This is a genomic window from Chryseobacterium sp. SIMBA_028 (assembly GCF_046535285.1).
Classification (GTDB): domain Bacteria; phylum Bacteroidota; class Bacteroidia; order Flavobacteriales; family Weeksellaceae; genus Chryseobacterium.
Window position 1 is genome coordinate 1 of the sequence record NZ_JAWRWZ010000022.1, and the last position, 44828, is coordinate 44828.

The 44828-nt window shown below is 37.3% G+C and carries 28 protein-coding genes; 13 read left to right on the top strand and 15 right to left on the bottom strand.

What is annotated here, in order from left to right:
• Nucleotides 1–572: 572 nt before the first annotated feature.
• From SCA31_RS21520 to SCA31_RS21575, 12 genes are all read right to left on the bottom strand, one after another.
• The gene (locus SCA31_RS21520; protein WP_410699072.1) at nt 573–1532 is read right to left on the bottom strand and encodes a Fic family protein; all 960 of its coding nucleotides are present in this window, start codon (nt 1530–1532) and stop codon (nt 573–575) included.
• Nucleotides 1533–1605: 73 nt separating this feature from the next.
• On the bottom strand, nt 1606–2157 hold the full coding sequence (locus SCA31_RS21525) for a hypothetical protein (protein WP_410699074.1): 552 nt from the start codon (nt 2155–2157) through the stop codon (nt 1606–1608).
• Nucleotides 2154–3407, bottom strand: a complete 1254-nt coding sequence (locus tag SCA31_RS21530) for a condensation domain-containing protein (RefSeq protein ID WP_410699075.1) — start codon at nt 3405–3407, stop codon at nt 2154–2156. The genes SCA31_RS21525 and SCA31_RS21530 overlap by 4 nt, the downstream gene beginning before the upstream one ends.
• Entirely contained in the window at nt 3404–4675 is a 1272-nt protein-coding gene (locus SCA31_RS21535) for a condensation domain-containing protein (protein WP_410699077.1), read from the bottom strand. Before SCA31_RS21535 ends, SCA31_RS21530 begins: the two co-directional genes overlap by 4 nt.
• Nucleotides 4676–4678: 3 nt before the next feature.
• The gene (locus SCA31_RS21540) at nt 4679–7081 is read right to left on the bottom strand and encodes a glycosyltransferase (protein WP_410699078.1); all 2403 of its coding nucleotides are present in this window, start codon (nt 7079–7081) and stop codon (nt 4679–4681) included.
• Nucleotides 7074–7856 (bottom strand): alpha/beta fold hydrolase, encoded by a 783-nt coding sequence (locus SCA31_RS21545; protein ID WP_410699080.1) that lies wholly within the window; start codon nt 7854–7856, stop codon nt 7074–7076. The genes SCA31_RS21540 and SCA31_RS21545 overlap by 8 nt, the downstream gene beginning before the upstream one ends.
• Nucleotides 7847–8146: an acyl carrier protein gene (locus SCA31_RS21550; protein ID WP_002977699.1), complete on the bottom strand. Its 300-nt coding sequence runs from the start codon at nt 8144–8146 to the stop codon at nt 7847–7849. Before SCA31_RS21550 ends, SCA31_RS21545 begins: the two co-directional genes overlap by 10 nt.
• Nucleotides 8134–12393 carry a beta-ketoacyl synthase N-terminal-like domain-containing protein gene (locus SCA31_RS21555; RefSeq protein ID WP_410699082.1) on the bottom strand — a complete coding sequence of 1420 codons (4260 nt, stop codon included), beginning with the start codon at nt 12391–12393 and terminating at the stop codon, nt 8134–8136. Before SCA31_RS21555 ends, SCA31_RS21550 begins: the two co-directional genes overlap by 13 nt.
• 19 nt (nt 12394–12412) lie before the next feature.
• Complete coding sequence (locus tag SCA31_RS21560; RefSeq protein WP_410699084.1) at nt 12413–19456, bottom strand: SDR family NAD(P)-dependent oxidoreductase; 7044 nt, start codon at nt 19454–19456, stop codon at nt 12413–12415.
• Nucleotides 19457–20386: 930 nt separating this feature from the next.
• Nucleotides 20387–21400 carry a glutaminase A gene (gene glsA, locus SCA31_RS21565; RefSeq protein WP_410699086.1) on the bottom strand — a complete coding sequence of 338 codons (1014 nt, stop codon included), beginning with the start codon at nt 21398–21400 and terminating at the stop codon, nt 20387–20389.
• A 96-nt stretch (nt 21401–21496) separates the two neighbouring features.
• A complete protein-coding gene (locus SCA31_RS21570) occupies nt 21497–22018 on the bottom strand; it encodes a hypothetical protein (protein WP_410699088.1) in 522 nt (173 codons plus the stop codon).
• 83 nt (nt 22019–22101) lie between these two features.
• Complete coding sequence (locus SCA31_RS21575) at nt 22102–22824, bottom strand: hypothetical protein (RefSeq protein ID WP_410699089.1); 723 nt, start codon at nt 22822–22824, stop codon at nt 22102–22104.
• Between the two features lie 248 nt (nt 22825–23072).
• On the opposite strand from SCA31_RS21575, the gene SCA31_RS21580 reads away from it, so the two are divergent.
• The 7 genes from SCA31_RS21580 (at nt 23073) to SCA31_RS21610 (ending at nt 34399) form a co-directional block, all read left to right on the top strand.
• Nucleotides 23073–23768: a helix-turn-helix domain-containing protein gene (locus SCA31_RS21580; protein WP_410699091.1), complete on the top strand. Its 696-nt coding sequence runs from the start codon at nt 23073–23075 to the stop codon at nt 23766–23768.
• A 340-nt stretch (nt 23769–24108) separates the two neighbouring features.
• A complete protein-coding gene (locus SCA31_RS21585; RefSeq protein ID WP_162926079.1) occupies nt 24109–24282 on the top strand; it encodes a hypothetical protein in 174 nt (57 codons plus the stop codon).
• 61 nt (nt 24283–24343) lie between these two features.
• Complete coding sequence (locus SCA31_RS21590; RefSeq protein ID WP_410699093.1) at nt 24344–25516, top strand: hypothetical protein; 1173 nt, start codon at nt 24344–24346, stop codon at nt 25514–25516.
• A complete protein-coding gene (locus SCA31_RS21595; protein WP_410699094.1) occupies nt 25513–26331 on the top strand; it encodes a tetratricopeptide repeat protein in 819 nt (272 codons plus the stop codon). The genes SCA31_RS21590 and SCA31_RS21595 overlap by 4 nt, the downstream gene beginning before the upstream one ends.
• A 66-nt stretch (nt 26332–26397) precedes the next feature.
• Nucleotides 26398–27102 carry a hypothetical protein gene (locus tag SCA31_RS21600; protein ID WP_410699095.1) on the top strand — a complete coding sequence of 235 codons (705 nt, stop codon included), beginning with the start codon at nt 26398–26400 and terminating at the stop codon, nt 27100–27102.
• Nucleotides 27103–27553: 451 nt separating this feature from the next.
• A complete protein-coding gene (locus SCA31_RS21605) occupies nt 27554–32458 on the top strand; it encodes a PKD domain-containing protein (protein WP_410699096.1) in 4905 nt (1634 codons plus the stop codon).
• 75 nt (nt 32459–32533) lie between these two features.
• Nucleotides 32534–34399: a T9SS type A sorting domain-containing protein gene (locus SCA31_RS21610; protein ID WP_410699098.1), complete on the top strand. Its 1866-nt coding sequence runs from the start codon at nt 32534–32536 to the stop codon at nt 34397–34399.
• Nucleotides 34400–34484: 85 nt separating this feature from the next.
• On the opposite strand, the gene SCA31_RS21615 is transcribed toward SCA31_RS21610, so the two are convergent.
• Nucleotides 34485–35291 carry a phospholipase D-like domain-containing protein gene (locus SCA31_RS21615; RefSeq protein WP_410699100.1) on the bottom strand — a complete coding sequence of 269 codons (807 nt, stop codon included), beginning with the start codon at nt 35289–35291 and terminating at the stop codon, nt 34485–34487.
• Nucleotides 35292–35674: 383 nt separating this feature from the next.
• Between SCA31_RS21615 and SCA31_RS21620 the strand changes: the two genes are divergently transcribed.
• Nucleotides 35675–36373, top strand: coding sequence for a DUF1826 domain-containing protein (locus tag SCA31_RS21620; protein WP_410699101.1), 699 nt, complete (start codon nt 35675–35677; stop codon nt 36371–36373).
• A 19-nt stretch (nt 36374–36392) separates the two neighbouring features.
• Here SCA31_RS21620 and SCA31_RS21625 read toward each other — a convergent pair whose 3' ends face one another.
• Nucleotides 36393–36875: a nuclear transport factor 2 family protein gene (locus tag SCA31_RS21625; protein WP_410699103.1), complete on the bottom strand. Its 483-nt coding sequence runs from the start codon at nt 36873–36875 to the stop codon at nt 36393–36395.
• A 358-nt stretch (nt 36876–37233) separates the two neighbouring features.
• On the opposite strand from SCA31_RS21625, the gene SCA31_RS21630 reads away from it, so the two are divergent.
• The 5 genes from SCA31_RS21630 to SCA31_RS21650 all read left to right on the top strand — a co-directional run bounded on the left by SCA31_RS21630 (nt 37234) and on the right by SCA31_RS21650 (nt 42857).
• Entirely contained in the window at nt 37234–38373 is a 1140-nt protein-coding gene (locus SCA31_RS21630) for a helix-turn-helix domain-containing protein (protein WP_410699105.1), read from the top strand.
• 151 nt (nt 38374–38524) lie between these two features.
• Nucleotides 38525–39988 (top strand): serine hydrolase domain-containing protein, encoded by a 1464-nt coding sequence (locus SCA31_RS21635; RefSeq protein WP_410699107.1) that lies wholly within the window; start codon nt 38525–38527, stop codon nt 39986–39988.
• Between the two features lie 43 nt (nt 39989–40031).
• A complete protein-coding gene (locus tag SCA31_RS21640; protein ID WP_410699109.1) occupies nt 40032–40730 on the top strand; it encodes a hypothetical protein in 699 nt (232 codons plus the stop codon).
• A gap of 6 nt (nt 40731–40736) precedes the next feature.
• Nucleotides 40737–41450 (top strand): DUF1266 domain-containing protein, encoded by a 714-nt coding sequence (locus SCA31_RS21645; RefSeq protein WP_410699111.1) that lies wholly within the window; start codon nt 40737–40739, stop codon nt 41448–41450.
• A gap of 33 nt (nt 41451–41483) precedes the next feature.
• Nucleotides 41484–42857, top strand: coding sequence for a serine hydrolase (locus SCA31_RS21650; protein ID WP_410699113.1), 1374 nt, complete (start codon nt 41484–41486; stop codon nt 42855–42857).
• Between the two features lie 25 nt (nt 42858–42882).
• Here the strand turns inward: SCA31_RS21650 and SCA31_RS21655 are convergent, their stop codons facing one another.
• On the bottom strand, nt 42883–44628 hold the full coding sequence (locus SCA31_RS21655) for a CocE/NonD family hydrolase (RefSeq protein ID WP_410699114.1): 1746 nt from the start codon (nt 44626–44628) through the stop codon (nt 42883–42885).
• Nucleotides 44629–44828: the final 200 nt, after the last annotated feature.

Here is a 44828-nt window from a genome sequence, read left to right on the forward strand (position 1 = left end):
GAAATCAACTTTTATTATAACTTTAAACTAACAAACACTCCCTAAGAGAAAGTCCATTTTCTTTTGAAGACATACAAATTAATTTTCTTTATGTATTAAAAGCTTATACTTCATATACTAATTTAAATTATAAAGATTTTAGAGAGAATGTAAAGGAATTATTCAGAAACCATTTTGTTAAATATTTTCAGGATAATGAAGAAAATGGTTATACTTTCTATGAAATAAATGTAGATAATTTTGAAAGGTTTGTAAATGATAATTTCAGATTATTAAATGGAAAGTCTTATGTAACAAAAGACAATAAACTGATTGTTGCAAGACATAGACTTGATGATTCATTAAATGAATTATTAGGAAATAATGAACATTTTGTTTTTTCTTTTAAATCCTAGAAAGGTTTTTGCGATGACTTAGGTATTAAAGTAAAATCAAATAATTGACTTATGAAATTAAGATAATCTTAATTTCATAGTCCTTTACTGTCCAAAGAAATTCTTTCTATTTATGGATATAAATAATTCATCCATCTCCACCTCGGCAAATACACAAACACCACCGACAATATAACATTATTCTTTAAAGCAATATTCTGTCAACCTCTGTTCCCCGGATTTTAATAAAATACCCTGTTCAACAGCCCATTTCAGGTCTCTGCTTGCAGTGGGAGCAGAAATACTCCTAAAGTTCTGCATATAGTCTTTCCTGCTGAACTTATTTTGTTTTATTTTCTCTTTAAATAATAAAATTCTGTCTTCTGTATACAATGTTTTATTTTGAGATTGTAAAAGTTCCTGTAGAGATTCGAGAATAATACCGAGCATAAATTCTATAAAAGGGGTGGAATTTCCTTTTTTATCAGAATCGGATAATGTACGATAATATTCAGTTTGCTTTTGCTTGATGAGTGCTTCTATGGGCAGATATTCAAATACAGGATACTGCTGCATCAGAATTAAGGTCTGCCAGAGTCTGCCCATTCTTCCGTTACCGTCTGTAAAAGGATGTATAAATTCAAACTCATAGTGGAAGACACAGCTTTTAATTAAAATCAGGTCTTTGTCTTTTTTCAGATAAGCAAAGAGGTCTTTCATCAATCCTTTTACCGTGGTACCTCCCAGTGCTCTATGTTCTACTGTTGAACCTTTAATGATCCCCACATTAGTGGTTCTTAACTTACCAGGATGAGCAACCAGTCCTTTCATCAGAATGGAATGCGCTTTTTCTAAGTCTTTCAGGTGATAAGGATTGAGCTGATTGATTTCTTCATATACCTGTATCGCGTTCTGAACTTCAAGAATATCTTTTTGGGGAGCAATAACTCTTTTATTTTCCAACAAGGCGGTTATCTGCTCTTCAGTAATTGTATTTCCCTCAATTTCCAATGAAGACTGAATGGTTTTGATCCTGTTTTTTTTCCTTAATTCAGTGACGGGTTTATACAGATGGGAAGCATTTATTTCTCCTATTTTTTCAGAAATAGAAGCCACTAAAAATAAAATGTTGTCTGTAATGGTATAGGGAGGTTTCATATCTTTGATAGTATCATATGATACTATCAAAAATAGAAATTTATATTAACAATATGGGGTGTCAAAAAATAAATTATGTGTTTAAGTCCACAGCTACCGTTTGTGCTCGCTTACACATCCATCTCCTCAATCTCCACACTGGCAAATACACAAAAACCACAGACAATATCCCAGCCAATACACCCACTACCACAGCCATCGCCGTAGCATCCAGCTTATAATCCTTTGAGAAATTATACTGTCCTAAAAAAAGCATAGACAGCACGAGAGAACAGGTAATGATCCCATGCAGAATACTCAGCTTGGTCATTAGCTTTTTGATATTCAACTGTTCATCTACGGTAAATTCAATGGCGCCCTGACCTGCGGCATCAGTTACTCTTTTGATGATGTCTATGGTAAGGACAACAGGGAGAAACAGGGCCATAGGTAAGGTAAGGCGGGCTAAATTCTGTTCTCCTGAAAAGAAATGCGTGTATCCCAATTCCTTGAAGCTTGCATAGGCGATAATGAAATTGAAAAATACATTCGGGAGGACATAGTAGATCGTCCGCTTGATGAGAAAGCGTTTGAGGGTGGTTTTTTTGAGCTTTTTGGGCGGCTTCGGCTTAAATTTCAATTTCATAGGGAGGTGGTCAATAGCGCGATGGCTTTATCTTTAATTTTTGCAGCTTCTGTTTTGGGAAGAAAATCCTCGTTGGACAAAAATATAAAATCCATTTGTTGGTTGTACGTAGAGGTCACCAGGGTGTTTGAGTTCAGCCAAGGGAACGCTACCGTTGGGCTGAAGATGGTTTCAACGCTGAAGGTGTTGTAATTATTCGGGATATTGATTTTACCCATATTGGAGAGGGTCACATCGTGTCCGCCATTACTGGATTTCAGCATGGAGATCATACGGTCAACAATCGGATGCATTTGTTCGCCCATCCATAGAAGTTCTCTGGCTTCCATTTTTTCTATTTTCTGAACAAGATCGTTTTTAATCTGTCGGGCATTGTTGATCAAATCAGAACTTCCTTTTTTTAAGGAAAGATCAACCGTTGGAGCAAAGGCGAATAAATGATCCTGCTTAATTTCTGGGATGAAATGACGAACATCTACCGGACTGATGACCTTGCCCTTAGCGTCAGCACCTTTTACTTCCTTAAATGCCTGCATAAACGCGGCACAGAGTAAGGCATGTACGGAAACACCGTTGGCCTTACATTTCTCAGTGATTTGTGAGGTGGTTACGGGATCCAGTTTTCGGTGAAGAACATAGTCTTGTCCAAGGTTTCTCTTTTTGCTTTTTCGTTGTAGAAGAAAGAAAAATCGGGCAAATAGGAGGTATAGGTTGGCTTTGTATTTCTTGCTTTTCGCATTGAAATTCGGGGGTAGAAAATCATTGACTGAAGAGAACGCCTGATAAGGCTGCAGCTCAAAAGAGGGATCATCCAAAAGCTGGAGCAGTTCCTGCATCAGGGTGACACCCGTTGTTCCATCCGAGATGCAGTGAGGCATTACCCAAAAGATTTCAGAAACATTTTGTCCTTTCACCCAAACCACTCGGGCAAGAGGTTTCTTTTCGTCTTCAAACAGAACTTTCCATTCCTTTTGAGATTCCAGCAGCCAGTCCTGATCCGTTTTTCTTTCTACAATACGGAGTGGGATAGGAGCAATATCCTTTTCTTCTATAAAAAAGGGATATTTTTCAGTCCTGGTCTCTACAACCACTCTTAGTAACGGGTGCTTTTGCTGGATTTTTTCCAGAGCAGCCTTAAAGTTCTCCTCCGGAATTTCTCCTTTTATTTTAGCAGCAAATACACAGTTTACGGGGGTTTCAGGATCTACATACATGATCCTTTCCACCATCATTAGCTTTCTTTTGATCATGATACGGGGATATATTCCAGTTGTACTTTAATGATCTGCATTACCTCGTCCCGAATGGCCATGGCTTCGGTATAGGGCAGGTATCTTTCACTTCCTACAAAGGAAAAATCCATTTTTCCACGGTAGGTAGAAACCACCAGCGTGGTGGTATTGCCCAATGGCCCAATGACAGACGGGCTGAAAATGGTATCCACTGTAAATTCTTTATACTCATGAGGAATCTGAATGCGTCCCAGATTGGAAAACATGCAGTCGTTGGAGGATTTTCCGTTCTTTAAGAGCTTGGTGAAATTAGTCAAGGCATCATGTCCGGATTCCATCACCATCATGGTGATATAAGGATTGAGCTTGGAGGTTTTACGTTCTACAGAGGTTTGCATGGTACGCAGGTTTTCCAGAAAGCTCATCTTTTCGTTGGAAGAAACTACGATCATTAATCCAAAGGCGAAGATATGATCATTCTTGATTTGGCTCGCAAAACGTCTGATGTCTACCGGACAGGAAATCTTATTAAATGCCACTGAACCTTTTACCTTTTTAAATGCCTGAAGTAAGGCTGCACTTAGGAATGTGTTAACGGTAACTTCATTGGATTTGCAATAGGAAATCAATTGCTGGCTTACTTTTTCATCTACTTTCCAATGGATCAGATAATCGTCCTGACGATCAACTGCTTTCTTGCCTACAGGAATGTATTTGATGGCTGTAGCTGCCAATCGGCCAATAAATTTTGCTTTCAGTTTTTGTCTGCGGCTGTTTAAAATAGAGGGCGGAACTACATCCTGAATTCCCATGATGGGCTGTTCTGCCCCAATATCTGTGGACGGATTATCCAACACTTTTAAAAACTCATGGAGGAAAGCCATTGCAGAACCACCATCACATAAACAATGGTGGAACGCAAAAAGCATATCGGAAACGTCTTCCCCCTTGATCCATACAAACCGGATAAGGGGAAGCTTTTGATAATCAAATAGGGTATGCCATTCTCTTTTGGATTCTTCTATCCAATGGTCTTCTCCTTTTCGAACCACAATACGAATCGGGATAGAAAGGGATTTCTCCGGAACATCAAACCAGGGGATATTTTTCTCATCATGGTTGATAAGAGCTCTTAACCAGGGATGCTTGTTCTGGATTTGGGCCAAAGCCCGCTGGATATCCTTTAATGCAAAGGTACCTCTCAGTCTGAAAGGAATAACAGCATTGAATGATTCTGTGCCGTCACCCAGTAACATCCTTTCTCCAAATAACAATCTTCTTTTCATAGGCTATACGGAAGTTAAGGTGGAATGTTCCTGTACAAAGTTCTCCAACAATTCAACAGCTTTCTCATTACCTCCGGCAAGCGTGAATGTATTGCGGACTTCCTGAGCGGCGATTCTGTATTTAGGATTTTCCAATAATTCAAAAACGGTTTCACGAAGGGCGTCTACACGCAGCCTTTTGTATCGGATGCTGATTCCGCAGCCTGCCTGCTCAATTAATTTCGCAATATGAAAATGATCATAGGCAATAGGCGTGATCAACATCGGCAACCCATTACGGAATGTATCATTAACAGTATTGAAGCCCCCGTGACAGATTACCATATCCATTTGCTGCATCACCGCGGATTGAGGGACGAAGCTGTTCACGATAAAGTTGTCCGGCCATTCTTCAAAGATTTCAGGTGGAGTAGCGGCGATCACAGTAACCGGCTGGTCAGCAAACGCAGCAATGATCTTTTCGAAGAACGCTTTTCTGATGTCTACCAATAATGTTCCCAGGGATACAAAGATCTTTGGAGTGGTAGAAGCGTTCAGTTTATCCCAATCAAATGGTGCATCGTTTGGACGTCCTTTCACCGGACCTACAAACTTCATATGAGAAGGAACGGTTTCAAATCCGGCAAAGGCTTGTGAGGTAAACACCATATTCAGTTTATGAGAATGAATGTAAATCCCTTCTTCATGGATGCCTACTTCTTTTTGCAGGTCCTTGATGAGGTTTTGCTGCCATTCCCAGATTTTAGGGGCACTTTTTTCGGTATCTCCCATTACGTCCGGTGGAACGGGAGTTGTGGTTACACAAGGAATATTGTGTTTGTGGGCAAATAAGGCACCTCCAAAGGTGATACAGTCGTTCACTATTACATCAGGCATCCAGCTTTCTGTCAGTCTGGTTAATCCCGGCATCATCATTTTTGCGAATGGAACATAGGTTTCTTCCAATGCCAGTTTCATCACTTCAGGTCCGGAACATGCCGGTCCGTCATCCTGTCTTTTTAAAATACGGGCGATCTCTTCCTGATACGGAACAAGATCTTCTTCAGGATAGAAATAAGAACCGCCCTCAGGGATATGTTTGCTGTCTAAAGGGGTAATTCCGAACCATTTTACTTCGTGGCCACGAGCGATTAGGCTGGCTCCAACACTTAATGTAGGACTCACATGTCCGAAGAATGGAGGGATAACGAATAAAAACTTGGATGGTTTTTCAGGTTTTGAAGCCTTTGAGATAGCCTGCTCCAATAAATTGGCTGCAGTGGCTGCCCCTCCCGCTTCTACAAAAGACTGTCCCACTTTTTGAGCCGCCTCACGGTAACTCGGATTGTTCAAAATCTGTTGTACAGCTTCCCTCAAATGGTTGGCTTTAAATCGGTTGAAATTAAGACGTTCACCTGCTTCTGTACGCACTACACGTCCTGCAACATGTGACTGGTCGTACGCAATAGGAATCACCACCAAAGGAATACCATTGGATAATGTTTCGGAAACGGTATTGTGACCGCCATGGCAAACCACCCCATCAAGATGAGGTAAGAGATCCAATTGGGGAACCTGCTGATATACCATAAAGTTATCCGGCCACTGATCAAAAAGTTGTGGATCTGAAACCACGACAACCGTTAAATCTTCATCCTTAAATGCATCCACTACCTTTTGGAAGAATGCTTTTTTATGGTCATGATCGAAAGTGGTTCCGATGCTTACCAGAATCTTTTTATGGGGGGTACTTTTTAACCGGTCCCAATCAAATTCACAAGAGATACGGCGCTCTGTAAGAACGGGACCTGTAAATTGATATTGAGAGGGTAGATCCTCCATTTCACCAAAGAAATAGGTGGAGGTTAAAACAAGGGTTAAAAGGTCTGAAGTAGCCAGAGAACGTTTTTCATTCACTCCCAGCTCTTCCTGTAATGCAACGATTTGATTTACTTCCCATTCGTGTACCTTAGGCAGCTCATTCATGATTTTAATGGCAGCCGGAGCGGTAACGGAAGTGGCGTAAGGAATTCCCAACGCTTTTGCGGCAACTGGAGCCGCAAATAACTGGTGATCCCCAATAATCAAATCGGGTTGGTATGTTTTTAATAACGCAACAATCCCCTTATAGCAATGTCTGTTCAGCGGGATAAGAACCTCTTCGTAAAGGAACTTAACGCTGTCTATTCCGTACACTACTTTTTTGGATATAATATCAAGATATTGTTCGCTTTCTTTCTTTTCTTCGTCGGTCTGATCGTATTGAATCAGTAATAATTCTCCTCCCGCAGGCAGCTTAGCGCCCAAAGTGGGGTCAAGGCTGATCCAGGCTACTTCATGTCCTCTTTCCAACAGAGTAGCACCGATGCTTAGGGTAGGGTTGACATGTCCTGTCAATGGTGGAACTATAAATGCAAATTTAGCCATGGTTCTTTGTTAAGATATTAGATAAAAAATGAGCGATCATTTCCGCTATCAGGCTAGGTTCCTGAATCGGAATATTGTGATCGCCGGGAATTAATTCAAGGTCGGACGAACCGATTTGAGACTGCAGCCATTCTCCTGTAGGTCTGCAGTTGGACTCAGCACCGTAAAGCAATAATGTGGAAGCTTTTAATTCATTAAAATCAGCTTCACCAAGGAAATGTTTTTCCTTAATCATATCTGCCTTGATGCTGGTTTGATTAAATAGAAACTCATACATACGATGGTTCTTTTCCATTTGTCTTTTGCCCATCTGGACTTTGGTAGTATCTGTAAAATTAGCCACATAATGCTCAAGGAATTCCTTGCTGTATTCATCAATGATGTTACGGGCTTTTTCGTCCTGAGGATCCGGAGCTTCCATCACCACCAGTTGACTGACACGGTCAGGATATTGTAATGCCGTTTTTAACGCAATTAAACCTCCAAAACTATAGCCTACAAGATGTACCTTTTGCAGGTGCAGGTGATCCATTAAACCTATCAGATCGGATGACATATTTTCGAGATCATATCCATCCGTGAAACGCTCACTCATACCGTGACTTTTCAGATCGTACATGACCACGTGGAAATGCTGCGCCAGAATGGGGGCAATATTAAAATAATAAATGGACAGGTTACTGAACATACCGTGGATGAGTACCACGGTTTGTTCGGCTCCTTTGTTGAGTTCCTGTATATGAACTTGTCTGTTATTGACCGTGATTATTGGCATTCGTAGATATAATTGATGATCATACTAAGGTCAAGATTAATCAGTTGGTCAAGATCCATAGAAGATAACCAACCTGTAAAATCGATCTGATCGCCAAAATGCGCCTTGATCTTTTCTGAGAAAGAGACAATCTCGATGCTGTCCATTTCAAGATCCTTGGTGAATGAACTTTCAGGAGTAATGTCCATCTCTTCTACAAATTCAGCACCTATCACTTCAGTAATAAAACCTTTTAATAAAGTAAAAAGTTCTTCGTGGTTCATTTTTAATGTTGCGTTTACAGTGTCCATCCGATAATATAATTTTTATGTTTAATAGTTTTGATTTCAATGTTGTTGATCCACAAGTGATCGTCTTTTATCAATTCGACTTCAAAGGCTTTAGGATTTCCTTTGAGCCCTGTTCCGAGAAACTTTCCGTAGGCTTCCTTGGCTACCCAGAAACGGGTGGTCCATTCTGCCTGATCTCTGTCTTTTAATAAGGCTAGTTCTTTGTCGGTAAATACCATGTCGTAGAATCCTGAGCTGCGTTCTTCCATGAGTTCCATATCGATTCCTACAGACTTTCCGTATCTCGCGATCCCCACGGCTTCTTTTCCTTTGTGAGCTAAAGAAATATGAATATCCTCTGTAAAATCACTGATGAGGTAAGGTTTCCCCACTTCATCGGAACGGATTTCAAAGGTGATTGGGAAGCAGGCATGATTTTTTTCCTGACGAAGAAGATTTCTTACGGCATCTTTCACGGCCACACGGCTTACCATCCAGTTTTTCTTTTTGTTGGGTAACAATTGCTGATGCTGCTGTTTTTCCGTCTGGTTGAAATATCTTTTCAGGATAAAATCCCATGAAGCGACTCTGGTATAGGCCTGATGGAAGAAAAATACTTCCGGAGCAATCTCTTCAGAAAGACGGTTGTGCAATGGCGACATGGAAACATTCCATAAAGCGGCATCAATCTCCAGTCTTCTGTTCTGCCAGCCGGTAATGGCACACCAAACTTTTCCGTCTCTTTTCAGGATGATATCTGCGATGGCAAACTCATCATTAAGCTCAGTAAGCATACAGGTACATTCAAAAATGCCTTCCTGATCATGCATGTCTCCGAAGAATTCAATGTCCTTGATCTTCACAGGGAATGCGATGCGGTCTTTCACCAAAGTAAGCTGAAGCCAAAGCCCGAATAGTTGTCCTGCATTATCAAGCAAAGAACCTTTGCCACCGTTTCCTTTTATTTTTCCGATGATTCCTTTGTCTCCAACGGCTGAAACTTCGGTAATTCCCTGGTACTTGTCTCCATGGAACATGTGCATGTCATAGATTTCTTCAGGGGTTCTTTCAATGGGTAAAAGATTACCGATGGAAAGGTTGAAAGATGGTGTAGGAACAGCTGAAGATTTCAATACAACTTCTGCATTCACAAAGTTTTCAATATCCAAATAGGCGTGGTTTGAGGAACGCCATTCTCCTTTTACCGTTTTTTCAAAAGGCTTGGCCACGTTCATCCATTGGAATACGCTTACGTTCATGATTTTATGAACCCATGTACCCGGAATTTCTGCTTCTGCAATTTCTGCAAGCTGCTCAAAGATCATGGTCATCGGAATTACCGGTTCCATATCTGCTACATGTTCCCATCCTTTAGGCTGTCTTAATAAGCTGTGATCGATAAGGTAAGGGTGACTTTCCAGGGTCACATACATCTCTTTAGAGAAAGTAGTGCTTCTCGGTGCTTTTGGAACAGCTTGTGTTGCATGAGAATGAGCGGGACGTTGGATGGTGATTTCCGGACGGTTTTGGAATAAAGTGAGAACTTCTTCCTGCATACGGATCATGTCTGCAACATTGTCCTGAAATGCCTGTACCAGCGGATGACCGCTTTTTGTGGCAATGGATGGCGTATTGGCGGTATCGTGTTTTGGCATATCAAAAGATTGAGCCAAAGCTTTCACTTCTTTAAAATTACGGATAATAGGAGAGCCTAATTCCAGTTTAATGCCTTTTCCTGATGGTCTTTTGGAATGATTCCGAATCTCCAGAAAATCAAGAGCAATTGTTTTTCCTTCTACAAATAATGAAGCGACTACCCGTTGTAACTGTGCCAGTGCGGAACGGGTTGGAACGCTGGAAGCAATGGTGCTGAATGCTTTTCCTTTCAACGTATCATCAATAAATCCGATCAAACCTCCGGTACCCACCTGAATAAAAAATCGGGCTCCTTCTTCATAAAGTCTGTCCGTAAGCTCACGGAAACGAACAGGCTGTACCAAATGCTCAGCACTCAGCTTTCTGATCGCTGCCTGATCTGACGGATAAGGTTCCAGCGTCGTTGCAGACCATAGTGGGATCTTTGTCTGCTGGAATTGTGCTTTTTCCATTCCTGCAAGGATAACCTCCAGTTTATCAGCGATAAAAGGAGAGTGGAACCCAGACTGGAATGGCAACACCTGATGGAAGATCTGCTTTGATTTTAATAAGGGAACCAATTCATCCAATGCGGCATTGCTTCCACAAAGAATCACCTGATTAGGGCAATTATCATTGGAAACATAGAGATTTGAAATTTCAGTAATAAAAGGTTGTACGACATCAATTCCGGCTCCAATGGCAATGAATTTGGAATCTTTTAATTCAAATGTTTCAGGATTCAGCACATCAATAAGTGCTTTTACAGAATTGGCTTCTGCCAACTCGGATGAATATCCTGCCAGCCATTCTCCTAAACTGTGTCCGGCGTTCATATCAGGGATGATTCCTAGTTTTTTCAAAGAATTATCCAGGATACTGCAGTTGTTGAAAATGTTTAAAGCATCGGTTAAAAGTCCTTCCCCTTCGGTTTCTATAGGGGCCGATAATCCAAAATAACGGCTTACTGTTTCTACTTCACCTTTTGCCAGACCATCTAGGCCTGGAAATACGAAGGCTACTTTACCACCATCTTTTAATAATGGGGCAGAGGTGTACCAGATATCCTGTTTGTTTTTCCAGATGATATTTTTGGAAACAATTTTAATTGCTTTTTCTATTCTGGCGGGTGTTGGATCAAATAGGGCAACCCTGAAATCTCCCTCACCAATTGTGTGGTCGTTATTTTGTAATGCAGACAATAATTTTTCATGTGTTGGTCTGGCCAATAACAAGACGTTGTCTTTCTTTGGCATATCATACCCTTCAAGAACAACGTGTGCATTGATGCCGCCAAATCCGAAAGCATTTACTGCCGCTACTTTGGGCAATCCGGTTTTTGACCAGTTCTTTGCTTCCTGTACAGGTTCGAATCTGGTGTTCTGCATATCTGCGGTGGGATTCTCACAATATAATGTTGGAGGTAAAGTGTCATGGTGTAATGCCAGACAAGTTTTGATCAACCCTGCGATACCGGCAGCCGGCATGGCATGTCCGATATTGGACTTTACAGACCCAATTCCTGCAACCGGAGCAGCTTCTTCTTTTCCAAAGAACTGTGCTAAGGTCTGAAGTTCTGTTTTATCTCCAAGCGGAGTTCCGGTACCATGAGCTTCAAGGTAACCGACTTTATTTTTGTCTAAATCAGCATTGATCCAGGCCTGTTCTAAAGCTTTTAACTGGCCTTTTACCGATGGGCTCATTACGCTGGTTCCGTTCCCGTCACTGCTTACCCCCACTCCTTTAATAACAGCGTAGATCTTGTCCTGATCACGAACGGCGTCTTCCAGTCGTTTTAAAACGACGAAGCCACAGCCTTCACCAATCAATAATCCATCGGCATCCATGCTGAATGGCTTGATCTGTTCTTGACGGGACATGGCTCCCAACTGGGCAAAAATACTCCAGAAAGCAGCATTTTGTCCAGTGTGTACACCGCCTGCAATCATGATATCGGAACGACCTCGCTGAAGTTCCTGTACGGCATGATCTACGGCAATTAGAGCGCTGGCACAAGCTGCGTCTACAGTAAAGGCAACACCTCCCAGATCGAAGCGGTTGGCTACCAATGAAGCTACCAAATTGGGAATAAGTCCCATGGCAGTATCGGCAGCGAAACGTCCTTTGCGTTCCTGAAATGCATGCTTTACTTTTTCAATATCAACAGAAGATACCTGAGGCAGCAATTCCTGCAATAATGAGGAAATCTGTTCTCCGGTTCTTACAATTTCGATGGCACGGGTAGCTCCAGGACCGGTATAGTTTCCTTTACCGATAATAATTCCTGTTTTTTCAAGGGAAGTATTCTTTTGAAATACTCCGGCATCTTCCAATGCTTTCTGAACTAAATCAAGGGTTAATAAATGGTCTGGTTCTGTTCCTTCAACGGCAAGAGGTAATATTCCAAATGCGGTGGGATCAAATTCATAGTCAGGGATAAACCCGCCTCGTTTACAATAGAAACGATCGACAGGGTTGGTGGCATCACTAAAGTGTACCGGATCTATCCTATCTGCCGGAGCCGATTGGGTAGAGTCTACTTTATTGACAATATTCTGCCAAAAAGTATTGGCATCTTGTGCCCCCGGAAAGACACAAGATAGGCCAATTACAGCAACATCCGTTTTTTTCATACTTATTTTGTACAGAGGTTTACCAATTGTTTCCTGACATGATCAGCACCTGGCTCTCAGTTCCGTATTTGATCTCGTTAAGGAATATTTCCTTTCCTTCATCCAATGGAATCAGAGAGATACCTCTACGTTCGTATTCTGTTTCAAGGGTTGATGAAACCATTCCGGCACCTTTCCAGGGTCCCCAGTTGATGGAAATCACTTTTCCTTTTAATTTTTTGTTTAAAGCATTGGCGTAATCATCCAATACACTGTTGGCCGCAGCATAGTCTGTCTGACCTTTGTTCCCGTATACAGATGCTATACTTGAGAACAGTACTACAAACTGACAATCTGTGCGAAGTTGCTCTGCCAGCACACGTAGGGGCTTCACTTTGGTATCAAATACACGTCCGAAAGAAGAAGTGGTCTTTTGTTTGAATAATTTATCTTCTAAAAGACCTGCTCCATGAATAACACCATCCAAACGATTGTATTTTTCATATATACTGCTGATCAGGTTGCTCAATCCTTCTTCGTCACAAAGATCTAAAGATTGATAAATGATGGTGTTTCCAAGCATTTCCATGTCACGGATGGTACGTAGGATCTGATTGTTTTTGTAAACTCTGGTCGTTTCTTTTTCTATTTCAGCAGGTGAAGTGAATCTTCCGGATTTGATCAGAAATGCTCTGATTTCCTCTTTGGTTTTCATTCCTTCGAATTCTTTAAGGGCAGATGCTTCATTTCTTGGATCTGCAGATCTTCCTACCAGAATATAAGTGCATGGGTAGGCCTGAGACATATGTTTTGCCAATTCTGCAGTGATTCCCTGTGCGCCTCCAAGTACCAAGACCACTGATTTATGATCTAACTGAATATGGGCTTCATTTAAACTTGTTGACAATGGAGACGGGATAATGTCTACTCTGTGTCTTTTTTCGTTTTTATAAATTACTTCAGCCGGTTTATCATTGGTCAGGATCTCCTTTAGCGTAATTCCAGCGATCTGATCTATTTCCTGAGGAGTACTTAGACTGATTAATCTGCAAGTGGTATGGTCAAATTCTCTTGCCAAACTTTTAAAAAGTCCCGGGTAACCCTGATGATGACGCAATGATTTTGCATCTGTTATTTCCTGAAGATTAGCGGTGATATCAGAGATCAGATAAACCCATTTTGCTTTATCAAAATCAAGTTTTTTAATTAAATCAACATGATCAATAATGCTTGGTTTATCGGCAGATGAGAATAAGTCTAACATAATCAATCCATCAAAACTTGAAAGATCTTTTTCTGCATCCACTAATTCTACAATAGCCCCATGTTTTTCCAGTTCGTTTTTGATCGCTGAGGTTTGCTTACTGTTATCCTGAGTGATCGCAAAGTGTTTTCCCTGTAGGACTTCAGTATTTTGTACTAAAGAAGCGTCTGTAGGAGTAATGTCAAAACGAAGACGAGATAATACATTATGGGCTGGTTCAGGAGTGTTGATTTCCTTTATTTCCTCTTTGGCTTCGTTATTTTCACCGCTCATTTCGCTGATCCAGCTTGCGAGCCCGCGAAGTGTTTTAATGGCTGCCAGTTTTTCCATGATATCATCAGCCTGTTCAAGGCTCTCCCCAAAACCAATCTTGTTTTTAAGATCTGCAATGATCTCCATACGCTTAATGGAATCTATACTAAGGTCCGCTTCTAAATCTAAGTCTAACCCTAGCATTTCTTTCGGATATCCTGTTTTTTCACTTACGATATTCAGAATGGCATTTTGAAGATCTTCTAGTGATAAAGCTGATGAAGATTGTGGTTTTGAAGCGGTATTTTCAGCTGTTGTTGGATTTTTTTCAGGGGTAGTTGTAGTGTCTGCACCTGAAAATTCGGTAAGCCACGAAACCAATCCACTTAGGGTTTTGATTCCTGCTAATTGTTCCATCACAGTGTCTTCGCTGGCATTGCCGTTTGATAATGTTCCCAATTCATTACGAAGAGTTCCGATGATTTCCACTCTTTTGATAGAGTCGATGCTCAGGTCAGCTTCAAGATCCATTTCCATACCCAGCATTTCCTGTGGATATCCTGTTTTGTCGCTTACTACCTGTAATAATAATGATTTAATATCTTTTGTAGGAGCCGTTTTTACAGCAACCGCAGAAGCAGCAACCGCAACTGTTCTTTCCTGATAAACGGGTTGTACAGGAATCGTGCGTTCAGGGGCAGGTGCCGGCATTGGGGTGTTATAAACAGGCATTGGGTTTACCTGAGGATTCTGTCCCATAAAGGAAAGCATCACATCACGTTGTGCCTGTATCATTAATTTCATGCTGTTTAAATATTCCTGCAACATGCGTTCTGCTGTAGATAAGCTTTCCGGTGCAGGGGGCTGGGTATTATTAGTAAAATTGTTCATGGAAATAGGAGTTAAAATGGGGAGTGCACCATTGGCAGGCAAGGTGCCTGTTGTCGGATGTGCAGCTTGTCCGTTTACACGCCAGATGGCAGGGCTTTTCTTGTAAAGTTCAGGCTGATTGATGTCAATAAGCTGAACACTTCGGCCATCGAAAAGCTTTTCAATGTTGAAAGTGCGTCCTGTTCCTAAATATTGAGCCAGCATGCAAAGCAAGTGGGTAAATTTATTACGGCTGTTGTCTTCAACATACAAGGTCAACTGATCTTTTTCAATACACGATTTTGCCAGTCCGGTAAGAACTTTTCCGGGACCAACCTCGATGAAGATTCTTGCTCCGTCGTTATACATTGCCTGCATCTGTTCTACGAATCTTACGGGCTGTACCAAATGATCAGTCAATCTTTCTTTGATTTCTGATGGACTTGACGGATATACTTCTGCGGTAGTATTGGACCATACAGGGATCTGCATTTCCTGGAAAGGAACGTCTTTTAATACATCAGCATATAAACCTTTGGATTTTGCTAATAACGGGCTGTGGAATGCACAGGCAACTTCCAGTTTTTTGGCAGAAATACCTTCTTGCTTAAGGACTTCCAATAGTTTGTTGATCGCGACTGTACTTCCTGCAATAACACATTGAGCAGGAGCGTTGAAGTTAACCGGATAGCATCCTTCTACTTTGGTAATGATGGGCTGTAAACGTTCATGGGTAGCACTTGCTGCTAACATTGAACCAGGATCTCCACCTTCTACTGAGTCTAAAATAGATTGGGCTCTCCGGATACTTAAATCCACCAATTGATCCTCTCCAAATACGCCCGCAAAACATAAAGCCGGTAATTCACCGTAGCTATGACCTGCCAGCATATCTGGAATAATACCTAATGTTTCTAAGAATTTGGCTAATGCAAGATCAACAATTCCTAAAAGAGGTTGTGCTAAACGGGTATCCTTAATGGTTTCCTTTTGTTGTTTTAAATCAGTTTCATTAAACGTTCTTGATGGGAAAACTACTTTTTCAAGCTCCGGATAGTCATCAATAAGCTTACGCATAGCCGGGAAAACGACGAATAGGTCACGTGCCATATTGATTCTCTGACTCCCTTGTCCAGGGAATGTGAAGGCTACTTTTCCTTCTTTTTTATTAACGGTAAACGTATCTTTTGTTTCTATTCCCAGCAGTACTAATTCAAGTTTCATCATCAGATCTTCAGCAGTATCTGCAACAATGCTGAACTGAATGGGTTTCTCTGAGCTTATGCTTAAACTGTAAGCAATATCTTTTAATGGAATACCATCATTGATTTCTAATAAAGCTTTGATTTGGCTTGACTGCCCTTTGGCTTCTTCATAAGTATCCCCACGGAATACAAATAATTCTGACGGCCATGACTGCATTGCGATAGAATCATCTTGTTTCGGATGATTGGCAATTACCGTATGGAAGTTCGTTCCTCCAAATCCAAAAGCACTGATTCCCGCATAACGGTTCTTTTCAGTCCATAACCCGGTTTCTGCATGGAAAGAGAAAGGACTGGTTTGTGCATTGTAATAAGCATTAGGCTTTTGAAGGTGAAGGGTTGGGGGCTTTACGCCGTGGTATACAGCCAGGGAGGCCTTGATTAAACCAGCCAATCCTGCAGCACACTTGGTATGTCCAATCTGTGTTTTCACAGAACCTAAATGAGTCTGTCCCGGTAAAGCACCTGAACGACTGAACAGATTCGTTAAAGCACTTAATTCTGTTTTGTCTCCAACCACGGTTCCTGTACCATGAGCTTCTACCAATCCTACAGATGCAGCACTGATTCCGGCTTGGGTATAGGCACGTTCTAAGGCTCTTACCTGACCAATTTTTCTAGGCGCTGTCAATCCAAGGGCTTTACCATCACTGGATCCGCCAACTCCCTTGATCACTGAATAAATGCGGTCACCATCATTGATGGCGTCTTCATATCTTTTTAAAACAAGGATGGCGATTCCTTCTCCAAGGGCGATCCCGTCTGCATCACTATCAAATGTTGCACATCTTCCTTTTCTGGAAAGTGCATGGGTACTTGAAAACATAAGGTAATCATTGATTCCGTTATGTAAATCTGCTCCTCCGGCAAGAACCATGTCTGATTTGCCTAATACAAGTTCCTGACATGCTAAATCAATAGCCGCCAAAGAAGAAGCACAAGCGGCATCTACGGTAAAGTTTCTTCCGCCAAGATCCAAGCGATTCGTAATCCTACCTGCGATCACATTGGCCAAAATACCTGGGAAAGAATCCTCTGTGGTATGGGGAAATGCTTCCTTTACTTCTTCGTGAAGCTCGCCAAAAACTTGCTTATAATATCCTCTGAAGCTATAGCTGTTAGCAAGGTCGTTACCTCCTTCAGCACCAATAATTACAGAAATGTTGTCTCTGTTGATGTGTTTTTCACCGTATCCTGCATCTTCCATGGCACGTTTTGCAACCAATAATGTTAGCAATTGTGTAGGTTCAATGGCTGCAAGGGATTGTGGTGGAATTCCGAATGCTAATGGATCAAAATCAATTTTTGGGATGAATCCGCCCCATTTGGAATGCGAAACATCTGGTCCGTCTGAATCTGGATGGTAATAAAGCTCCTTGCTCCATCTTTCATCCGGAACTTCTGTAACACTGTCTTTTCCCAGGATAATATTTCTCCAGAACTCTTCCAGATTTTTGGCTCCGGGGAAAATACATTCCATACCGACAATGGCGATGTCCAATGGCTTTTCATTTGATGTTGGTTCTTCTGATAATGCTGCGTTCTGGATATAATCGTAATTATTTACGCTGACATTTTGGTGAAGTTCTTCAAGAGACAGTACTTTATTGTGCATTGTTGCAATCTGTCCTATCATGTACATTCCAAGGTCAAGTTGATCATCTTTTGGTATGTTAATCAATTGATCTCCTTGGCGTTCTATCCCTTTGGCTGCGATTCTTAATCGTCCTACATTGAGCTTTTCCAACTGTTCCCATACTTCTTTTTTATCAGCTCCGGCTGCTAAAAGCTTGGCTTTCTCAGTGTTGAAGTGGTGCGCAAAAGCCGTATTCAAACAACGGGTTTCATGACCCGGTGCTGTTTCTAATAAAACCGTGTCTTTGGCCTGCATAGCCTGTAACTGGAATTCTTCCTGAATAGCTCCGGTTTGTACAGCTTCCTGCGTATAGAGATAAGCAGTTCCCATTAGTACTCCTACTTTTACCCCTCTGGCAGCTAATGGAGCGGCCATAATGGAAACAAAAGCGGTTGAAAAATCATTATGGATTCCACCTGCGAAAAATACACTGATATTTTCCGGATGGTCTTCTTTTAAGATTCGTTCAATTTGTTTTTCCCAAAGAACCATGCTGGATAACGGGCCCACATGGCCACCACATTCACGTCCTTCGAAAATAAAATTTCTGGCTCCTTCTTTGAGGAAAATATCGAGTAGGGCAGGAGATGGAACATGCAAGAATGTCTTTATTCCTGCTTTTTCAAATACTTTAGCCTGTGCTGGTCTTCCTCCGGCAATCAGAACCACGGGCGGTTTTGCTTCAAGAATGTATGAGGTTTGTTCTTCTCTTAATTCCTGAGGAGCAAATCCTAAAATACCCACTCCCCATGTTTTGTTTCCTGCAAGCTCTTTAGTGTCCATCACTAGGGATTTTGCCGTGTTCCCTTTTAGTAATGATAATGCTACAAAAGGCAAGGCTCCTGCTTCTGCTACGGCATTGGCGAATGAGGGAACGTCGCTTACACGAGTCATTGGACCTTGTGCAATTGGATATCTAAGACCAAGTTCTTGTGCCAGAGGATTATTCTGGTCAATCACCTGAAGAGCTTTTGCTTGTTTTAAGTGGCCATACATGGCTTCCTTAAAACCAAAAGTCATTTTTTTCAGCGTTTTGAATTCTTCATATAAATCTACGGCCAACGAAATATCTTGTCCCATAGGGATATAGCTCTTGCTAATGTCAAGATCTGTAAAGTATTCCTTAAGTTTATCAGCATTGATATTCTCAGGCAGTACAGGAGAATTAGGCCTCACGAGTACACGATGGCTAGCAATGATTTTAGTTTCTGTTCCATTCAGTTTTGAACATAAATCTTTGATGTCCTTAGGAACAGAGCTTTCAGGAAATAAGGCAAGCTGACTGTCCAACACAATACCTGTTGCACCCAAAGCTTTTACAGCAGCAGCAGTGTGGAGTCCTATTCCTCCTTGTACCCATACTGGAATGCTTTGAATTTCTTTGATAATGCGCTGAAACAGTACAAATGTAGATTCATAGCCAATTTGGCCTCCAGCTTCATTTCCTTTGATGATAATTCCACTTGCTCCGGATAGTTCAGCCTGTTTCGCTTCTTCCAGACTGCTTACCTGATAAATTACAGTCAGGTTTTGGTTCTGGTTGATCAACATTCCTGATGGAAGGATTGCAAAGTTTACTTTCTCGGGAATCTGAAGCGACATAAGTTTTTCATTAGAAATATAGATACCACAAGACGGTATATCTAATTGCTCAAGTCGACTTAAGGCTTCTTTGGCAGGCGCCAATTCGTGTCCCAAACTTAGAACGGGAAAGATACCCGCCAGATGCAGTTTAGGCATAAGGTTGACATCCGGCCTTTCGAAAGGCGTTAGTCCAATAATGGTTAAGTTTTTCATGGCGTGATATGTTAGTAAAAAATTTCATAAAAATTCATAACTCTTTGAAATAAAGAGGAATGTTCTCTTATGAAATCATAAAATTGGTTTTATTATATTTGTAATTATAAAGATTTTTTGTTGATGATTTGTCAACAATGATATGTTGTCTCTATAATTATTAGAGATAAAGGGATAATCCGGCTTTTCAAAAGGCATTAGCCTAACATTGGTTAAGTTTTTCATTGCATTTAGTGTTAAAATATTAATATGCGATTTTATGATAAAACATTAATACAATAGCTATAAATAGTTATTATTTGTTATGAATGAATAAAAATAATAAAATTACACTATATCTTTAACCATAAATGAAATTTAATAATGATTTTTTAACAAAAAAATATTGATTGTTCAAATGCTATTAAAGTATGCGATTTATTTTCTTATTCATTGTAAACATGCCGGCACAATCTGTGTAACTATAATTATAACTAATTATAGTTAAAGAAATGTTAAGCAAAGATAGGAATAAAAAATAAAATATTTCAAAAAGTAGAGATTTGTTTTTTTTATATTACGAAAAGATAACATAAATAATTACCCTTTAAAATCCATAAAAAACGGGTGCCTTAAATTGGAAAAAATGATTATCAAATTTGTATGAAATTGATTTATATGGTATTATTAACCATTGTGGGAATTATTTCACTTTCTTAATGGTGAATTGTTCTTCGCGAAGGAGTGAATTAAAAAAAAGGTAACTTGATGAAAGAGTATTGAAATTATTACGGAATTATGAAATGTGAACATAAAAAAAGCAGAGAAAGGCTGCTTTAATTTATAAAAAACGTTAAAAAATAATCATAGTATGGAGTTTCCACGAGGGGATAGGCGGATCCAAATAAGTTAATTTTCGGGTGTTGAATTTATTTAATAGAGTAAATGAAATTAAAAAATACTCAGATTATACTGCTTTACAAGGTCTAAGATCATATGATATCCTGCCAATGAATTTCCATGTTGATCTAAGGCCGGACTGAATACTCCGATACCTATTTTCCCCGGAACACTTACGGTAATTCCACCGCCAACTCCGGACTTGCTCGGAAGACCTACTGTTCTTGAATATTCTCCACTGAATTCGTACATTCCTGCAGTCAGCATTTGAGATTCTATCAGTTTGGCAATTTCTGCATTTTTATAGGTGGAGTCTCCATCGAAACGAACGCATTGATTGGCGAAGAAATAACCAATTTTAGCCAGGTCTTCTGCTGTTAGTTCAATGGAGCATTGCTTAAAATAATTATCCAATTGATCTTCATTTCCGGAGATCAAGCCATTGTTTTTCATCAGATAGAACATTCCACGGTTACGATGCCCTGTAGATTTTTCAGACTCATAAACAGACTTGCTATAATCAATGGTAGAGTTCTTGGTAATATATCGAACCATATCCAGAATCTTAAGGAAAGGCTTTTCTCCATCTCCGGAGATGAGAGAAGTGGTAAGGATTGCTCCTGCATTCATCATCGGATTAAGTGGTTTTCCTGTTGTTTCTAGGTTTGAAAAGTGATTAAAAGGTCTGTCAGAACCAAAATAACCCATTTTATCAAAAACATTGGCTTCACCTTTTTCGTTTACGGCAACCATTAGTGCAATGATCTTGGAGATACTCTGCATGGTGAATTTCTTTTGAACATCACCGGAATTAAAGACTTTACCGTTTTTATCTACTACTGAAAAAGCAATAGCTTTAGCATCCATTTTTCCCAATTCAGGAATATAGTCGGCAACTTTACCCTGCGTATAATATGTTCTGTTTTTTTCAAGAATACCGCTTAAGGTTTTTTCAGAAATTGTTGAAATATCTGCTGTTTTCTGAGCATACATTACAGTATTTAGAGATAAAAACCCTGCAATAAGAATTCCTTTTGCAGAAAATAAAAAGCTATTTTTTTTCATGTAGAATATTTTCGAATAAAAGTTTAATGATAAGCCTTAAGGAACAAAGATAAGATATTTCATTTTTTTGTAGATCATTCTTCTTACCCTTGGTATTTATTTCACTAATTCAAAATTCTTGTAGAACAATTTTCCGTGTTGCTCAAGCATATGGGTTTTGTCGTTTTCTATTTTGCCATCTACGGTATTAATATAATAAAGAACATATTTTTTATTGACAATGGCTTCTTTATTTTTACGTGAGAGGTTTTTGACGATCTCTAGCTTGTTGTTGTTTTCAAAATTACCCATGAGTAAAATCTGTTCAGAGAAATTTCCTATATGAAAAATTCCTGGTGTGTCTTTGGAAAGTATTTCTATTTTTTTTATCAAGTTGTTGCAATATTCTAATTCCTGATTTTCATAAATTTCATTCACAAATACCATTCCTTTAAAATCTACTTTCTTTGTATTGATATGAATGAAAAAGGGAGAAATAAGTAATCCGTATAATACAATATTCATCAGTTTCTGATGTACTATTTTTTGTAAAAGAATAAGGACGAAAGGTATTGAGGGAATTAAATATCCTGCTTCCAATGGGTATTTTATAAAGAAAATCAAATTGGATACTATCATGATTATACAGAATAGCATGAAGGGATCCTTGTATAGGTCTTTGATGTTTTTAAAACCCTCTTTGAAGAGTTGTATGATTAAGGCTAGGATATGGCTGCTATTCCCAAAGCTCCATATACATGCAGTGTTCCTAAACTCAGTAAAGTGGGGTAGGAAACTTCTGAAGCTCCAGAACTTTGTACAAAATGAGTTCCATATTTCAGAATAACAGGTAAAAAGAAAATACAGATAAAAAGTAGGGATAGTATTGAGAACTGAAGAACCTTTTTTATATTTTTTTCAGCATAATAGTAGGTGAGGAATAGAAAGGCAGGCAGGAAAATAATGTTATTAAACCTTGTGCTCACAATCAATCCGAAAAATAAGGCGGCTACCCCAAGTCTTTTATTCAGGATGGAATAAACGGAGGCGAGTAAAAAAAACAATGACCAATTGTATTCCATTGCTACCGTGCTGTTTATATAGATAATCGGTATAAAGGCAAATACTATAGATATGAAAAAGGAAAGCTTTATTTTAAAGAATTCCAGAATCCTGAAAAAAAAGAGGCAGCAGCCAACGGTAAATAAGACAGACAGCAAATTGATGTACCAATAAGGCCTGTCATATACTAATGAATAAATAAACTCCGAGAAAGGATATCCGGGAAAGCGTGAAACGTTGTAAACGTGTTCTTCATGCCATACTTTTCCGGTATAGACTTCCCTCCAGGCGTCTAAGTCAGAACCCAGGCTGTTGAAAATAAAAGGCAATCGCGAAAGTACTACCACTAAAGTTATTATGATTTCCTTAAAATATCTCAGCATTATACCTGTGCTTTGTTTTTTTAGCAAAATAAGTTCTTTTTACTATATAAAGTCAATAATTTTAAGATTTATCTACAGATGTTTGGGGTGGTTTTACATTTTAGACTGAGATAAAAGTAATATACTAATTCTGTATATTTGAGGACAAACTAATACCGTGAAAAACTACTCTAAACACAAAACGAAAATCTATTTCGAACATTACGCTGGGTTATTTATTTTTAACATTCCAAAAAGTAGGTGGGGATATGAAGAGTAGCTTATATGTACTGTTCATTGTAACTTTCGCTTTTATTTTTTTATCCTACAAACCTTATGGTGTCTCCAGTATTGAACAAAGTTCATTGATTGTCATCGTTTTATTAGTAGGTTTGTTGGTTTTGGTATCTATTTTATATTACAAAGCAAGAAAGAAGAATGAAGAGCATGAAAACAGAGCCCATGAACTAGCCGTATTATTGAATGAGCTTAAAGATAACAATATAGAAGATTCCATTTTCTATGAAGAGGATAATGTAATCATTGACAATACTGTTGCAGATCATTTATCTAAAAAAATTCCTGAAGAGATTGTCCAGAATATTCTTCATGAACTCACGAACTTTGAAATTAAAAAACTCTTTTTAGAAAAAGGAATTACCCTGAGCAGTCTTGCAAAGGAGATCAATACCAATCGTTCTTATTTGTCCATTGCTGTTAATTCTCATAAGGCTAAAAACTTTACGGCCTATTTGAATGATCTGCGGGTGAACTATGCCATTGCCCAAATTACTGAAGACTCAAAACTTCGTTCCTATAAAATAAGTGGAATTGCTGATGAGCTAGGGTATAATAACGAGCAGGCATTTTGTATTGCTTTTAAAAAGAAAACAGGGACAACGGTAAGTGCATTCATAAAAGAAATTAATAATACTGAGCATAATCTGGAAAGTAAAAAAGGATAATTTACAAGTGATTAAGTCCATTCATTATTCCTTAGACGGATTTGAGGATCTTTAATACAGACTTTTTTTTAATTCATTTACAGGCTTTTGATAAATTCCGAGTTTTGTCTTTTGTTTTTTCTGATTCTCAACTTTCAATTGGATTTCCTGATGTGTTTATAATGTGCTGATTGTGAATGTTTTTGTTGTTTTGTTTTTCATTTTTCATTTATAGATTTATAAATCTATAAATATCAGTATCTAATAAAATACCTTACCCATCTATATTTGAGACAACAATTTTTTGTTAGCGGAAACCGAAAAGCTTATAGAGTAGGAATTTTTTTTAAAAACAATTACAATGAAAAAATTAACACTAGACGACTTTAAGAAAAGAGCAGAGTCTATGGATGGGAAAAAAGTTTTATCAACTATTAAAGGAGGACTTGCAGGACCAGATGATTGTCACGGTTGTCCAACTCTTGAAGATAAAATTCGTGCAGTAATTAACGATGAGTTGAAAGGACAAAACTAAATAACAAGGACTGTTTTTACAGTCCTTTGTTTTAGATAAACAGTAAAATAATACAATAGAAATGGTAGCATTAATAGAAAGATTAGCATCAGAGGGAAATCAAAAAATGCTTGAAGCAATAAAGTTTTTGCTTTATAATGATAATGAAAATATTTTTGAAGTTCTTGATTTTGAGAATGATTTGATCTATAAGGAGCCATTTTTATTTACCTATTTTAATGTTGATGAATTTACCAATTTAGATTCAGTGCTGTTTCCTTATTGTGATAAGCAGGATTTAAAACTAAAAACGGATGCTTACGGCAGATTTTATATTCCGCAAAAAGGATGGTTTACCACCCCTTGCATTTCTGAAGAGCTTACCATCAGCAAGCCTCATTATGAAATTTTCTTAAACGGGGATAAGGTCGAATATATTTTTGAAGGGATAGAATATGTAGATGATACTAAAATTGAACTTCTGAAATATCCACTACCTTTTCTGGAACCTCTCTTTACAGATGCAGATTCTCAGGTAGTGCCTGTTGAAATCAGTAAAGTAACACAGGAGCAGCGGGAAAATCTAGCGAAAGCGTATCAGCTTATAAAAAAATATAATCCAGAATGCTTTGAATTGCTTGAAAAGTTTGCCTTTAAGTGTGTGGTGTTTAACACTGATTTTATGAATAAAAATTCTTTTTCTCATAAATATGCTCATGGACTTGCTTTCTATAACTCCTATCAGGAAGATTATGATGAAATATTCTTTATTGATGATATTTCCCATCAGTCTGCCCATGTTATTTTAACCAATATACTTTTTGAGAATGATAATTTCTTTAAAATTGATAAAGAAACATCATTGCAGGAATTATTAATAGGAAAGAATATTGATGTTGTAGAAACCAGAACGTTGGAGGTAGTAGTGCATGCATTGTTTACCTATTATTTTATTTTTGATAACTTAGACAAGATGTATTCAAATGTTGAGCTAAGTCCCAGACAGGAGCATGAAGTTTTAGGGAGGATTTCCATATACATCCTTAAATGTCAGAATGATTTATTGTTATTAGAGCATTTATTTGGGAAAGATGAAAATATATTTTTTGAATATGGAATGTTTATTTTTACAGAAATGAAAAATAAGTTGCTGGAAATGAAGAATAAATATAAGGATGTTTATCAATCCTATGATTTCAAGGATCATCCTTATAACTTTACCTATCAACAATTTGCTGAAAAAAATCCGATATGAGAATCCTCTTTTTGTTTGCTTTCTTTCCGATAATCATGTTTTCACAAAGTAGTACCATGACAAAGGGTTTGAATGATGAACAAAAGAAAGTCTTCCTGAATCTGATCAAGGAAGATTCCAAGGTTTCTATTTTTTCTGTTCAACACCAGCAATATCTGGATTCTATCCTTGCTATTTTACCTAGAGAAGCCTTTTTCTGGCAACAAAAAGCAATGCCTTTGTTCAAGCAAAAAAAGTATGAACTGGGAATGAAGTATCTGGATAAGGCTGTTGAGTTAGATAAAACGAATCATTATAAAGAATATCGGGCATTTATAAAGTGTTTATTTCAGAAAAATTATACTGATGCTCTCAATGAGTTTAAGGAGTTGTCAAAGGAAAATGAGGATGGTGTTGTGATGGATCATCCCTATGGATTTTGGATGGCTTTATGCTATTTGCAATTGAATCAGTTTGATTTCTCAAGGCAATATCTGGAAAAAGCAGTCTCATTCGGAAGAAAGCATAATATGGTGAATCCGTATGAAATGTTTTATTTAGGAGTTATAGAATATGAAACAGGTAACTACACAAAGGCTATAGAGTATTTTGATGTATCATTGAAGCATTATAAGGATTTTGCTGATGCCCAGTATTATAAATCTTTATCATTAGCTAAACTGAATAAAGGAATAGAAGCAAAGGCATTATTTCTGGAATCAAAGGAAAATTTTGAAAAAGGAACTTCATTCAATGAAGGGAATTCTTTGTATGAAACGTTTCCCTATCAGGTCTCACAATTTACCTATGTCTATTCAGAGAAGTTTTTCAAGTAATTTATTAGTCATAATGGGTTTTTGGGTTTTTGTTTTGAATTTTAAAAGTAATCACTGTAAAAATTTATGAAAAGAATACTACTATTTGCTGCTTTTTTACTGATGATGTCCTGCCATGGGCAAAACAAGCCAATTGGAGAATTACCTTTGGACCTGGAAAACTTTGATTTTGCCACCAGGATTTCAATGTTATTTCCCGAAAAGAATAAGAGTAAGACCTATGAAAATGCTTATGAGTTAAAAGGAGATGAATTAGGATCAATAATGTTTCAGAAAGATACAACATATGTTTTTTCAGAAGGGAGAAGGCCTCTTGGCTATGAGTATCGCCAGATCAACTGGAGCTCAGACGCTTCATTGGCTGTCTTTAGACAATATTCTTTTCAAAAAGTAAATATAGCCACCACAACGGATGGTGCCATAAAGGTGATCAATGCAGTGGCTCATGAGATAACATCGGAAGAGAACAATAAATTGCTGAAACTTTTGAGTCTAAAATATGGAACTCCAAAAAAACTAAAAGGTAGCTGGAAAGAAAATCTGGAGATCTTTGAGTGGATAAAGAAAGACAGGATTATCAGGTTTGTAACGGTTTATGACAATGAAAAGGGTACCCTTAAAATTGAAATTGAGCCTGCAAAGAGAAGTATTGCGGAGGGGAAAAAGAATCCACACCTTGAAAGTTATTTATTTATCATCAATAGTGCCTTGAAAAATGAGGTGTTTGGAAAATTAAACACAGGTGATTTTGTGTATTTAAATAATGAATAGAAGGTCATTTTTTTTCGAATTTTAATACTCTTTACAATCCCACTTATCCTTAAACTGAGATTTCAGTTCTCTTTTTTTACCATTTTGAATAGTTGGTAATTTCAATGCATCTATTTCATAATTAAATTCCATTATTTAATTTTTTTTGTGAAAATTTTATAATATTTTTCTTTTAATTACTTCATTTTGACGTGTTGTCATATTGATTTGGTTGAATTTTTTCTTTAAAACTGACGGAAAAACAAAAAAAATACACTATTTTTTTTAAGAATGAAAAAATAAATTGATCTTTATAGATAACTATAAGGGGCGTGAAATAACATATAAGCATGAATATTGGTATATTGTTAATGTTTAGTGTTTAAAAGCTGTATCTTTTTCACTATTAAATGATTTTTGTGTTATTTTTTTTATTAATTTCCAAACGAAAATTAATACATTTTTAATAACCATGAAAAACACCACTTATTTGGGTAGGCATCACATTTTTAGATGGCTACTCCTGTGCTGGCTTTTAGTACCGTGGGGACTACAAGCTCAAACATTAACCCATATTACATGGAACTCTCAAGTCGGATGCCAGGAATTCCGGGGAGATAAAGGAGAAGATAGCAATATCATTGGCTCTGCAATGATTAAACCTGGCGAATGTGTCCGTGTCTGTGCGGGCAGTACTGTAAGGTACAAGGTAAATGGCGGAAATATTTCCAATATACTATGGAGTGCCCCAGGAGGAGCTGCGGTAATTGTTCCTGGTACAGGAAATACTGAAGCAGACGTGACTTGGGGAAGTCCAGGAGGCGGTGCTATACAGGCTGTTGTGACATTTACCAACGGAAATACTGAAACCCAGAACATCTGTATTGAAAAAATCAATATTCCGATTGCGGAGTTCAAACTGATGAACCTGGAAAAGCTGGCATGTAAAAATACCGAAATTCATTTTGATAATCTTTCTCAACAGAATGGAGGGGCTGATATTGTCAATTATTTCTGGGAATTTGGAGATAATAACAATAGCACTTCAACAGCTTTTGAACCCTCTTTTACATATACTACAGCTGGGCCAAAGCATATCAAATTAACGGTAACCAATAAATGCGGATGTTCCGATACTTTTGAGAAAGATATTGAGGTTCTTGAAGCTCCACCTGTACAAATCACGTGTGCCTCTGTGGTATGCGAAGGCAGTGTTGAAAAATATAGTGCGCAGGACGGATGTGAGAAAGGAGAATGGGAAGTAATTGGAGGGACAATTGTAAACCATAATGGTAATGAAATTGAAGTAATATGGGATCATGTACATCCTAGTGATGGCTTTGGGTATGTAAAGTACAAATCTGCATGCGCTTGTCCTGAATGGACTACTATTAAAATTCCAGTAATTTTAAGGAAAGTAGAAATTCAAGGAGAGGCTGTAGTATGTGCTAACAATCAGTACAAATATTCACTTCCTCAGTGGCCGACTACAAAGATTGATTGGGATGTAACAGGACCCGGAGGTGGTCAATTGACATTCAATCAACAAAGAAATGAAGTTCTCTTCACAGGAACACAACCAGGTGTTTACACGCTTACAGCTAAATATTTTAATACTTTATTATCATGTGGTGGTGAAGCAGTAAAAACGATTGTTGTAGAAGAACCTGTCGTAATAAGCGGGGGGAAAGATGAAATATGTAAAGGAGAAACTCAGTCATTTACAGCAACACCTAACGTACCTGTTGTTTGGACTGTAACATTAGGTGGTGTAGCGGTACCTGTAACACAGCCAATAGGAACAGCATCTTTTACATATGATTTTCCGGTAGCTGGTTCTTATGTAATTACTGCAACTAAACAAGGAGGAGGCTGCGAAAGTAAGCCACTATTTGTTAAAGTAATAGAAACTCCAAATACACCTTCTGGATCCATTGTCGGAGAAAGAACAGTGTGTCCTGGAAGACCTTATGTGTATACACTTACTACAGTTGATCCAGGAATGGTACCTGTATGGAGCGTTACAAACGGTACAATTCAGGGGAGTAATGCCGGAGCTTCAGTAACGGTTATATTTACTCCTGGTACTACACCATATGATGTGTCTGTACAAAACAGAACATTAGGAGTTGCAGGTTGTCTTTCTGCAGGAATAAGAACGAAAATTAAGGCAATAGACCTTAAGTCTATCAGCATTAAATCAAATTCGGGACCTTTCTGTCCAAGTAGTACACAAACATTCATTGCAAATCTGAATGGTATTGTTCCTGACTTTATGGAATGGAGCTTTGAGAGTGCTAATTTTGGAAGTTTTGCATCAGGGCAAGGAACTTCTGCTGTTACTGTAAATCTAAATGAAATTGCAGGTTCAACGAATTCTACTTATTTAAAGCTGAAGATTATCAAGTGTGGGCAAACAAGAGAGATTAAAATGCTTGTAACTAAGCTTACTCTTCCTGTCATTAACTTTACGAATGTTGGAAAGGTTTGCTTAGGTTCAGACCTTACTTTCACTGTTAATCAGGGAACGATTACTTCAGCAACAGATGTGACTTTCACTTTTAGTAATGGATCAACTCATCCAGCTAATTTTGATTTATCCGGAACATACACGTTCCCAAATAACGGATATATCCAGAATAATACGGGAGTAGATGTTTCTCAGTTGGTTACAGTTTCATATGGCGGGACTAACGGATGTACATACAAACCTACAGCAACCGCTAACTTTACTATACTTCCTGAAACGATCATTACGATTTCGCCAGTATATAATATCATGGTTTGTGATCCAGGTATGTTTGCTTATTTACTTACGGCGAACAGTTCTACAGGACTTACAAATATAGTTGAGTGGCAGTGGCAACATGATGGGGTAGATATACCGGGTGCTAACACTGAGGCTTACACAATTTCAGGAGGACCTATATTCGGAACCTACAGGGTAAGAGCTAAAGATATCAACGGTTGTGTTGTGTATTCGCAAAATGTAAATGTAATCCAGTCTTGTGGAACAGGTACGGGTTGTACAGCGCCTCCTAAGGTATCATTTACTCCACAATGGACAGCTTGTAATACCATTAAGGTAAATAACCTAAATGTGACTATTCCTCCGGATGAAATTCAGTGGGGATCTGATAGCGTACTTACTTTGGTGAGTGGACAAGGATTGAATACAGCTGAATTTAATACTAATCTTGCAGGAGCGCATATTGTGACTGTTCGTCTTAGATATGGTTCATGTTGGTACAGTTTCAATAGAGAAATAAAGAAAAATTATGAGCCTAAGTTTAATATCACTCAGGTTTGTAATGGAAGTGGGTACAATGTTACTTTATACAACACCTCTACGATATTTGATATCAATCCGGGTGCTATTGCATACTCATTTAGCGGAGCTGGGTTACCTGTTCAGAACGGACAGACGGCTACTTACAACAATCTTGCGCCAGGTACCTATACGTTTACTATGACGATGTCTGCACCGTCATTAGGAATACCACCGTGTACTGTGACGAAGACTATTACATTGAAGCCAATTCCTAACGCGAACTTCATGGTTCCGGCTTGGCTTTGTGCAGGGGAAGTGAGTACTTTCTCTCCAATAAATTATGACCCTGCTAATACATATACTTGGTTCTTTGACGGAACCTCTTATGTAGCTCCAGGGCAGAACGCTCAGATTACATTTAATTCAGCTGGTCCAAAAACCATCAGATTAGAAATTACAACCCCTCAGGGATGTCATTACAGTTCTGGAGACAAAAATATTAGCGTATTAAGTGCTGATTTTGGTGGTAGCCTTTCTCCATCAAGCCTCACCGCTTGTGAAGGAAATGCTCAGCCTATTGTATATAATCCAACATTAGGTTTCCCATCTAGTTATATCTGGATGAATGGTTCTGTACAGGTACCTGGAGCGCCTAACTCAATATCTTTCACTCCTACACAATCAGGAAGCTATTGGCCGGTACTTGTATCAGCACAAGGTTGTAAAGATTTTAGTATGAGCCGTAATCCGGCAATAGTAACCCTGAAAGGTGCTCCATTTGTTAGCATATCAGGAAAATCCAATATCTGTGCAGGAAGTTCTGTAACATTAAATGGTATTGTCACTGATAATACATTGCAGTATCAATGGAGTAATGGTTCTTCTGTAGTTGTGCCTTGGACATCTACGCCATATCCAATCACTTATACTACACCAGGATTATCAGCAGGTACTTATAATTATACCTTAGAAGTTCGTTATCCTGGAGTTGGAAGTTGTGTTGCATCTAAAACATTTACAGTTGTGGTTAGCAATCCGCCGGCATGGCCTATTGTAGCATTTGCTAAAGAAGACTGTCAGCCATACAAAATCAGGTTAACAGCATCAGGACCAACTGCAGGAGATTATAACTGGAGTAACGGAATGACAGGTCAGTCTATTCTTGTAAATGAAGGAGGTGTGTATGAAGTAATCTATACAGCGCCAAGTGGGTGCAAGGTATCTGGTCAGGTAACTGTACCATTAAGTATTGAAAGCTTAATGTGGGTATTCCCTACAGGTTGCTACGATGAGTGTAAAAGCAAGGATCGTTATATCCTAGGACCAAAAGGAATTTTTGATTCTCATCAATGGCAGCTGTTTGGAAATCCTATCCAAAGTGGAGTTAATGACATTATCCATCCACTATATTTTAGTGTATTAGGAACTTATAATTTACAGATAAGCCAACTTGGATGTACATTTAAGTCAGGGCCAATGAACTATTTCCCAGGTAAAGAATGTGGAATAGAGACAGAGTGTAGATTGAGTTCTGAAATTGTATCATTCAAGTGGGATGGTGATCATTATAATGTTCACGGAAGCATCTTCAATGGAGGTAACCAAGCAGTAACGCTTACGGTTTCCAGTCTTAATGGATATGGAGCTTACTTCCCATCTATTATTACGATTCCGGCAGGGGGTACTTACGATATGAATGCTAATCCATTGGCGTTCTATCCAAATGTTAATTTCCCAGGAGGAACTGATGATATTCTGTTCATGGGTCAGGGAGATTGCAAGCTTATTGCTCAGGTTGGTGTTATCGGTAAACCTGCTCCAACAAAAACTGAAAGAGTAGTAGGGGTAACTTCAGCTTCATCTCTGAAAATAATGCCAAATCCTGCAAAGGAAAAAGTGAAAATCTCGTATAATACCGGCAATGAAAAAATGCTGGCAAAACAGATTACGGTTTTTGATGCCATGGGCAATATCAAATTCCGTAAGGAACTGAAAATATCTTCCGGTGAGGTAGAAGTAGAAGTTTCTAACTGGTTGCAGGGTGTTTACATTGTCATTGTACAAACGGGAGACACCTCGTTGCAAGGCAAACTGATTAAAAATTAATCAACTATTTAAATAAACAGTGTTCTCTTCGGAGGACACTGCTTTTTATAATATGTAATAACTAAATGAAATTTTATGATACAATCTAAAAGCAAATTATGGATACTGTTTTTGATGTTGCCGTTATTATCCTTTAGCCAAAATTACCAGTGGCAATGGGCAAAGCAGGCCGGTGGACAAACGGGCAATGACTCAGATTTTTTTAATTATTTAAATGATGAATCCATAAGAGATATTGTAGTGGATAACAATAATAATGCTTATTATTTGGCAAGTATATGGGCACAAGGGCAAAATTTAGATGGCACACCCGTGACCAGCTATGGACTCCGTGACCTTCTTCTTTTCTCTACAGATTGTCAGGGAAATATAAGATGGTCAAGAACCATAGGTGGTAGTGGATTCAATGAATTTGCCTGGAACATAGAGGTCGATAATAATGGCGGATTATATATAATGGGGCGCTTTCTTAATGAAGCATATGCTAGCGATCCAACTTCTATTCCTATACACTTTGATGATTCTCATGCCATGCCTTTTATTAATTTTGTTGATCAGAATACCGTAGATGCGGGGAGTAAAACAGGTCATTTGTTGAAATTCAATACAGCTAATGGTGCATTGGCGTGGAGTAAGCCTTTGCAGGGAGATGTAAGCCTGGCTTTACGTCAATCTGATACTCAAATGATGTATATGGATTCTTCCAAAAATATTCATGCCATTTTAGGTTTTAGAGCAGGAACTCATTTAGATGGGTTGATTACAGTACCAGCTAGCTATACTACATCATATCAATATTATTTAGTTAAATTCAATTATAATAATGGGAACATGACACCAGCCACTCCCTTATTGCTTCCCATCACAGGAGACTTAAGTGTAGGAGTAGCAGATGGAAAAGTGAATTTGATGTATGATGAAAGTTTAGACCGTTACTATCTTGCAGGCAAAAGGATGTATGGAGATTATAGTAGTACTCTGGCAAGCTTTTCATACAATAACATTGCGTTTACAAAAGATGCCTATCTACTGGCTTTTAATGGTAGTAATGGATCAGAGTTGTGGAGAAAAGAATTTACTACAGATTTACCGAACTTTATGGATGACGAAATTCATTCCATTATAAAAGATACAAGTTCCTCAGATATTTATATTTCAGGACGTTATTACACAGGAACTACTGCCGCTACTTTTGGAAATTATACCTTTCCGGTACCATCTTATCAGGGGCAGGTGCCTTTTGTTATGAGGCTTACTGCAGATGGAACAGTTAAATGGACGAAAATTCCTGATGGTTTCACAAATTCCGTCGGATATCGTTTTATGAAAGGGAAAATTGTTCTTAACGGAAACGAAATCGCATTTGCCAAGGCAAGTAAGAGTGACATCTGGGGAAGTTACTCCATGGTACGTCCTAATGGAGACTTGTCAGATCCTTTACTGGTGCGTCTTAACAAAGATAATGGAGCTGTAATAGGAGCAGAGGAAATCCATAGTAATTTTGAAGTTCAGGATGAATTTACAGCGATTGCCGTAGATAAGGATGGTAATTATTTATTGGGAGGTTTTTTTCATGATCAGTTATTTACCGCTTCCAATGATAATGTAAATACCATGACTGTTAACGTAACGGAAGGTAAATCCCAGTCTTTTTTTGCAAAATATGCCAAGTCTGCTTGCAGCCTGTCTGTAGTAGAGACTTCATCTTCTCAGGCTGGAATACAGGTGTATCCAAACCCTGTGCAGGATGTTCTTTATATTAAAAGCAAGGAGCCTTTGGTTTCCTATGAAATTTATGGCGCTACGGGGCAATCTGTAAAGCAGGGAACTTTAAGTATGACTCAGGAGCAATTAGTATTATCCTCTCTTCCAACAGGAGTTTACTATATTAAGCTTAAAACAAAATCTGCAACAATAACAGAAAAAATCATGAAGAAGTAATTTCTTTTAATTCAAAATACATGATTAAAAAAATCAGCGGTCTCCTTGGAGACCGCTGATTTTTTTTTAGATATAAAAGGATAAATTAATACATTTCCTCACTATAGATTTTCTTTCCAAGATAAAAAAGTTCATGCTTTTTGAGGTTAATGTTATCTTCAAAAATGTCATGAACAAAATTAACCAGTTCATTTATTTTTTCTCTTTGAGTAATTCTGATCCTGGATTCAAAATTAGTGGTAAAGCCACTTTTAGTGTAATTTAATGATCCGAGGTAAGCAATTTTTCGGTCTATTACATAAATTTTTGAATGAACGAATTTGTTGTCGTACCGGCTATTTCGTACATACTTGAAGTTCAGAATTTCAGAATAATGATACGTGTAGATTTCTGTTTTTTCAACGGCAGCTTTCATTTCCCAACATTTATAGAATCCATAAAAAGATCCAAGAGAAACAAGTATAGCCAGAAAATTATTAGAATCCATCAGGTCATCTATCACATGCATCCCGAAATAAATGAGTGAAAAAATTCCCAGGCAAAATAATGCGATAGAGGAGAGGAAAAGCATGTTTTTCTGGCTTTCTCTTTTCTCTTTTTTCTTTACATCGGTTACTTTATGTTGATGAATTAGCTTTCTGAGAATATCCTTGTATTGTTCTGGTCGCAGATCACTAAATGCCAATCTTACATTTACATTTCTGTTTTTTAAGGCGATGAGGTCATCCAGCTTTGTTTCATCTATATAAGGCGAAATAATCAAAACTTCCTCTTTCGCATTCAATATATCATTGTTTAATTGAGTTCCTGCATTTTGCCCAACAAAAACTTCAATCGCTTCACTGGGCTCAGTATCAATTCTAAAATAAAATCTTTTGTTTTCTTTAAACACGGTTGTATTTCTTAAGTTTTCTCCTGATCTCAGGGGGGCAAATATACATTTTTTCTTAAAAAACGGGACTTATTATAATAGGCGGTATTTGTTTTTAAGATCGTTTTCTATTCCCAAACTTACAGGTATTTTCAATGTATATTTTATGGGTTTCCGTAAAGTGAATTTATTTTAAGAGGAGTATTAATACTTATTGCTTCGAGTAATGCTCAAACCGGAGGCTCTATGAAAGGTTAAATACAGCGATAAAAACCGATAACAATATCTATACAGATTTGGCTAACCGATGTTACGGATGAAAAACAAATTTAATCTTAGCCTTATCTTCTCACCTATTCCTTATTTTTGCAGAGAATTAAGTTTCTAAACTGTTATTCTAAGATATGGACAATACACTTGCTGACAATAATCAAATTGAAATGGTTTCTAGCTTCTCAGAACTGATAAATACTGATTTTCATGGGAATAACAACGCGCTTTGTTGGCATAGGAGCCTACATGGAGATTTTGAAGAAATTGTGTCCAACCTTCAATTAAAAGAAAATGTTACAGAAGTTTCTATTGAAGACCTTTTAGAATTGAAGCTATCAGAAGATGGAAATGCTGCGCGGGAAATTATTTTGAATGATTTGAAAGCATTAACTGATTTTGGAGCATTACCATCCCTCAATTTGCTTAAAAACTATGAACGGGATGAAGAATTTGATTTTATTTCAACAGATGTGTATTCCTATCATGTAGATCGTTCACCGGTAAGTACGGATACTTTTTTATGCACCTATCATGGTGCAGCAAGTGATATTTTACCCAATGATCAGGCTGTTCAAAAGATTTTGGTTCCGGAAGTTCGGGAAAAGATTAAAGAATTGTATGATGGCCCGGAAGCAGAATTTGAAACCTTTTTGAAAGACTGTTTTTTTGATCTTCATTACGAGCCTAAACCCAATGCAGAGCCTATTAATTTAGGGATAGGACATCTTTGGCGCCTGGCAGTAGATCATCCCGCGCAGCAGGTTTTACCTTGTGTTCATAGAGCGCCTGTAGAAAACGATGGTGAATACCGATTACTGTTGATTTGTTAAACCATTTGATGAATATTTTTTAATGGCCATAGCTGACAACTCTTGAAATTTTCCAACCCTCATCGGTGTTTTTCCAAATATGAACGAATTTGAAAGTTCCACAGTTGGTCATACTTCCATTTTCTAAACGACAGAACTGATGCAATCCAGTTTGGATAGCTCCATAATCCTTAATGGGGTATACTTCCACACTCCCTGGGACAAGTACTCTTCTGGTATATGCATAATTTTTGGACACTCTCCGAAAATTATCAACAGTTTCTTCATATCCAGCCAAACCGCCAACATCATGAAAGAATTCAAGGTCTTTGGTGAAAAAAACTTTAAGTTGATCAATATCTCCTTTATTAGCCGTGTTGAAAAGCATACTGTCTTTCTCCATAATCGTATGATACAGCTCTTTGGAAACAGGTATGTAAGGTTTTGTTTGGGAAAAGACCGTTGAACCCAGTAAACAACATAGTATAATGGATAAAAATCTTATGAATGTAATTTTTTTCATGGCTTCAATGGTAAGTATAAGATTAATTGATTGAGTAAATCTAAGCATTAAATTTCCTACGGATTTAAAGTTTTCCAGCAAATTAATATGTCTAATAAAAATCAGTAAATGGACGTAACTCAAAGTAAAAGAGTATACTAGCTTTATTGTGAAATTCAACGAATGTTTTAAGAAGATAACCCGTACGTCTTTCTACCCTGGGCGACATAGGTACGTATTGTTTTGCATAATAAAAAACTCTGAAAATGTCAATCTAATTTTTATATTTGCATCTGTCGGATTTTAAATCTAAAGAGATTATAAAGATTATAATAAAAGGTCTGAAAATAAACTAATAATAAACAAAGAATACTAAGAAATGGATAAAATTAATTTATTAATTATTGTGAATATAATCTCTTTATTCATTTCACTATTTCTTGCATTTTTCCTGATTACACTTAAAACAAAGTACAAAACAAGTAATTCTCTGTTTGCTGTTTTTCTGCTATTAAATGCAATAGATATTAGTGAGCCTTTGTTTAACATGATGACTGATGGACCATCGAATCTGGGGATGTTTAGAACCACTTTCGCTTTCCTGCAAATTCCTGTCTTTTATCTCTATATAATATCAGTCTGTTACTCCGATTTTAAGTTAAAGCTGAAATATTTATTACATCTGCTTCCTTTTTTAATAGTTAATTTGGTTTTACTGCCTCGTTTTTATACTGTAGATGTAGCATCGAAGATTAGTTTTATTCAGAATCGTCAGAATATGATAGAGATCCAGTTCATTCATATTTTAATACATCTTCAGATTGTTATATACCTCATTACTGTTTTTAGAGTACTCAGAAAATCAAAGAAACTCTATCTTGAAAACTATGCAGGGAAAAGTATTAGCTCCTATAATTGGCTATTTCAGTTTACCATTGTATTGACCATTCTATATACGGTAGCTCTTTTAAAAAACATCTTCAAATTTTCTGATTATCCTTACATTTCGGAATGGATCAAAATCGGACTTTGGGTATCTTCTCTTTTTATTTTTTGTTGGTATCTATTCAAGGCATTAAATAATCCCGGTCTTTTTAGAAATATCGATTCGAAATTAAAACTTGTTTCCGAGATTGTTTCCGAAGAGAAAAGCAGTGAACAGTCAACAGTAAATGAAAAAGAATATGATGAAGAGCTCTTGAATTTGAAAAAATATATGGTTGAGAAAAAACCTTATCTTAACTCTTCACTAACTATTCAGGATATTTCTAATGAGATTGAAATTCCTGTTCGAGAGCTATCTCTTTTAATCAATCATCAATTAGGACAGCATTTTTATGATTTTGTGAATGCCTATCGGATCGAGAGTGCTATGAATATTTTAAAAGATGATACAAAAAGTAAGGTCACGATCCTTGAAATTTTGTACGAAGTTGGCTTTAATTCAAAATCTTCTTTTAATACCGCTTTTAAAAAACATACGGGAAATACACCGACTTTCTATCGTAAAAGTTTATAATTCAGTGTTTTGTAATTATTCATACTTTTTTTCGAAAGATTCGAACCTATTTTTTTGAACAAATGTGATCGATTAATTTTATTCGGTCGCATAGCTTTAATGTCTTCCACATCTTTGTATCGAAATAAATTTTTAACCAAAATACGATACAATGAAAAACGTTCTTTATTTTCTAATTCTTATGGTACTGGTTTCAAGTTGCCAGACAAGTAAAAAAGTTTTTGCTGAAAAAAGAGACTACAGTTTTCTTACAGATAGTTTAAAAGTTGATCAACAATTAGAAAAGTATAAGCTTCCGGGATTTAGCCTTGTTGTTTTTGAAAATTACAAGATTGTATATTCAAGTCAGGTAGGAGTGAAATCAATGAATTCTAATGAAAAATTAGATGTAAATACTGCTTTTTCTACAGCATCAATCACAAAGCCCATAACAGCACTTCTTTGCCACATACTTGAAGAAAAAGGGTTAATTAAACTGGATGAGCCAATTGATAAATATTTAAAAAGATGGCATTTACCAAAAAGTAAATTTACAGAAAGCAATAGCCCAACCTGGAAACAGTTTTTTAATCATACTTCGGGTACCAACCAAGGTGGATTTTCAGACTACTACGAGGGAGATGTAATTCCGACGATAAAACAAAGTCTTTTAGGGCAGATACCAAGATATGATAAGGAAATTGAGTTCCTGTTCACGCCGGGAACCGACTTTGAATACAGCGGAGGTGGATATGTAATTGTTCAAATGGCATTAGAAGATACTTTCAATAAATCGATTGCAGAATTGGCACAAGAACATCTTTTTTCACCTCTTGGCTTGAAGAATACCACCATGATACAACCCAATGAAAAAGGATTTCCAACGAATGTAGCTTCTGTTCATGATAAAGATGGAAAAGTTATTAAAAAAGGCTTGCCGATTACCCCGCAGATTGGAGCATCAGGAGTATGGTCTACTCCCACAGATCTAGCTAAGCTTTCTATTGAGATACAAAATGCTTTACGCAATAAAAATAATAAAGTGATTTCTCATCAGGTTGCCAAAAAAGTAACGGAAGTCACAGCCTTGAAAAATGCTGTTGGAGGTTGGGGTTATGGATGGCAAAAGTCTGTTGCTTATAACAACTATGATTGGTTGATGTGCAATGGGTCCAATACGGGAGTAGGAGGGAGTATTTTGGCTACTATGGAAGATGGGAATGGTTTTGTAATTCTTGCAAATGGGGAAAAGCCTAATCGTATTCCCGTGATGAACGAAGTCCGCATAAAACTTCTGACATTAATGAACTGGAATAAGAAAGTATCCAATGAAAACATTCAGGAACTCCCATTGAATTTAAAAAAGCAACTTATCGGAACATATAACGACTTTCTTTATGGGCAGGGGGCGGAAACAAGAATTGTAGAAAAGAATAACCGTCTCTATGTTGAATCTCTATTTTTGGGATATTTTAAAGGAAAAAATGCTAACGAATTGCAGTATCTGAAAAATGGGACCTTTAAAATTGTAGATTATCCGAACACATTAAAATTTGATTTCAGTAATGAAAAAGTAAACTCTGTCATCTTAACAAGAGATTCCATGAAAACAGAAGTTCAAATGATTAAAAAATAAGTCCAATATATATTTAAAAACAAAAAACTTAAACCAATAAAGAATGAATCCATTATTTTTAATTCCGGCCGTATTAATCATTGCAGGCGTAGCTTTCATGATCATCATGAATAAAAAACACAAAACTGCAAAATCAGAAATTGATTTAGATTCCGAAAGAACTAAATATAACCAATACAAACAAGAGCTTTTAGCGCAGGATTTTTCAAAACTAACACAGTGGATGGGAGGTAATCCCATTGATGCTTTTACTTCAGCATCTGTTCCCCAGTCAACAACCCATAAAATGCAGGAACTTGTAACTGACGGAATAAAAAATGTAGCATTATCCGCAATAGGTGTAAAGCTTAAACGAATTGAAACAGATTGTTTTTGGGCTTTAAGTGGAAATGATCTGCATTTTTTCAGCACCGATACAGTGGGCGAATTAGATGAACATATTGTATTTGATCATTTTAGAATAGAAACTGCCAGGCTTCAATACGGAGGGATCTTGAAATCGCAGCTAGGTGTTTATTCAAAATCATCAGAAGAATATTTGCCCAAAACACATGTTATTACTTTTGATATTGACGGAAGTTCTTTATCTCTTGAAATTCATGACAGACTGAATTATACAGTAGATCCGGAAGATATGCTTAACCTCAAAAAGCAATTAGAGACCAGAGCAAAATATCAGGTAGTCGGCGAAAAATTCGTCAAAATCTTACAAGATAAATTTCCTAACCTAAAAATATCTTAATATAACATGGGATTTTTTTCAAAATTTTTAAATGCATTTAAAAGCATACGCTTAAATGATAAAAACTCAGTAAATGGCTATTTGCTAGATCATTTGCTTGTAGGTTCAATGTATGCCGAACAACAATCGGCATACTTGAATTCTTATGAAACAGGTTTAAACAAATCCGATATTACAAAGCTAGTTGATACCTATTGGGGAATATCAGACCAAAATCAGGCTATAGAAATTCTCCAAAGTCTACACACCAGAAATCAAGATAAAAATCTTGATATTGTATATAAAGCGTTTGAAAATCCAGAAAACTATTTTGATATTTTAAGATCAAATATATCCAATGAAGACAACGTTTTTGATTACTATTTAGGTCTGTTCAGAAAATTAAGAAATGTGGTTCCTGAATTGATTGAACAGAAAATTATCACAGACTTTGTTCAGCTAAAAAAAGCAAAAGATAGTGGTTGGAATTATGGGAGAGGTGTATTTCTTGCGCGCTGCTGCTACGAATTAGATTATATTTCTGAAAAGGAACTCATAGAATATGTAGCAAAATCCCATCAGGAATTGAAGCAATATTGCAGCACGTGGAAAGAATATACAACAAGTTATATTGTTGGAAGAGCAATTTGGGGTGGGGGTAGTAATAGCGGAATGGTACAGATTGCAAATGATTTATTGAATAACAAACAAAGTCCTCTTAAAAATAGAACATACATTTGATTGGAAAAATTGTATGTTCAACACCCAAAAAGTATGAAAAACTCAAAAGCGTTATTTTTTTTAGGAATGAGTTTACTCTCTCTCAAAAGCTTTTCACAAATCAAAACGATCGAAGAGAAAGTCAGCTTAACTGAGAATAGGATGAGTCTTTCCGAAAAATTATCAAATTATATGCAGGCCCAGACAGATATCAATGGGTTTAGTGGTGCTGTACTCGTTGTAAAAAAGGATTCTTTACTTCTACGTGAGGCTTATGGATATGCAAACTACGAATGGGGGGTAAAGACAACCGTTAATACAAAATTCAGCTTGGCTTCCGTAAGCAAACAGTTTACTGCGGCAGCTATTCTGCAATTGGCAGAGCGTCAACTTTTATCCGTTGACGATCCCCTGAATAAATATTTTCCAGATTTTCCAAAAGGTGATCAGATCACAATTCATATGATGCTTTCACATATGTCAGGGCTTCCAATGGACTTTGATGAGCTTTATCTTAACCAGGTTTCTTTAAGCCAGGATCATGCATTGAATTATATTGCTCAAAACGAACTTTTATTTACGCCGGGAAAACAGACTGCGTATAGTAATATCGGGTATTATTTGTTGGCGCGTATTATAGAAAAAGTAAGTGGTAAAAGCTATTCGACATACTTGAAAGAGAATATTTTTGATTCGCTGAAAATGGATGAGACTGGCGTTATGACAAATGATGAAGTGATCCCCAATATGTCTGACCGATATATCAGGAAAGGAAAAAATTATAACAAAAATCCATATATCAATTGGATATTCAATATTGGACATGATGGGATATACTCCACAGTAGATGATCTTATAAAGTGGGATAGAGCTCTATATGGTACATTAATTTTAAGTGAAAAAACAAAGCAATTGATGTTTACCGCCTATAACGAACAAAACTTCGGATATGGTTTTCTGATCAATCCATTTTATAATCAGGGACATCAATTGATAGCCCATGACGGTGGTTTTTTCGGTGCCATGACTTCCCTCAACCGTTATACAGATGATGATTTGCTTGTCATTGTTCTGTCTAATAATCAGTCTCCCTCTTACTTGCTTGCATATGGATTAGCTGCAATGTGCTTTGGTAAAGATGTTGAACTGCCCTATCATCATCAAAAGGTTAAAAACAACGGATCTCTTTATAAGCTTTTTATAGGAAATTATGGAGATATTAAAATTCTTGAAAACAATGGAAAGCTCTATTATAACGACTTCGAGATTGAACTGTTTCCGGAATCAGATCATAAATTTTTCAGGTCAGATGATGATAACAGAACTGTTGAATTTATTAAAGATGCCAAAGGGAAATACTCTGGTATTAAATTGATTAAGGCCGGCGTGATGGAAATACGAAAAAAACAGGTTTTAAATAACAACTAGTTGCAGCAATTATCTTAATGGGATATTAGTCTCTTAATATGGGGATTTTAACAAAGCTATCGTTGTACCATTTTACTTTTAATGGTTCTTTAGCGTCTTTTATGGTCTCATCGGTTACAGTTTTACCTGTTCCGTAATTTAATTCAGAAAAAGGATTTTTATTTACATTAAGGTAGATTAATAATCTGCTTCCTTTGCTAAGTCTTTTGCTTACTAAGTGAGTATTAGAGAATGGAATGCTCTCAATTGTATTGGGTTTTAGTAATTTTCTTTGAGTAATATCATTTGCATAACTAGCCCGCCCAATGAAATAAGACAGATGAAAATATTCTCCATTCGGCATTACTTCGTATAAGGTTATACCAATATCCATATCTAGTTTGTTAATGCTGGCTTTAATGGTGCCTAGGAATGAACCATTTATCAACATAGATTCTTTTAATGGCTCACTAATAAAATTAAACCCATTGGCTGTATCAATTTCTTTCCGAATAAGAGGTTCCGGATAATAATCATTATTTGTTGTTTCTCTATCGACAAAATCAACTTCTTGCGAAAGATAATTTGTCTTAACAGGTTTCTTTGGATTCAGCGTATAGAATTTTCCAGACTTGTTGTGAGTTAAGTAGAGCGTTAAAAAGCCATCATTCATTTTATCAATTGATGGGGCACTTCGCCATTTGTTGGCACCCATTACCTCATAGTTGATTTTGTCCTTTAGAATTTCTGGTTTAGTCCCATTTTTTAAAATATAATCAAACCATTGATACGTAATTTTATTAATGTCAAACAATGCAACCGGATCTACCTTGTATTCATACAAAATACTTTCTCCGCCACTCTGTGTACCAAAATGTCCGTAAGGCCCAATGATAAGATAAGCGGGTGTTTGCGGACTATATTTTTGAAGCTCTCTTAGATAATACAATCCGGAGCTTTGCCCATCATTGTAATAACCGTCAAATGCCAAAATCGGAATTTTTATTTGTGTAAAATCCTCTTTATAGGGTGTCATTTTTTGCCAATAGCTGTCGAAAGACGGATGACTTATCCATCGTTGAAACCATTTGTTAGGAACCCCATCTATGCTGTCTAATTTTTTGTAGGCTGCCCCGGTTTCCCACCATTTGTTTTGCATTTCACGGAAACGCTTTCTGTCATTTCCGGCTATGGTATCCAGATATTTATTGTTTCCAACATAAAATGACCATTCATAATTGGGGTTTACGAAAATATTGTTTTCTACGGGTAATCCCTGACCCGGTCGTGCAGCTACTGAAGGTACAATTGTTTTGAGGGCAGGGTGTAGGGTTTTGCATGCAGCCCATTGAGTGAATCCATTATAACTTCCGCCATACATCCCGATACTTCCATTGCTCCATTTTTGTTTACTGATCCAATCAATAACATCGTAAGTGTCATTAGCATCATTTTCGTATGGAAATATTTCGTCGGGACTAAATCTTTTTCCTCTTGCATAGGCAATAACACCCACATAGCCATTGTCTACAGATCTCTTTAATGATACAATGTCTCGACCGGTATCTCTAACATATATAGTGGATTGGAGGATTACAGGTTTAGGAGTTTCATCCCCCTTTTTTCTTACAACGATTAAAGATAGGGTTGCCCCGTCTCTTGTTTTTACAGAAATGCTATCTTGTATGGTATAAATACTTTTTAAATCTTCTGATTTTGCTTTTTTAGTTTGTTGTGCTGAGCCAATAAAAAATGCCAGAAATAGAATGATAAAATTCAAAAATACTTTCATGAGTTATTTTTACTTAGTTTTTAGATTTATTATCTACTGTCCTACGTCTGAAGTTAATGGTTTTTTACATATATGAAAATAGTCTTATTACTTTTTTTAATTAATTCAAAGTAATAAGTTGATTGTAAATCGTCAGCAAAAAGTGTACTGATTTAGGCTTTCACTTAAGGAGTGTTTCATAAGAGATTAATTTTTAAATT

Coding starts and splice junctions, on each gene's coding strand:
- SCA31_RS21520 (WP_410699072.1), bottom strand. CDS start 1,532: ATGAAACCTCCCTATACCATTACAGACAACATTTTATTTTTAGTGGCT.
- SCA31_RS21525 (WP_410699074.1), bottom strand. CDS start 2,157: ATGAAATTGAAATTTAAGCCGAAGCCGCCCAAAAAGCTCAAAAAAACC.
- SCA31_RS21530 (WP_410699075.1), bottom strand. CDS start 3,407: ATGATCAAAAGAAAGCTAATGATGGTGGAAAGGATCATGTATGTAGAT.
- SCA31_RS21535 (WP_410699077.1), bottom strand. CDS start 4,675: ATGAAAAGAAGATTGTTATTTGGAGAAAGGATGTTACTGGGTGACGGC.
- SCA31_RS21540 (WP_410699078.1), bottom strand. CDS start 7,081: ATGGCTAAATTTGCATTTATAGTTCCACCATTGACAGGACATGTCAAC.
- SCA31_RS21545 (WP_410699080.1), bottom strand. CDS start 7,856: ATGCCAATAATCACGGTCAATAACAGACAAGTTCATATACAGGAACTC.
- SCA31_RS21550 (WP_002977699.1), bottom strand. CDS start 8,146: ATGGACACTGTAAACGCAACATTAAAAATGAACCACGAAGAACTTTTT.
- SCA31_RS21555 (WP_410699082.1), bottom strand. CDS start 12,393: ATGAAAAAAACGGATGTTGCTGTAATTGGCCTATCTTGTGTCTTTCCG.
- SCA31_RS21560 (WP_410699084.1), bottom strand. CDS start 19,456: ATGAAAAACTTAACCATTATTGGACTAACGCCTTTCGAAAGGCCGGAT.
- glsA (WP_410699086.1), bottom strand. CDS start 21,400: ATGAAAAAAAATAGCTTTTTATTTTCTGCAAAAGGAATTCTTATTGCA.
- SCA31_RS21570 (WP_410699088.1), bottom strand. CDS start 22,018: ATGATAGTATCCAATTTGATTTTCTTTATAAAATACCCATTGGAAGCA.
- SCA31_RS21575 (WP_410699089.1), bottom strand. CDS start 22,824: ATGCTGAGATATTTTAAGGAAATCATAATAACTTTAGTGGTAGTACTT.
- SCA31_RS21580 (WP_410699091.1), top strand. CDS start 23,073: ATGAAGAGTAGCTTATATGTACTGTTCATTGTAACTTTCGCTTTTATT.
- SCA31_RS21585 (WP_162926079.1), top strand. CDS start 24,109: ATGAAAAAATTAACACTAGACGACTTTAAGAAAAGAGCAGAGTCTATG.
- SCA31_RS21590 (WP_410699093.1), top strand. CDS start 24,344: ATGGTAGCATTAATAGAAAGATTAGCATCAGAGGGAAATCAAAAAATG.
- SCA31_RS21595 (WP_410699094.1), top strand. CDS start 25,513: ATGAGAATCCTCTTTTTGTTTGCTTTCTTTCCGATAATCATGTTTTCA.
- SCA31_RS21600 (WP_410699095.1), top strand. CDS start 26,398: ATGAAAAGAATACTACTATTTGCTGCTTTTTTACTGATGATGTCCTGC.
- SCA31_RS21605 (WP_410699096.1), top strand. CDS start 27,554: ATGAAAAACACCACTTATTTGGGTAGGCATCACATTTTTAGATGGCTA.
- SCA31_RS21610 (WP_410699098.1), top strand. CDS start 32,534: ATGATACAATCTAAAAGCAAATTATGGATACTGTTTTTGATGTTGCCG.
- SCA31_RS21620 (WP_410699101.1), top strand. CDS start 35,675: ATGGACAATACACTTGCTGACAATAATCAAATTGAAATGGTTTCTAGC.
- SCA31_RS21625 (WP_410699103.1), bottom strand. CDS start 36,875: ATGAAAAAAATTACATTCATAAGATTTTTATCCATTATACTATGTTGT.
- SCA31_RS21630 (WP_410699105.1), top strand. CDS start 37,234: ATGGATAAAATTAATTTATTAATTATTGTGAATATAATCTCTTTATTC.
- SCA31_RS21635 (WP_410699107.1), top strand. CDS start 38,525: ATGAAAAACGTTCTTTATTTTCTAATTCTTATGGTACTGGTTTCAAGT.
- SCA31_RS21640 (WP_410699109.1), top strand. CDS start 40,032: ATGAATCCATTATTTTTAATTCCGGCCGTATTAATCATTGCAGGCGTA.
- SCA31_RS21645 (WP_410699111.1), top strand. CDS start 40,737: ATGGGATTTTTTTCAAAATTTTTAAATGCATTTAAAAGCATACGCTTA.
- SCA31_RS21650 (WP_410699113.1), top strand. CDS start 41,484: ATGAAAAACTCAAAAGCGTTATTTTTTTTAGGAATGAGTTTACTCTCT.
- SCA31_RS21655 (WP_410699114.1), bottom strand. CDS start 44,628: ATGAAAGTATTTTTGAATTTTATCATTCTATTTCTGGCATTTTTTATT.